Annotated in this window: 54 protein-coding genes and 1 tRNA gene (1 of these 55 cut by a window edge); 34 read left to right on the top strand and 21 right to left on the bottom strand. The window is 43.2% G+C overall.

The genetic code is table 11. The features are described 5' to 3' along the window. Positions 1-292, bottom strand: the 5' end (the start) of a protein-coding gene (locus AC1DU2_RS04495) for a redoxin domain-containing protein (RefSeq protein ID WP_477383002.1). The gene continues 905 nt to the left of window position 1, outside the view; 292 of the gene's 1,197 nt are visible here — the first part of the coding sequence; the start codon lies at positions 290-292; its stop codon lies off the left edge, out of view. 144 nt (positions 293-436) lie between these two features. Between AC1DU2_RS04495 and AC1DU2_RS04490 the strand changes: the two genes are divergently transcribed. The 7 genes from AC1DU2_RS04490 to AC1DU2_RS04460 all read left to right on the top strand — a co-directional run bounded on the left by AC1DU2_RS04490 (position 437) and on the right by AC1DU2_RS04460 (position 7,475). Continuing rightward, a complete protein-coding gene (locus AC1DU2_RS04490; RefSeq protein WP_477361116.1) occupies positions 437-898 on the top strand; it encodes a redoxin domain-containing protein in 462 nt (153 codons plus the stop codon). A 333-nt stretch (positions 899-1,231) separates the two neighbouring features. Then, the gene (locus AC1DU2_RS04485; protein WP_477383001.1) at positions 1,232-1,585 is read left to right on the top strand and encodes an S-adenosylmethionine decarboxylase family protein; all 354 of its coding nucleotides are present in this window, start codon (positions 1,232-1,234) and stop codon (positions 1,583-1,585) included. Between the two features lies 1 nt (position 1,586). Beyond that, positions 1,587-3,011: a DUF4178 domain-containing protein gene (locus AC1DU2_RS04480; RefSeq protein ID WP_477383000.1), complete on the top strand. Its 1,425-nt coding sequence runs from the start codon at positions 1,587-1,589 to the stop codon at positions 3,009-3,011. After that, positions 3,011-3,196: a hypothetical protein gene (locus AC1DU2_RS04475; RefSeq protein ID WP_147053179.1), complete on the top strand. Its 186-nt coding sequence runs from the start codon at positions 3,011-3,013 to the stop codon at positions 3,194-3,196. The genes AC1DU2_RS04480 and AC1DU2_RS04475 overlap by 1 nt, the downstream gene beginning before the upstream one ends. A 5-nt stretch (positions 3,197-3,201) precedes the next feature. Then, on the top strand, positions 3,202-4,710 hold the full coding sequence (locus tag AC1DU2_RS04470) for a polyamine aminopropyltransferase (RefSeq protein WP_477361122.1): 1,509 nt from the start codon (positions 3,202-3,204) through the stop codon (positions 4,708-4,710). Between the two features lie 13 nt (positions 4,711-4,723). Then, positions 4,724-6,373 (top strand): FAD-dependent oxidoreductase, encoded by a 1,650-nt coding sequence (locus AC1DU2_RS04465; RefSeq protein WP_477382999.1) that lies wholly within the window; start codon positions 4,724-4,726, stop codon positions 6,371-6,373. Next, a complete protein-coding gene (locus tag AC1DU2_RS04460) occupies positions 6,354-7,475 on the top strand; it encodes a hypothetical protein (RefSeq protein WP_477382998.1) in 1,122 nt (373 codons plus the stop codon). Before AC1DU2_RS04465 ends, AC1DU2_RS04460 begins: the two co-directional genes overlap by 20 nt. Positions 7,476-7,498: 23 nt before the next feature. Here AC1DU2_RS04460 and AC1DU2_RS04455 read toward each other — a convergent pair whose 3' ends face one another. Then, a complete protein-coding gene (locus AC1DU2_RS04455; RefSeq protein ID WP_477382997.1) occupies positions 7,499-7,963 on the bottom strand; it encodes a DinB family protein in 465 nt (154 codons plus the stop codon). Positions 7,964-8,135: 172 nt separating this feature from the next. Here AC1DU2_RS04455 and AC1DU2_RS04450 point away from each other — a divergent pair, with 172 nt between their 5' ends. After that, positions 8,136-9,167, top strand: a complete 1,032-nt coding sequence (locus AC1DU2_RS04450) for a hypothetical protein (protein WP_477382996.1) — start codon at positions 8,136-8,138, stop codon at positions 9,165-9,167. Positions 9,168-9,232: 65 nt separating this feature from the next. Continuing rightward, entirely contained in the window at positions 9,233-9,958 is a 726-nt protein-coding gene (locus AC1DU2_RS04445; protein WP_477382995.1) for a DUF2490 domain-containing protein, read from the top strand. A 147-nt stretch (positions 9,959-10,105) separates the two neighbouring features. Here the strand turns inward: AC1DU2_RS04445 and AC1DU2_RS04440 are convergent, their stop codons facing one another. From AC1DU2_RS04440 to AC1DU2_RS04425, 4 genes are all read right to left on the bottom strand, one after another. Continuing rightward, positions 10,106-10,843 (bottom strand): head GIN domain-containing protein, encoded by a 738-nt coding sequence (locus AC1DU2_RS04440; RefSeq protein ID WP_477382994.1) that lies wholly within the window; start codon positions 10,841-10,843, stop codon positions 10,106-10,108. 182 nt (positions 10,844-11,025) lie between these two features. After that, entirely contained in the window at positions 11,026-12,702 is a 1,677-nt protein-coding gene (locus tag AC1DU2_RS04435) for a M1 family metallopeptidase (protein WP_477382993.1), read from the bottom strand. Positions 12,703-12,859: 157 nt separating this feature from the next. Next, positions 12,860-14,530, bottom strand: a complete 1,671-nt coding sequence (locus tag AC1DU2_RS04430; RefSeq protein ID WP_477382992.1) for a M1 family metallopeptidase — start codon at positions 14,528-14,530, stop codon at positions 12,860-12,862. A gap of 372 nt (positions 14,531-14,902) precedes the next feature. Further along, on the bottom strand, positions 14,903-15,529 hold the full coding sequence (locus tag AC1DU2_RS04425; protein WP_477382990.1) for a M949_RS01915 family surface polysaccharide biosynthesis protein: 627 nt from the start codon (positions 15,527-15,529) through the stop codon (positions 14,903-14,905). 206 nt (positions 15,530-15,735) lie between these two features. Between AC1DU2_RS04425 and AC1DU2_RS04420 the strand changes: the two genes are divergently transcribed. Beyond that, positions 15,736-16,734, top strand: a complete 999-nt coding sequence (locus AC1DU2_RS04420; RefSeq protein WP_477382988.1) for a phosphotransferase enzyme family protein — start codon at positions 15,736-15,738, stop codon at positions 16,732-16,734. Between the two features lie 283 nt (positions 16,735-17,017). Further along, the gene (lpdA, locus tag AC1DU2_RS04415; RefSeq protein WP_477382985.1) at positions 17,018-18,421 is read left to right on the top strand and encodes a dihydrolipoyl dehydrogenase; all 1,404 of its coding nucleotides are present in this window, start codon (positions 17,018-17,020) and stop codon (positions 18,419-18,421) included. Between the two features lie 617 nt (positions 18,422-19,038). Here lpdA and AC1DU2_RS04410 read toward each other — a convergent pair. The 5 genes from AC1DU2_RS04410 to AC1DU2_RS04390 all read right to left on the bottom strand — a co-directional run bounded on the left by AC1DU2_RS04410 (position 19,039) and on the right by AC1DU2_RS04390 (position 23,517). Further along, a complete protein-coding gene (locus AC1DU2_RS04410) occupies positions 19,039-19,224 on the bottom strand; it encodes a hypothetical protein (RefSeq protein WP_477382983.1) in 186 nt (61 codons plus the stop codon). A gap of 91 nt (positions 19,225-19,315) precedes the next feature. After that, on the bottom strand, positions 19,316-19,903 hold the full coding sequence (locus AC1DU2_RS04405) for a hypothetical protein (protein WP_477382981.1): 588 nt from the start codon (positions 19,901-19,903) through the stop codon (positions 19,316-19,318). A gap of 316 nt (positions 19,904-20,219) precedes the next feature. After that, positions 20,220-20,807 (bottom strand): hypothetical protein, encoded by a 588-nt coding sequence (locus tag AC1DU2_RS04400; protein ID WP_477382979.1) that lies wholly within the window; start codon positions 20,805-20,807, stop codon positions 20,220-20,222. A 378-nt stretch (positions 20,808-21,185) separates the two neighbouring features. Further along, a complete protein-coding gene (locus AC1DU2_RS04395) occupies positions 21,186-22,085 on the bottom strand; it encodes a hypothetical protein (protein WP_477382977.1) in 900 nt (299 codons plus the stop codon). A gap of 148 nt (positions 22,086-22,233) precedes the next feature. Continuing rightward, positions 22,234-23,517 (bottom strand): sugar MFS transporter, encoded by a 1,284-nt coding sequence (locus AC1DU2_RS04390; protein WP_477361157.1) that lies wholly within the window; start codon positions 23,515-23,517, stop codon positions 22,234-22,236. A 240-nt stretch (positions 23,518-23,757) separates the two neighbouring features. Here AC1DU2_RS04390 and AC1DU2_RS04385 point away from each other — a divergent pair, with 240 nt between their 5' ends. The 6 genes from AC1DU2_RS04385 to AC1DU2_RS04360 all read left to right on the top strand — a co-directional run bounded on the left by AC1DU2_RS04385 (position 23,758) and on the right by AC1DU2_RS04360 (position 28,597). After that, positions 23,758-24,741, top strand: coding sequence for a glycosyltransferase (locus tag AC1DU2_RS04385; RefSeq protein WP_477382975.1), 984 nt, complete (start codon positions 23,758-23,760; stop codon positions 24,739-24,741). Between the two features lie 402 nt (positions 24,742-25,143). Further along, a complete protein-coding gene (gene murB / locus AC1DU2_RS04380) occupies positions 25,144-26,163 on the top strand; it encodes a UDP-N-acetylmuramate dehydrogenase (RefSeq protein ID WP_477382972.1) in 1,020 nt (339 codons plus the stop codon). Between the two features lie 266 nt (positions 26,164-26,429). Beyond that, the gene (locus tag AC1DU2_RS04375; RefSeq protein WP_295712489.1) at positions 26,430-26,966 is read left to right on the top strand and encodes an RNA polymerase sigma factor; all 537 of its coding nucleotides are present in this window, start codon (positions 26,430-26,432) and stop codon (positions 26,964-26,966) included. 158 nt (positions 26,967-27,124) lie between these two features. Then, positions 27,125-27,670 carry a hypothetical protein gene (locus AC1DU2_RS04370; RefSeq protein ID WP_477382971.1) on the top strand — a complete coding sequence of 182 codons (546 nt, stop codon included), beginning with the start codon at positions 27,125-27,127 and terminating at the stop codon, positions 27,668-27,670. Beyond that, entirely contained in the window at positions 27,667-28,350 is a 684-nt protein-coding gene (locus AC1DU2_RS04365) for a lycopene cyclase domain-containing protein (RefSeq protein WP_477382969.1), read from the top strand. The genes AC1DU2_RS04370 and AC1DU2_RS04365 overlap by 4 nt, the downstream gene beginning before the upstream one ends. Beyond that, entirely contained in the window at positions 28,343-28,597 is a 255-nt protein-coding gene (locus tag AC1DU2_RS04360; RefSeq protein ID WP_477382967.1) for a cytochrome b5 domain-containing protein, read from the top strand. The genes AC1DU2_RS04365 and AC1DU2_RS04360 overlap by 8 nt, the downstream gene beginning before the upstream one ends. 87 nt (positions 28,598-28,684) lie before the next feature. Here AC1DU2_RS04360 and AC1DU2_RS04355 read toward each other — a convergent pair whose 3' ends face one another. Next, entirely contained in the window at positions 28,685-29,599 is a 915-nt protein-coding gene (locus AC1DU2_RS04355) for a PfkB family carbohydrate kinase (RefSeq protein ID WP_477382966.1), read from the bottom strand. Positions 29,600-29,685: 86 nt separating this feature from the next. On the opposite strand from AC1DU2_RS04355, the gene AC1DU2_RS04350 reads away from it, so the two are divergent. From AC1DU2_RS04350 to AC1DU2_RS04310, 9 genes are all read left to right on the top strand, one after another. Next, a tRNA-Asn gene (locus tag AC1DU2_RS04350) sits at positions 29,686-29,759 on the top strand. An 838-nt stretch (positions 29,760-30,597) separates the two neighbouring features. Next, on the top strand, positions 30,598-30,846 hold the full coding sequence (locus AC1DU2_RS04345) for a hypothetical protein (RefSeq protein WP_477382964.1): 249 nt from the start codon (positions 30,598-30,600) through the stop codon (positions 30,844-30,846). Positions 30,847-30,930: 84 nt separating this feature from the next. Then, a complete protein-coding gene (locus tag AC1DU2_RS04340) occupies positions 30,931-31,458 on the top strand; it encodes a helix-turn-helix domain-containing protein (protein ID WP_477382961.1) in 528 nt (175 codons plus the stop codon). Between the two features lie 96 nt (positions 31,459-31,554). Continuing rightward, entirely contained in the window at positions 31,555-32,349 is a 795-nt protein-coding gene (locus AC1DU2_RS04335) for an alpha/beta hydrolase (protein ID WP_477360708.1), read from the top strand. Positions 32,350-32,825: 476 nt separating this feature from the next. Continuing rightward, on the top strand, positions 32,826-33,218 hold the full coding sequence (locus tag AC1DU2_RS04330) for a hypothetical protein (RefSeq protein ID WP_477382959.1): 393 nt from the start codon (positions 32,826-32,828) through the stop codon (positions 33,216-33,218). 101 nt (positions 33,219-33,319) lie between these two features. Further along, on the top strand, positions 33,320-33,478 hold the full coding sequence (locus AC1DU2_RS04325) for a hypothetical protein (protein WP_477382957.1): 159 nt from the start codon (positions 33,320-33,322) through the stop codon (positions 33,476-33,478). Positions 33,479-33,942: 464 nt separating this feature from the next. After that, entirely contained in the window at positions 33,943-37,182 is a 3,240-nt protein-coding gene (locus AC1DU2_RS04320) for a SusC/RagA family TonB-linked outer membrane protein (protein WP_477382955.1), read from the top strand. A gap of 31 nt (positions 37,183-37,213) precedes the next feature. Next, positions 37,214-38,674: a SusD/RagB family nutrient-binding outer membrane lipoprotein gene (locus AC1DU2_RS04315; RefSeq protein ID WP_477382954.1), complete on the top strand. Its 1,461-nt coding sequence runs from the start codon at positions 37,214-37,216 to the stop codon at positions 38,672-38,674. A gap of 18 nt (positions 38,675-38,692) precedes the next feature. Further along, positions 38,693-39,637: a DUF1735 domain-containing protein gene (locus AC1DU2_RS04310; RefSeq protein WP_477382953.1), complete on the top strand. Its 945-nt coding sequence runs from the start codon at positions 38,693-38,695 to the stop codon at positions 39,635-39,637. A gap of 244 nt (positions 39,638-39,881) precedes the next feature. Here AC1DU2_RS04310 and AC1DU2_RS04305 read toward each other — a convergent pair whose 3' ends face one another. Further along, complete coding sequence (locus AC1DU2_RS04305; protein ID WP_477382952.1) at positions 39,882-41,147, bottom strand: aminotransferase class V-fold PLP-dependent enzyme; 1,266 nt, start codon at positions 41,145-41,147, stop codon at positions 39,882-39,884. Beyond that, positions 41,137-42,624, bottom strand: a complete 1,488-nt coding sequence (locus AC1DU2_RS04300) for a M1 family aminopeptidase (protein ID WP_477382951.1) — start codon at positions 42,622-42,624, stop codon at positions 41,137-41,139. The genes AC1DU2_RS04305 and AC1DU2_RS04300 overlap by 11 nt, the downstream gene beginning before the upstream one ends. 168 nt (positions 42,625-42,792) lie before the next feature. Here AC1DU2_RS04300 and AC1DU2_RS04295 point away from each other — a divergent pair, with 168 nt between their 5' ends. The 3 genes from AC1DU2_RS04295 (at position 42,793) to AC1DU2_RS04285 (ending at position 48,252) form a co-directional block, all read left to right on the top strand. Further along, positions 42,793-43,698 (top strand): glycoside hydrolase family 16 protein, encoded by a 906-nt coding sequence (locus AC1DU2_RS04295; RefSeq protein WP_477382950.1) that lies wholly within the window; start codon positions 42,793-42,795, stop codon positions 43,696-43,698. 148 nt (positions 43,699-43,846) lie between these two features. After that, positions 43,847-44,332, top strand: coding sequence for a DUF2165 family protein (locus AC1DU2_RS04290; protein WP_477382948.1), 486 nt, complete (start codon positions 43,847-43,849; stop codon positions 44,330-44,332). A 236-nt stretch (positions 44,333-44,568) separates the two neighbouring features. Continuing rightward, positions 44,569-48,252 carry a family 78 glycoside hydrolase catalytic domain gene (locus tag AC1DU2_RS04285; RefSeq protein ID WP_477382946.1) on the top strand — a complete coding sequence of 1,228 codons (3,684 nt, stop codon included), beginning with the start codon at positions 44,569-44,571 and terminating at the stop codon, positions 48,250-48,252. A 416-nt stretch (positions 48,253-48,668) separates the two neighbouring features. Here the strand turns inward: AC1DU2_RS04285 and AC1DU2_RS04280 are convergent, their stop codons facing one another. From AC1DU2_RS04280 to AC1DU2_RS04255, 6 genes are all read right to left on the bottom strand, one after another. Next, positions 48,669-49,667 carry a hypothetical protein gene (locus AC1DU2_RS04280; protein ID WP_477382944.1) on the bottom strand — a complete coding sequence of 333 codons (999 nt, stop codon included), beginning with the start codon at positions 49,665-49,667 and terminating at the stop codon, positions 48,669-48,671. Between the two features lie 37 nt (positions 49,668-49,704). After that, a complete protein-coding gene (locus tag AC1DU2_RS04275; protein ID WP_477382942.1) occupies positions 49,705-49,878 on the bottom strand; it encodes a hypothetical protein in 174 nt (57 codons plus the stop codon). Positions 49,879-49,998: 120 nt separating this feature from the next. Further along, a complete protein-coding gene (locus AC1DU2_RS04270) occupies positions 49,999-50,373 on the bottom strand; it encodes a hypothetical protein (protein WP_477382941.1) in 375 nt (124 codons plus the stop codon). Positions 50,374-50,408: 35 nt separating this feature from the next. Further along, complete coding sequence (locus AC1DU2_RS04265) at positions 50,409-51,164, bottom strand: SDR family oxidoreductase (RefSeq protein WP_477382940.1); 756 nt, start codon at positions 51,162-51,164, stop codon at positions 50,409-50,411. Positions 51,165-51,235: 71 nt separating this feature from the next. Then, positions 51,236-51,808, bottom strand: a complete 573-nt coding sequence (locus AC1DU2_RS04260) for a Crp/Fnr family transcriptional regulator (protein WP_477382939.1) — start codon at positions 51,806-51,808, stop codon at positions 51,236-51,238. Between the two features lie 15 nt (positions 51,809-51,823). Next, complete coding sequence (locus AC1DU2_RS04255; protein WP_477382938.1) at positions 51,824-52,390, bottom strand: Crp/Fnr family transcriptional regulator; 567 nt, start codon at positions 52,388-52,390, stop codon at positions 51,824-51,826. A gap of 526 nt (positions 52,391-52,916) precedes the next feature. On the opposite strand from AC1DU2_RS04255, the gene AC1DU2_RS04250 reads away from it, so the two are divergent. Further along, positions 52,917-53,486, top strand: a complete 570-nt coding sequence (locus tag AC1DU2_RS04250) for a pyridoxamine 5'-phosphate oxidase family protein (protein WP_477382937.1) — start codon at positions 52,917-52,919, stop codon at positions 53,484-53,486. Between the two features lie 116 nt (positions 53,487-53,602). On the opposite strand, the gene AC1DU2_RS04245 is transcribed toward AC1DU2_RS04250, so the two are convergent. Further along, positions 53,603-53,950, bottom strand: a complete 348-nt coding sequence (locus AC1DU2_RS04245; RefSeq protein WP_477382936.1) for a hypothetical protein — start codon at positions 53,948-53,950, stop codon at positions 53,603-53,605. Between the two features lie 173 nt (positions 53,951-54,123). On the opposite strand from AC1DU2_RS04245, the gene AC1DU2_RS04240 reads away from it, so the two are divergent. The 4 genes from AC1DU2_RS04240 (at position 54,124) to AC1DU2_RS04225 (ending at position 57,557) form a co-directional block, all read left to right on the top strand. Beyond that, positions 54,124-54,543 (top strand): pentapeptide repeat-containing protein, encoded by a 420-nt coding sequence (locus AC1DU2_RS04240; RefSeq protein ID WP_477382935.1) that lies wholly within the window; start codon positions 54,124-54,126, stop codon positions 54,541-54,543. 250 nt (positions 54,544-54,793) lie between these two features. Next, entirely contained in the window at positions 54,794-55,153 is a 360-nt protein-coding gene (locus AC1DU2_RS04235; protein WP_477382934.1) for a hypothetical protein, read from the top strand. Positions 55,154-55,422: 269 nt separating this feature from the next. Then, a complete protein-coding gene (locus AC1DU2_RS04230; protein WP_477360672.1) occupies positions 55,423-55,800 on the top strand; it encodes a chorismate mutase in 378 nt (125 codons plus the stop codon). Between the two features lie 296 nt (positions 55,801-56,096). Further along, positions 56,097-57,557, top strand: coding sequence for a glycoside hydrolase family 30 protein (locus AC1DU2_RS04225; RefSeq protein WP_477382933.1), 1,461 nt, complete (start codon positions 56,097-56,099; stop codon positions 57,555-57,557). The last annotated feature ends 114 nt before the right edge of the window (positions 57,558-57,671 follow it).

The raw sequence follows: 57,671 nt of genomic DNA, 5'->3' as shown, positions 1-57,671 counted from the left end.
AAAACACTTCATTTATACCCCAGTCGTGATTTGAAAGCGGCTTGCTATTAAAATAAAATTCGGCATAAAGCGGACTGGGGATAAAGCCGGTGAAAGAAAAAGAACCTTTTTTTACAAAAGCTTTACGCTTTAGTCTTTGGTTTCCAATAGTATATGTTAACCATACAGTATGGGTTTTACGGTCGGTAGTGCTACCTTTTAGTATAAAATTATTCTTGGCTTTTGTTTTTTGGGCATAAGCTATACAAGTAAATAGCATCAGTAATAACAATAGGGGAAATTTATGTTTCATAGAGTAGGTTTAGCCATTAAATTTAACGAAATTATGAGTGTTTGCAATGGTAGATAATATTAAAATAGACTAATATTTTTACCTTTCAATTATGCTGATTATAGTTTAATTATCATTCATTTGCAGTATAAAACAAATCCCATTATGTCATTACAACCAGGCCAGGCGGCACCACAATTTACATTAGTATCATCAGCATTAAAAACCGTATCACTGGCCGATTTTAAGGGCCGTAAAGTGGTATTACATTTTTTTCCTTTGGCATTCACCGGCGTTTGTACCACGCAATTGTGCACCATGCGCGATAGCTTTGGCTATTATGATGGGTTAAACGCTACCATACTGGGCATCTCTGTTGATTCGCCTTTTTCGCTGGCTAAGTTTAAAGAAGAAAATGGTTACCAGTTTGATTTGTTGTCAGACTTTAACAAGGAAGTATCTACCGCTTACGAAGCCATTTATGCCGATTTTGTGATGGGCCTGAAAGGTGTTTCAAAACGTGCCGCATTTGTTATCGACGAAGAGCAAAATATCATTTACGCCGAAGTGTTGGAAGTAGCTACAGACCTGCCAAACTTTGAGGCCATTGCCGAAGCTGTAAAATAAAGGCGATAAGAAATCTTTTCGCGCAAAGAGATAACGAATTAAGGTCGATTTAATATCGAACACCGAATAATGAAGGGAAAACTTCGGTGTTCGATATTATTTTTCACTTCTGCTTCTCTTAACTTAATAGCATTGCAGGAGGCCTTACCCGCCGGGGTTTGCATGGGCTCACTATGATTGCCATTTGTGAAATTTTACCATTATCCAAACCCTATCGGGCGCAGCAATGCCAGGGTGCCATCGACTTACTTTTATCCCCCTCACCAATTAAAAACCTACCCCGTTCCCGTCAAATAAATTTTATATATTTATTCCCGAAAATGAATAACCTTGATGCCTTATAAACCCGGATTACATTTATTATCTGAATTCAGTACCGATAAACCTAACCTGTTACAATCAAGTGCGGCCTGCAGGCAGTTGTTTGATCAGCTCATCGATACCTATCAGTTAGCCAAAGTTGGCGAAGTTTACCACGATTTTGATGGCGGTGGATTTACCGCTGTAGTATGCTTAACCGAGTCGCATATGTCTATCCATACCTGGCCCGAGTATGGTATGGCCACTTTTGATGTGTTTTTATCCAACTATCAAAAAGAAAACGACGATAAGGCACGCGCTATTTACCAGGGTGTTATCGCTTTTTTTGAAGGCGTGGAGATACGGCAAAACGAAGTAAAAAGGTAATATGGCAGCTACACTAAACCCCAAAGCATTCCCTTTTTCGAGCGAAATAACCTGCCCTGGTTGCCAGCACAGTATTACGCTTTATGATCAGATGGGCTGCGAAGCTGTAGTTTGTTCTCAATGCCGGTCTTACCTGCTTTTTAATGATGCAGGCAGGCCTTATGTTGAGGAGAAAATTCACGTTTTAAAATTTAAGCCTGTTATGCCTTTAGGCACTACAGGTACATTAAAAGGTGTGGAGTACAAACTGATTGCTTACATGGAAAAGAAGGAGGGGGCAACCAGGTACGAGTGGCGCGAATACATGCTATACAACTACGCCAAAGGCTATGCCTTTTTATCGGAGTATGATGGCCACTGGAGCCTGATAGCCGGCGCCAATTTTTACCCCGATTTGGCAAGTGTAAATTGCATTTATGGCAACGAGGCCGAATATGAAGGTAATACCTATCTTAAATATAACGCTTACAGCCCGGTTATAACGGCCATGATAGGTGAATTCGACTGGGATATATCCGCTGAAAAATTAAGGGCTAAAGAGTTCATAGATCCGCCTTATATGCTCACCAGCGAGGAAAACATCAAAAAGTATGTTACCGATTGGTACCTGGGCGAATACCTGGAAGAGGCGGAAATAGCGGCGGCTTTTAATATACCCGTTGAAAGCTTTCCCGAAAAAATTGGCATCGGTGCAAACCAGCCATCAAAACACAAAGCCATGTGGCTGGCTGCTTATAAAATAAGCGGTATTGCGGCATTAGTGTTCCTGCTGGTGCAACTTTCTGTTATCTGGCTAAGGCCCGAAAAGGTATTACTATCTGATACTTATGCATTGGCCATGCCGCCCCCTGTACAGGATACATCAAAGCATGTAAGAACCGCGCTTGATTCTTTAAAAAATTCTGCGGCAACTGCGCCGGTTGATTCCTTAAACGCCTTCGCTCCTGATGCTAACGGCAATTATGAGTTTAAGCCTTTTAAAACACCCACATTTACAATACCTGATGGGCCTGTACCTTTAGAGTTTGAGTTGAACTCGGAGGTTGATAACAACTGGTTATCGGCAACGGTTGAGTTGGTAAGCGAAAAGGACAACCAAACCTGGAGCATATCAAAAGATATTGAGTACTATCATGGATATGAGGATGGCGAAAGCTGGTCGGAAGGGTCATATACACAAACGGTGCTTTTGTCAGAAATTCCTGCCGGTAAATACCATATCAACATTTATCCTTATGCCGGCACAAGGTATGTTTCATCGCTGTTTATTAAGGTTACCGAAAGTGTTACACTTTGGCGCAATGTATTGGTTACCTTGTTCCTGCTTTGCCTTTATCCTTTATACTGCTGGTACCGGATGCGCAAATTTGAAACAAACCGCTGGATGAACAGCGATTTTTCACCCTATCAAAAAGATGACGAATAATGAAAACGGGAATCATAAAATCAAATGCAATATACATAGCCATTGTGGCGGCCATTGTAGGCTATTATTCATACGCCGCTTTTGATGGCCTGGCCTTTTGGCAAAGTAACGATGTGCAGCGCAATGCCAGCTATAATGGCACCGTAGCGCACTCGGGTTACGGGGTTAGGTTTTATCATAAATAACAGTCATGAACAAAAAACTTCCCGTTCTTTTACTCGTATCGGTTTTTATTATTGCTACCTGCGGGCTTATTTATGAGTTGATAGCAGGCACGCTGGCCAGCTACCTGCTGGGCGATTCGGTTACCCAGTTTTCTACCATTATCGGCGTTTACCTGTTCTCGATGGGGCTGGGCTCCTGGGTATCAAAATACTTTGATAAAAACCTGCTGGCCTGGTTTATCCGTATCGAAATACTGGTTGGCCTGGTGGGCGGTACAAGCTCATCTATCCTGTTCCTGGTGTTTGAAAGCGTAAGCTCGTTCCGCATTATTTTATACGGGCTGATATCGTTTACCGGGATCCTTGTCGGTTTAGAGATCCCTTTGCTGATGCGCATTTTGCAGGACCGGTTTGAGTTTAAAGACCTGGTATCAAAAGTATTTACGTTTGATTATATCGGCGCTTTAATAGCCTCGCTGGTATTCCCGCTGTTGCTTATCCCGTACCTGGGTTTGGTGCGCACGGCCTACATGTTTGGTATGCTGAATGTACTGGTGGCTTTAATAACCTGTATCAATTTCAGGCACGAAATTAAGGGGGCCAGATATTTGCAAAGCGCATCCATCATCAGTATGCTGGCCTTGTTGGTTGGTTTTGTGTATGCCAATACCATTACCAGTTTCTCGGAAAGTTTAACGTATAGCGATACCATTATTTTTTCGAAAAGTACGCCATACCAGCGTATCATCATCACCAAAAAAGGCCGCGACCTGCGCTTGTTTTTAAACGGCAACCTGCAATTTAGTTCGGTTGATGAGTACCGCTATCACGAGGCATTGATTCACCCTGTATTACAGGCCCTGCCCGATGCCAAAAATATTTTGGTGATGGGAGGCGGCGACGGACTGGCCGTACGCGAAATTTTAAAATATCCGCAGATTGAAACCGTTACCCTGGTTGATTTGGATAAGGAAATGACCAAACTGTTCCGTACCAATGATATGTTGCTCAAGCTGAACCGCCGGTCGTTATTATCGCCTAAAGTAACCGTAATGAATGCCGACGCCTTTTCATGGGCCAGGGCGCAGCACAAAACCTACGATGCCATTATTATTGATTTTCCCGATCCGTCCAATTACTCGGTTGGTAAACTATATACCAATACTTTTTATGCCATTGTAAAGCATTTGCTTAATCCCGATGGCATTATGGTAATACAATCCACATCGCCCTATGTAGCGCCAAAATCATATTGGACGGTGGAGAAAACCCTGCAATCAGTTGGGCTGCATACTGTGCCTTACCATAACTATGTGCCCTCGTTTGGCGAGTGGGGCTATATTATGGCCATGACCAAGCCTGCATACAAAGTGCCCGACCATTATTTGCCGGGCCTGCGTTTTATATCGAAAGCCTGTTTGGAGCAGATGTTATATTTTCCGGCGGATATGGCCAGGGTACCGGCGCAGGTTAACAAACTGAACAACCAGATACTGGTAAAATATTTTGAGGATGAGTGGTCGACCGTTTTATAGCCGCAGCAGCGGGATGAAGCCGACCAGTCGCCGCGGGTTTATTTTACAGGCGGGTTTGGTTACCGGGGCCATATTACTTAATGGCTGCATCCGCAGGCTAAGCGGTGGCAAACCGGAGTACGCCCATATAAAAGGCAAATTGGCCGGCCCCAATGCCAAAGCCGGCCATGCCCTGCGTGATAAACTACCTATGCCGGCACCCACCACACAGCAAACGGTTAAAACATTGATTATCGGCAGCGGTATTTCGGGCCTATCAGCCGCAAGGTGGCTGTTAAAGCAGGGCGAAACAGATTTTAAGTTACTGGAGCTGGAAGATCATGTTGGCGGTAATGCTTACTTCGGAACGAATGAAGTATCGGCGTATCCCTTGGGTGCGCATTATATCCCCATTGTAAATAACGGAGATAAGCTGCTGGTTGACTTTTTGCAAGAGCACCAGGTAATTACCCATTTTGACGAAAAAGGACTGCCCTTTTACAACGAGTTTTACCTGTGCTTTGACCCTGAAGAACGGCTGCTGATAAACGGCCACTGGCAGGAGGGGATAGTACCCGATTTTGGTGTGACTGATAATGACCGCAAACAGATCATCCGCTTTTTTGCCCTGGTTACCCAGCTGAAAAACGCAAAAGGCAACGATGGTAAGTATGCCTTTGATATCCCTTTGGACAATAGTTCGACCGATGACGCCTACCGGAAGCTGGACAGGATATCGTTTAACGAATATTTGAAAGATAACGGCTTCAATTCGCCTTACCTGCTCTGGTATTTAAACTATTGCTGTAAGGACGATTATGGCACACCGGCCCAAAACGTAAGCGCCTGGGCGGGGCTGCACTATTTTTCGGCCCGCAAAGGCACAGCATCCAACGCCGATCCAAACGCGGTAATTACCTGGCCCGAGGGTAACGGCTGGCTTATGAAACGCCTGCGCGAAACCGTAAAAGACCATATAAAAACAGGGCGCCTGGCTTATGATGTTCAGATAATGGCAGGCGGTAAGGTTGCGGTAAAGGTGCTCGACCTCAAAAAAAATACATCCGCAGTTATTTATGCAGATAAGGTGATCATGGCATCGCCGCAGTATGTTAACCAAAAGCTGTTAAAAAATACTGCCAGGCCAGGGTTTGACGTGAGTAAGCTGCATTATTCGCCATGGCTTATTGCCAATATTACGGTTAATAAATTGCCCTCGGCAGCCAAAGGCATGGTGCTGTGCTGGGATAATGTAGCCTACAACACGGCATCGGTAGGGTATGTAAACGCCAACCAGCAGGATATTAAACTGGTAGAACAGCAAAAGGTGCTTACCTATTATTTGCCCCTTTGCGATAAAGAACCCCGCATTGCGCGGCTTGCAGCATACACCCGCACCTATGAGCAATGGATGGATATTGTGGTACCCGAAATGGAACAAATGCACCCCGGCATAACGGAGTATATTGAACAGGTAGAGTTTTGGCTGTGGGGCCACGGCATGATCAGCCCATCGGTCAATTATATCTGGGGCGATAACAGGCAACAGGGGCGCCTACCCATCAACAACCAGGTATTTTTTGCGCATACCGACCTGAGCGGGGTATCTATTTTTGAGGAGGCATTTCACCAGGGCATCAAGGCAGCACAACAGGTTTTAGCACATGAGCATACTACAGCATAATAACCAGGAACAGCCCTGGATAAGAAGCCGCCTTGTGGATGGCATTTTTATCCTGTCGCCTCCGTTTATTGCTTTGCTTATTGTGGCGCTGTTCCCGGCGCAGTTTAAAAACTCGGGCCTGATGCCGGTGCAATATTGGGTGGTACTTATTGTGATGATAGATGTAGCCCATGTGTACAGCACGCTTTACCGTACTTATTTTAACCCGGTATCTTTTAAGCAGCAGCGGCATTTACTATTGGCCATCCCCCTGTTTTGCTACATAGGCGGGGTGATGCTGTACGTTGGAGGCGGCATTTATTTTTGGCGGGCACTGGCCTACCTGGCGGTGTTCCATTTCATCAGGCAACAGTACGGTTTTATGCGCATCTACTCGCGCCATGAAAAGCAGGGTTGGGTGTGCAGGTATATTGATAACGCGGCCATTTACATCGCGACCATTTACCCCTTATTGTACTGGCATTTTACCGGCTACAAAAAAAACTTCAACTGGTTTGTCGATGGCGATTTTGTGCTGTTCCATTTTGACTATATACTGGTGGTTTGCAAGGTGATTTACCTGCTTACCATCTTGTTGTATTTTGTTAAAGAAATTTGGGTTTTTAATATCACCAAACAGTTTAATATTGCTAAAAATGTATTGGTTTTTGGCACTTTTTTGTCGTGGTATTTCGGCATCATTTACTATAACGGCGATATGGCTTTTACCACCCTCAACGTAGTTTCTCACGGCATTCCCTACATGGCCCTGGTATGGATTTACGAGCAAAAGAAATTTACCGGCGAGACTAAGCCCAAAACAACTTTCCTTAAAATTACCTTCAGCCGGTATGGTGTACTGTCTTTTGTGGGCCTGCTCATCCTGTTTGCCTATTTTGAAGAAGGCCTGTGGGATGGCCTGGTGTGGAAAGAACATGCTTCGGTTTTTAAACCCTTTGCCACCCTGCCCACCATCAACAGCGATTTGTTGCTGGCGCTCATCGTGCCCCTGCTGGCCTTACCCCAATCTACCCACTATGTACTGGATGGTTTTATCTGGAAGATGAAGAAACAGGATGCCGGCAATAAAACAGTGTTTTACGATAAAGAGTATCCGGATTAAAAATAAATCCGAATACCTTTATTTTACCCCTTCGGCATAAACTTCTTCAGCGACATGATATAGCCGGCATGCAAACCCTCATGAAAAGGCAAAAATGCCACCGCCGTATCTATCGAATCAAGCTCGACACCATATCGGGTGGTGAACGCACCATAATTGCCAAAGATGCCGTTATCCAGATCGGTTTCCAGTTGTTCAATGGTGGATACGAAAAGCTCTTTGATGGTAGTTATATCTTCGGCACCCACAAAGTCGACTGGTTTGGTATCGGGGCGGTAGGGGGTATAAAATTTATCGGCGGTAACAATTGGCAACCCGGCGCGGGTATAACAAATACCCTGTTGTGCCGATATCATGTGCGCTACGTTCCAGATAATGTTGTTGTTAAATCCCTGGGGCACCAGGTTCAATTGCCCGGGGCTAAGGTCTTTAATGGCATTAAGTACCATGAGGCGGGGCTTCAGTACAATTTCTATCGGTTTACGCATGTGAGCTGTTTTTAGGTAATTTATAGCGCGGCTAAAGTATGAAGATTTGGTGTATTATTTTATCAAATTACTTAATGGTGATGGTGTAGTTTTAGGTGTTTAGGCTTTTATTATACCTTTGCGCCTTATGTTACGTTAGCTAAATACCGCTTGATTTACAACATCAAAAGATATGATTAAAAAGATTTACATATTCGCCATCTTCACTATAATTACTACAACAGCTGCCCTGGCCCAGGAACAAACCATTGATATTCATTTTAATGCCCTTGGCTTTTTGGATAATAGGGAATACAAGGCTTTTATTCCACGTTCGCGTACCTATAGCGGCATGCGTACCGAGCTTGATTTAGGCTGGAACATTGATAGCCTAAACCATTTTGTTTTTGGGGCCAATGGCATTCACGAGTTTGGCGCCAAACCCTACTTTTTAAAGGTGAACCCCGTAGCCTACTATAATTTTACCGGTAAAAGCTGGCTGTTTTATGCCGGTGCTTTCCCCCGCGAAGGTTTGCTTGACGATTATCCCCGTGCTATTTTGAACGATACACTGCGCTACTATCGCCCTAATATTGAGGGCTTGCTGGCACGGGTGCATAACGAACATTTTACCGAAACCGGCTGGATTGACTGGGTAAGCCGCCAAACCCAAACCGACAGGGAGCAGTTTTTATTTGGATTTTCGGGTAAGTACAAGCCATCGGTTAAAGGGCCGTTTTATGTATCTCATTACTTTATGCTGATGCATGATGCCGGTGCCGAAATTGCCGTTCCTAATGATAATATTAGGGATAACGGTGCCGGGCAAATAAGATTAGGGTTAGACTTTAGTCATAAAACCTTTTTAGATTCGTTATCAGTTGAAGCCGGGGGTATGATGTCATTAGAGCGGGTGCGAGGTATAGACGGATTTCATAAGCCGGCAGGATTTGTGGCCAATGTTTATTTGAGCTACCACAAGTTTGCCTTATTTGATGAATTTTACAAAGGCCAGGGACATGAAATTACCTATGGCGATTCGTGGTTTGAGAAGAAAACATATAACCGGATGGATATCATCTGGACACCATTTTTATATAACCGGGTAAAAGGTCAGTTTATTTTAAGCTTTCACCAAACACCGGGTTTCAGGATGAGTAACCAGGAGGCTTTCAGGATCACCGTTGATTTGGGCCGCAAAACATTGATCAGGATAAAAGATTAGTGAGTGGTTGATTGGGTTGATTAGGTGAGTGGTTGAATTTTTTTTATTATAAAATATATACATCTATGCAGTTGAAGAAAAAGTTATTAGTTTTTGCCGCTTTATTGTTAATTATACCTGCCCGTTTGTTTGCGCAGGATAACCAGTTTTCGGGTTGGGCAGCAGTGTTCCACTCGCAAAAACTATCCGAAAATTGGGGTTACTCGTTCGACGGCCAACTACGCTCACATGACGAGCTGAGTTACCTGAAGCATATTTTGCTGCGCCCATCGGCCAATTATTACTTTGCCAAGAACAAGGTTGGCGCTTTGGGTTATGCATACATAGCCACCTATGGCCGCACCACTGCCGGCGACCAGACCTTTCGCCCCGAACACCGCATTTGGCAGCAATATACTTATACCCATAAACTGAGCAAAAATGTAAACCTGGCGCACCGTTTCCGTTTGGAGCAGCGCTTTTTGGGTAACACTGCCGCTACCAAGAGCGATCATTATTTTGCACAACGCTTCAGATATTTTGCACGGGCTATTGTGCCTTTGAAAAAGGATTCGGCTGTTTTCGCGCAAGGACCCTTTGTAGCCTTACAGAACGAAGTATTTGTAAACATCCAAAACAAAAACAAAGTAAACAAGCACTTTTTCGACCAAAACCGCGCCTATGTAGCCGTTGGATACCGTATCAATAAAATGATTGATGTGGAAACCGGCTACCTTAACCAATACATTAAACAAGCCGAAGCCTACACGATTAACCACGTAGCGCAGTTGGCTTTTTATACGAGGTTTTAAAGCCTCACCCCGGCCCTCTCCAAAGGAGAGGGAGGAAAAAACAATATTGAAAATAGAAAAAGCGATGAGTTCAATTCATCGCTTTTTCTTTTAGTTCTCCATGCAAATCAAAAAGCCCTCTCCTTTGGAGAGGGTTGGGTGAGGCCCTTACATCCTGCTCACATCGCCGCTTCCTATCTTAGAGCTGCTGACACTTTTTACACTGCCGGTATAGTATACATCGCCCGAGCCTACTACTGATGCATCCAGTTTTTGGCTTACGTTCACCCTGGCATCGCCTGATCCTGCAACACGTACCGATGCGGTATTGGTTGTTAAATCCCTTGCGGTATAATCGCCTGAACCGGCTACGCTGATGTTTGAATTATCGGCCGTGCCGCTTAGTTTGATATCGCCCGATCCTGCCAGGTTCACATCCAGGCTTTTAACCCAAAGCTTGCCGCTTACATCGCCAGATCCGGTTAGTTTCAGTTTAAAAGAGCCTGCACGCAAACCTTCCCTGAATGATACATCGCCCGAACCTGAAAGTGATACACCGTTTACTTCTTTAATCGTAACGTAGATCATGATCTTTTTGTGGCCGCCATCAAACCAGTGCCAGTCGTTATCGCTTTTGGTGTAAATTTTAAGGGTGTTACCTTCCACTTCGGTAATAATGCGGCTGATAACATCAGATGGAGCCTGTACCTTAACAGATTCTGTTGATCCCTGGGTAATAACCACATCAAACGAGCCGGCAACGCTTACCGAGGTGAAACCAGATAAGTGGCGGTCTTCTGTGTTTTGGGTAACCTCGTCGGTTGGGGTATTTGTTTTTGCAATTGTATAGCCTGCAGTACCTGTTATCAAAGCAGCAATCAGTAATATTTTGCTTAATGTTTTCATCTTAATTATCTCTTATGTAGCTATATGACGCAAGTTATTTGGCGAGGTTGCATGGAGAGGGAAAATAAAATTGAGGTGAGTGGTTGATTGGGTTGATTAGGTGAATGGTTAGAACTAACGCCCAACCTACCTTCATTCAACTTAATCAACCCAATCTAACCTAATCAACCACTCACTAACATCTACTCCACCAACACCCCAATATAATAATTAAATGTGTCAACTTCAATGTTATCCTTAGTGGCGCCTTCTAACTCAATAGGTTTGAATTGTTTGGTTGGCGTAATAAATTTGTAATCGCCGCCTTTTACGCGCACTTTAACGGGCATGGCAAAGTCTTTTGCATCGGTGCTGGTCCAGCGGGCATAGGCTTTGCCTTCACGGAACATGACCTCGAGGATGGGGATGGTTTTGTAGTGCAGGTACTGGTCAAATACCGGTGCCAGGTTCATGCCCGCCTGTTTGCTGATGTAATCAACCACCTGGTTGTAGGTAACAGTTTGGTGGTAAAAAGTTTTATTGAGGCCACGCAGGATATTGCGCCATTTTTCATCGTCATTAATAATAGTGCGAATCATGTTGAGCATGTTGCCGCCTTTGTAGTACATATCACCCGAGCCTTCTTTGTTTACACCGTAAGCGCCAACAATGGGCCTGTCATTCGCGATAGCCATGCGGGTGCCGTGTACATATTCCTGGCCGGCTTGCTTGCCGTAAAAGGTTTCCACAAATAACGATTCGGAGTAGTTGGTGAAACTTTCGTGGATCCACATATCGGCCAGGTCTTTAGATGTAATGTTGTTACCAAACCATTCGTGCCCGCTTTCATGTATTACGATGAAATCCCATTTTAACCCCCAGCCTGTACCCGAAAGATCGCGGCCCAGGTAGCCGTTTTTATAGTGATTGCCGTAAGCTGTGCCGCTTTGGTGCTCCATACCCAGGTGATGGCTTTCTACCAGTTTATAGCCGTCCTCGTAAAAAGGGTAGGGGCCAAACCAATGTTCAAATGCTTTGAGCATGCGTGGTGCATCAAGCCCCCATTGTGCTTTGGCTTTATCAAGGTTATAGCTTAGCGGCCAAAAATCCATGGTTAATTTACCTTTTTCGCCGTTGTAAATGCCTTCATAATGGGTATAATCGCCAATGTTGGCTTCAATATCATAGTTGTTGATGGGGTTGGCCACAAACCAATCGAAACGGGTATAGCCGTCTTTCAGGTCGGTAACTTTGCGTAAGCGGCCGTTTGATACATCTTTTAAACCCTTGGGTACGCTGATGCTGATGAGTGCGCTATCAACCTCATCCTCCTGCTGATCTTTAGTTGGCCACCATACGCTGGCCCCCATGCCCTGGCAGGCAGTTGATACCCAGGCATGGCCTAACGAGTCGGTGTTATACTCCACACCGCCATCCCATGGTGCGCGTTTGGCAATAGTTGGGTTGCCCGAGTAGTAAACCGTAAACTCGTCCTTACTGCCCTTGCTGATGTTTTTGGGGAAGGTTAAAAATACGGCGTTAAACTCGCGGGTATATTTTAACTCCTGCCCTTTGTAAACCACTTTTTCAATCTTCAGGTTATTCCAAAGGTCAAATTGCAGCTTATCAAAATCACTTACCGCGGTAAACTTAAACAGCACATTGCCGCTGATGAATTTTTTATCGACATCAAACTTCACATCCAGGTGATAATAATTGATATCGTAGCAAGTACGCAGCGGCGTAGTTAACGATCCGCGTAAAGTATCGGCCCTGGTAAACTTTTCTTTAACTGTGCCCAATTGTGCCTTTGCCGGCAAAAAGCTTGCACCAGCCATCAAAAGGCCGAGTGCGTATTTAATCATGTTCTTATTTTGCATATGTCGTATTATTTGTGAAGCCATAAGCCCGCTACAGGACCATTTATATTTATTGTTAAAAAGTTGTCATTTCTCCTCACCCCGCCAGCACAATTCCACCGCTGGTTCGTTCGAAATGACAACGGGTTTAACTCAATCCAACCCAATCAACCACTCACTAATCAACCAACACCCCTATATAAAAATTCAACTTATCCACTTCAATATTATCCTTATTTACCCCGTCGATGTCAACCGGTGTAAACCGTGTAGTTGGGGTAATAAACCTATACTCGCCACCTTTTGCGCGGACTAACACCGGCATGGTAAAATCTTTTACGCTGGCTATCCACCTGGCGCTGAATTTACCCCTTACGGTTGCAAACTCCAGGATGGGCAGATCTTTATAGCGCAGGTACTGGTCAAATACCGGTAATAGGTTTTTGCCCGATTGTTCTGTAATGTAATTTACAACCTGGTTGTAGGTAACGGTTTGGTGGTAAAAAGTTTTGTTGAGGCCGCGCAGGATAGCGCGCCATTTTTCATCGTCGTTAACGATGGTGCGCACCATATTAAGCACTACCGCACCTTTGGGGTACATATCGCCCGAGCCCTCCTTGTTTACGTTATACGGGCCAACAACAGGGCTGTCGTTGTTAATGCCTTCTCTTAGGCCGAAGTTGTAATCCTGCCCGGCTTTTTTACCCCAGTTATCTTCAATGAACAACGATTCGGAATAGCAGGTAAAGCTTTCATGGATCCACATATCGCCCAGGTCTTTCCCGGTAATGTTGTTACCAAACCACTCGTGGCCGCTTTCGTGGATAATGATGTAATCCCATTTAAGTCCCCAGCCCGTGCCCGACATATCGTAGCCCAGGTAACCATTTAAAAAATGGTTGCCATAGGCCGTAGCGCTCTGGTGCTCCATGCCCAGGTGCGGGGTTTCTACCAGTTTGTAGCCGTCCTCATAAAAAGGGTAGGGGCCAAACCAGTGTTCAAAAGCTTTAAGCATAGGCCTTGCATTGGCACTAAAGTGTTTTTTAGCCTTCTCCAAACTGGTGGGCAGCACCCAGTAATCCATAGTAAGTTTGCCTTTTTCGCCCATATAGGTATCGCCAAAATGTACGTAATCGCCAATATTGGCTACCACATCATAGTTGTTTATTGGGTTGGCCACAAACCAGTCGAATTTAGTGTAGCCGTCTTTTAACGGCGTAACCTTGCGCAGCCGACCGTTAGATACATCTTTTAGTCCTTTTGGTACGCTGATGCTGATGAGCATGCTATCAACCTCATCGCTTAAATGATCTTTATTGGGCCACCAGATGCTGGCACCCACACCCTCGCAGGCGGTAGCCACCCATGGTTTTTTAAGTGAATCCTGTTTGTAAACAACGCCGCCATCCCATGGCGCGTTTATAGCAATGGTTGGTTTGCCCGAGTAATAAACGGTGAACTGGTCTTTACTGCCTTTGATAACGGTTTTTGGAAAAGTTACAAACACGGCATTGGCATCGCGTTTAAAGGGCAGTGTTTTGCCTTTGTAAACTACTTTATCTACACTAAGATTAGCAAACAAATCAAACTGCAGCAATGTAAAATCCTGCGTGGCGGTAAACTTAAACAGGTTGCTGCCGCTGATAGTTTTATGGTCGATATCAAATTTAACATCCAGGTGGTAGTAATTGATATCGTAGCATGTTCGCGGTGCGGTTAAATTACCGCGCAGGCTATCGGCATGGGTAAAAGCTTCTTTTTCCTGCAGAAGCTGGGCATGGGCCGGCAATGAAAATATCCCTGCTGTTAACAGGAGCAGGGCGGTGCGGTATAGTTGTTTTATATTCATGTGTTGTTGTAATGTTCGGCATAATCTATGCTTTTCAGGTATTTAGCGCCCGAAAACATCGGGTTTTTTTAGTTCCCTCCCTTGGGAGCTACTGTGTGTACACATCTTTTGGAAACGTACCAATAATAAAAAAAATGTCATTTCGAACGAACTGGGGAGGGCTTTGAGTGTTGGCGTGAGGAGAAATCTTCTGCGACATGCTTGCAAATTTGCATGGTTGAATGCATGTCGTATAAGATTTCTCCTCGTACCTCGTTCGAAATGACATTTTCTTTTGTTTCCAAAAGATGTGTACACACAGTAGCCCTTGGTAGGGGTGTGGCTGGCACAATTCCTCACTTTTATTAATCTTCAATTTTTCAAACTCATATATTATTGCCAAACCTGCATTGAATTCTTCTTCCACAAATCCACTGCATACCGTATGAACGCTTCCGGGCCGGCTTTAAAAGCTTCATCATAGGTAAATTTACCACCCTCAAAGTCCTTGTCAGATATCTTTACTCTTTTTGTTCCCCGCACGGCATATTTTTTAAGCCCTTCGTGCATAATGATCTTCATATCGGGCGGACTAACATCGCCGGTACAGGCCGTAGTATACATCAGCCATACTTCGGCCTTTCCGTCGTTATTTAAATCAGTAACTGCAAAAGTGTTGGGTACGTAGTTGGCTTCCAGGTCAACTGAGCAATCCTTTATAAAATCATAGGTTTGCCAGCTTAGTTTAAGGTTGTTGTTTGTGCCCATGTTATAACAATAGGCATACAACGCGGCATCCCTGCCATCGCCCGATTCGCTTTTTTTTGCTTCGGTGATGCCGGTTTCTGTGGTGATCACCAGGTGTTGCCCATCACTGTCGGTATATTTAACAGCGTTGACGATATGGCCCATATATTTAATGGTGGCGGGAATATCTTTCTTATCCAGCTTCGTTACTTTGATTTGGGCAAAGGAAACTTGTGCTGCTATCAGCAATAACGGCAAGGCAAATAACTTCATCTTACAATGAATAAAATTTAATAATGATGGTGCAGTCAGTCAAAATAACAGCCTAATTTAGTAACATAATTGCTAACAAATAATTTAATACAACACTGTTACATAAAGCAGCTAATAAATAGCCAATGTTAGCTAAAATAGGATAAAACTTAGTCCCGATTTTATTCATTTTCGTATCATTGCAGCCCTTTTCAATTTTTAAAACTATGGCACATTTTCCGGTACAATATTCCACGTTATCTGCCATTGCATTAAAAAATTATATCGGGGCTGCCTATGGCCTGCGGTTAATTAATTGCAGGTTTTTATTGCGCGGGGTAAGCGACACCTATATCATCGAGGCAATTGATGCCAAATATGTACTGAAGATCTACCGCGAACAACACCGCTCGCACGATGAAATACAAGCAGAGGTGGAACTGCTTAACTTGTTGAAAAATGGCGGCGCAAATGTAGCTTACCCTATAACCGCTATCGATGGCAGCCAGCTGCAACAATTCGACGCGCCCGAAGGTGTCCGCTACGGTATCCTGTTCTCGTACGCCGAAGGAGCCCCGGTTATGGATTTAAACGACGGGCAGTTAAAAACCGTTGGCCGGCAGATGGCCAAGGTGCATAACATCACGTCGGTGGTCCGCCTTAGCCATCCCCGCAGGGAATATAGTATTGAAACTACGCTTATCAATCCTATAAAAAGTTTTGAACCTGCTTTTAAGGATCTGCCTGATGAGTATGCTTATTTAAGAGACCTGGCGGGTAGGGTAGCGCAAAAGCTAAGCTTGTTGAATACCGCTAACTTTAGCTATGGCTATTGCCAGTACGATTTTTTGCCCAAGAACTTTCATTTTGATGATGCCGGTAATTTAACATTTTTCGATTTCGACTTTGCGGGCAAAGGGTTGCTTGTTAACGACCTGATGTCGTTTTTCGTCCATTTTTTTATGCACGTGTATACAGGCATGTTAACGGACGAAGAAGCCGGCCGCATGTTTGCCGTTTTTGTGGCTGCATACCGTGAAACAAGAGCCATTAGCGACGATGAACTCAAAGCTATCCCTTACCTTGGCGTTGGCTTCTGGATTTTTTACCTCGGGTTTCAGTATGAACATTTTGATGATTGGTCGAACTCGTTTTTTGGGCCGAAGTTTATTAAGGATAGGGTTGCGTTGATAAAAGTTTGGGTGGATAAGTATGGCGGATTTTGAAACGTAAGGACATTTTTTTATTCCCTCCCCATGGGAGGGGCGCGGTTGAAATGAGCGCAAAGGCAGGGAGGGGTTTATACGGGCGATGAGTTGCAAAGCGGCTTGAACGCCTGATTTAACCCCTACCTCCTCCTTCCCCAAGGAAGGAATCGCACAGGCCTCTGCTTTATTTTCTTCAGATACACACTCTCTAATTTACCAACTAACTCACCAATTCACTAATTCAATAATTCAGTAATTCAATAATTCCCACTAACTTTGCCGTCCTATAAAACAAAATACTATGCAATATGATGTTATCGTTATCGGTTCGGGCCCAGGTGGCTATGTAGCCGCTATACGTTGCGCCCAGTTGGGTTTAAAAACCGCTATCGTCGAAAAATATAGTACCCTTGGCGGTACATGCCTTAATGTGGGCTGTATCCCATCCAAGGCCCTGCTTGATTCATCCGAACACTACCATAACGCTGCCCACACTTTTACCACTCATGGTATTAAGCTGGAAAATTTGGGTATCGATTTTGGCCAGATGGTAAAACGCAAGCAGGAAGTGGTAAATGCCAATACCAGCGGCATTAGCTACCTGATGAAGAAAAACAAGATTGACACCCACTACGGTGTAGGATCATTTAAAGATAAAAACACCATCACCGTTAAAAAGGCCGATGGTACCGAAACCGAGATAACCGGTAAAAATGTAATTATTGCCACAGGTTCAAAACCATCGGCATTGCCATTTTTACAGATCGATAAAAAACGCATCATTACCTCAACCGAGGCTTTATCGCTTACCGAAGTGCCTAAGCACCTGGTGTTGATTGGCGGCGGCGTTATTGGCCTGGAACTGGGTTCGGTATATGCCCGTTTAGGCGCAAAAGTATCTGTAATTGAATTTATGGATGGGATTATCCCAACTATGGACAAAGCCCTTGGCCGCGAGTTGCAAAAAGTTTTGACCAAACTGGGTATGGAATTTTACCTGGGCCATAAAGTAACCGGCGCTACCGTAAAAGGTAAAGAAGTGACTGTTACTTTTGATACACCAAAAGGCGAGAAACAAGAGTTAAAAGGCGATTATTGCCTGGTGGCCGTTGGTCGCGTAGCTTATACCGATGGTTTAGGTTTGGATAAAATTGGCATCACCGTTGAAGAACGCGGCCGCAAAATTACCGTGAACGATCACCTGGAAACCAGCGTTAAAGGTGTTTACGCTATTGGCGATGTAATTAAAGGAGCCATGCTTGCCCATAAAGCCGAAGATGAAGGTACTTTGGTTGCCGAAATTATTGCCGGTCAGAAACCACACATTGATTATAACCTGATTCCCGGTGTGGTATATACCTGGCCCGAGGTTGCAGCCGTTGGCCAAACTGAGGAGCAGCTGAAAGCAGCCGGTGTAAAATATAAAACAGGATCGTTCCCCTTTAAAGCCAGCGGCCGTGCACGTGCCAGCGGCGATTTGGACGGTTTTGTTAAAGTACTGGCCGATGCCACTACCGACGAAATTTTAGGCGTACACATGATTGGCCCCCGTGCGGCAGATATGATTGCCGAGGCTGTAGTGGCCATGGAGTTCCGTGCATCGGCAGAGGATATCGCCCGCATCAGCCATGCTCACCCAACTTATACAGAAGCTATGCGCGAGGCTTGTTTGGCGGCTACGGAGAATAGAGCGATACATATATAATTTTTGAATTCGGAATTTCGATTTCGGATTTTTGAGAAAGCAGGGACAATTTAGGTTGTTTCTGCTTTTTTATTTTGATGGAGAAATGGTGTCTGAACCTGAATTAAACGAATTTTTTGAATGGGCAGAATTTAGCCGCGAGGGGTTTTGAAATTTTAAAAATTCTTTAATTCGATAAATTCCGGTTCAGACACGGTTAGCAGCCTATGCCGGAATTAACAATATTCAATAATTAAACAAACCTAATTATATCAAAAATTACAGATATAATAATGCAACCTGCTATCACAATTAAAGACATCTTCACAAGTTGTCTTATAGGATTAAGGAATGTTAACCTTAATTTTTTCTGTTCATCTGGATTCAACAACTTTTTTATTTGAGTTGATACATACAGATTATTTATAATAAAGTATGTAATTGCTGTATGCAATAAAAAAATCAGAATAAGTATTGTGGAGGTTTGGTTGTAGTGGATTCTTTTACCTGGTGCTATATTTAGATTGGTGTGATATGGTTTTATAAAGGTGAAGTAAAAAATATCTACTAAATAGCCTAAGTTGAAAACAACGGGTATATAAGCATTAAAATTAAGCCACTCCGATCTGTTCGGCCTACTAATTGTTAAAATTAATGACCAAATAAGCCTGGTAGCAGACAGCCAGGCAAATATTTAGGTTTAATAAAAAATTTACAATGCGGAAGCTACCCTGTGTGGTCGGCAGTAAGTCAGAAATAGCAAAGCCTACAACTGCCGGCAAAAACAACAATATCAACTGCCAGTAATTCAGTCGTATTTTCATGGATAAGTTTTAAGTTAATTCGGTTGTAATATAATCAATATCGATGCCCTGTTGAGTTATAAAATTAGATTGTTTGCGACGGATGACTCTCTTAACTGCTAAAATACCTTGCCCGAATAACCCCGAGAACTACAGCAAAGAAAAGACTTCCGGCTATCGTTAATAGCGATACTATAAAGATTTTTTTTAAAGGCTCACCAAACTCTTTTGACAGGCTTTCGCGCAATGATATATTCTTGATCTTTGCTATTTTTTTGGATACATACAGGTTATTTACCACAAAAAAGGTAATAAGCATATGCGGCATAAAAATAGATAATATGCCCGATGTTGAACTGGCCTTTGACCTTTGTACCGGCCCGCTGAGTAGTTTATGATTTTCGGAACCGTGTACCATAAAGGCGACGGCAGCCATTACGCAAACTGCTGCAAATACTACCGGAATAACGGTATGTACTATCATCCATTTACTGCCCTTTATCCTGATATTGAAAAGGACAACCAAGCAAGCCTGGTAACCAACTGCGAGGAATAAGTCGATTGCTATTATCGCGCTAAAAGCTTTTAAATCTAAATGGTATTTTTCCCGTAAATAAAGTGGCAGCAGGCTTGAAAATACCACTGCCCAAAACGGTGCAAATAATAAAATCAGTTGCCAGTAATTCAATCGTAATTTCATCGGATAAGGTTAAAATCGATAACATCAGCAATATAATCAATATCGCTGATGTTATGTCCGGCTAAATAGTTTCTGGCAAGGAAATCGCCTCTTCAAAGTTGATCCTGAAGAAATGTAGCTCCGAAGGAGCAAAAAAGGGTTAACTATTCGTTTTCTACAAACAGGTAGCCTCTACGAGGCAGGTTAGAAATGTTTATCTTTTAAATGTTAAACATTTGTAAATGAATAAGTTTGAAATCGATTTCTACGCTTGTGCCCCACCTTATTCATTTAATTAGCGGTTGTTTGGATAAGCATATCCGGTTTAGATACTTACCTAATTCTTCAAAAATCTGCTTTTAATAATCACGGCAACTATTGCCAAAACAAAACTGCCCGCTGAGCCAAGGATCGATATTATCAATAGTTTTTTCATGGGCTCCCAAAAATCGTCGGATAACTTTTGGCGGAGGAGGCTATCTTTCACCTTTTCTATTTTAGCGGATACATAAAGATTATTTATTAAAAAGAAAGTAATGAGCTCATGAATGAAAAGAATGCCTACAAGCATTTTGGCCAGCCAGAAATTTGACCCGCTGGTTGGGCCGTCAGGCGAGTTTTTACCGGTAAAATCATCCTTCACTAAAAGTGCAAAGCCAAATACGCAAACCAATATGAGCAATGCCGGCGGCACATTATTAACAATTATCCATATGGTGCCCTTTATTTTTTTGTTGAACGAAATTACCAGGTAGGTTTGGTAGCTGATGGCTAACAGAAAAACGATACACAATAACAGGCACATCAGTTCGGTATTGATGTAATATTTTGCCCGGATGTGGTTAGGTATAAATGTACAGCCGATAACTAATATGAATGGTGAAAAAAGGGCGATCAGTTGCCAGTAATTCAATCGTAATTTCATCGGATAAGGTTAAAACTAATAAGGTAGCAATATAATCAATATCGCTGATGTTATGTCCGGCTAAATAGTTTCTGGCAAGGAAATCGCCTCTAAAAGTTGATCCTGAAGAAAGGTAGCTCCTAAGGAGCAAAAAAGGTTTTCTACAAACAGGTAGCCTCTGCGAGGCAGCCTAAAAGTGTATTATCTTTTAACGCTTAACCGTTTGTAAATGAAGGATATTAAGGGCAGTTTTCCGCTAGTTTCTGGTCTAAATAGTGGTAGTGCTATGTTTATCATACAATGATGCATAGTCCTAAGTCGAAAGTTTTAAGTTCTAAGTCAAAAAAGAATAAATTGGGCTTTTGACTTAAGACTTGGTACTATTAACTTAACAGTAGTTTATTGCTTTTGCAATACTTGTATTTTTTTATCGGCTGCCACTTTTGCTTCATCATTGCCGTATTGTTTTACAAGCTTGTAGTAGTTTATAGCATTAGGTTTGTCGCCCTGAAGCTCATAGCAATAGGCTATGTTATTTAATACAATATAATCATGTGGTGCAAGTTTTTCGGCTTTCAAAAGTTGTTCAACAGCATGCGGATAATCCTTTTTTATCATATAACTTATAGATAAATTGGATAAGCTTTCTACATGATCGGGTTTGTATTTTAAAATTGTTTGCGCAATATCTCCCATATAGCCGGTATATTGGTCGCCCGCATTAAAAAGCTGGATAGCATAATCTTGTACTGAGCCAAGCATGAATTTTTCTGGGTCATCCAATGGTTTGTTGTCCGTCCACAGCCATTTAAAGTTAATGCGTTGGCCATATTCAATAGTTTTAATAATTTCCCTGCTGAACTTTTCATAATCTTCCATCCGGCCAAGTACATAAACTTTACCAAAGCGCATATCAAGCCGTGTGGGGAATTTAGCTATTGCCGAATCGATATATTTAAAGCCCTGGTTTAAATAATTGATATTAAGCCCAGGCCGACTGCCCAGGTATCCGGCAACTTTGCCCGCGCTGTCGGTTAATTGAAAACTTTTGCCACCGGGTTGTTCTTTTTGCAAACTCAGTACCTCCTTTAAACCTTCAAGGGCATAGTAGTTATAAAAGGCCACGTACATTTCCGGGTCATTCGGTTTAGCTTTTTGCCAGGTATGCAATAATTTTAGTGTTGCCGTAGTGTCGCCTTTGCCGGTAAGTTCTCTGAAGGTGGTCCTAAAGTCCTGTGCAAACAGGGAATGTGTAAGGCAAATAAACGCGGCTATTAAAGGAAGCAATTTAGGTTTCATCGGATAAGGATTATATTTCTGCTGAAGTTAATAATCAATATCGTAAATAAAAACACCAGTATAAGCAGACTTTATATAAAGCTTTTTATACCGGTGTTTTAAAATGAGCAACGAAGTTTTTTGATCCTGTTGCTTTTGTGATCGTATTTTATACCGCTATCACATGTTTACCTTTTTTATAACCGATGGTTGCAAAATAGAAGATGAAAAGGTAGATAGGGATCAACATCATATAGGCTTCCTGTGCGCTTAATTTATCAACCAGTAAACCATATAACGGCGGGAAAACAGCGGCTCCGGCAATACCCATTACCAATAACGACGAGCCTATTTTGGTAAACCGCCCCAGTCCCGATAATGCTAAAGGCCATATGGCAGGCCACATTAAAGCGTTGGCCAGGCCTAATAGTGCAATACAGCCAATGGAAATATATTTGGGGGTAACCAATGCTATGATGGTTAACACCGCACCCAGTACAGCCGAGTAAACCAAGGCTTTTTGCTGGCTGATGTAACGGGGTATAAAAACAATGCCTGCGCAGTAGCCTATAACCATACATATAAGGGTACCCGACGCAAAGTATTTAGCTACCGACAGCGGGATATGATTGGCCGTACCATAACCGATGATAGAATCGCCGGCAATTACTTCGGCACCTACGTAAAAAAATAAAGCAATTACCCCCAGTATTAAATGCGGGAACTGGAATATACTGTTTTTACCCGAGTTGGCCGCTGCAACAGCTTCGTCTTCATGCTCGGTGTCAATTTCGGGCAGGCCCGAGAAAAATATCAGTACGGCTAAAACTGCCAGCACAACAACTATAATGATATAAGGTAATATTACCCTTGATGCCAGCTCGTTTAGCTGTACTATTTTTTCTGCCGGGCTAAGTTTTAGCAGGTTTGCACTAAAGCTATCAATATTGTTTAACACCAGTGCGCCCAGTGCTATTGGTGCCAGTACACCTGCACATTTGTTAAAAATGCCCATTATGCTCATGCGTTTGGCGGCACCCTCGGGCGGGCCAATAATGGTGATGTAGGGATTGGATGCCGACTGTAAAATAGCCAGGCCCGTACCCTGAACAAACAGGCCGATTAAGAAAACGGCGTAAATGCGGGTGGTTGCAGCCGGGATAAATATAAGCGCGCCAAGTGCTATTACTACCAAACCAACTGCCATACCGTTTTTAAAGCCAAATAGTTTAAGCACCCATGCCGATGGTTTGGCCATTAACAGGTAGGCTATATAAAATGCACTGGTTACCAGGTAAGCTTCAAAATTATTAAGTTGACAGGCTATTTTTAAATAGGGTATCAATACCGAATTTAACCAGGTTACAAAACCGAAAATGAAGAACAAGGCCCCTATAATAAGAATAGGATTTATTGCCGATTTTTTGGGTGCCGATATTTCGGGATTGCTCATGGATGYCATTTTTTTATTTAAATCGTTAAGAAGTTAATTAAGTTTCTAAAATAATTAAAAAAGTTTAGCATTTACAATGTTGGCGTTGAAAATTTAACAAATTAATATTTTATTATTGATTTATTGGTGCTTTTACTAAAACAGGTCAATGGATAGCACAATGGATATGAAATAATCGGGATATCACTAAAATACAACAATCCGATTTAAATTCCGAAATTCGGGCGCTTGCATTTTCAAATGAGGATATTAATAGTAAATAACACCCGCATCCCGGCGCCTAAATATGGCGGTACCGAACGTGTTATCTGGTGGCTGGGTAAACAACTAAATCGATTAGGCCATGTGGTTACATACCTTGTTGCGCCCGGTTCAACCTGCCCTTTTGCCAAAGTATTGTTTTATGACCCTGCCGTTGACATTAACCAGCAGGTGCCCGACGATGTAGATGTGGTACATTTTCACTTCCAGGTAAATGGGTTTAGCAAGAAGCCCTATTTGATTAATGTACATGATAACCCCGGCTTTGGGCAGCTGCTAAATCGAAACTCTGTATTTGTATCTGCCAACCAGGCATCACGCTACGGCGGCGAAGCTTTTGTACACCACGGCCTCGACCCGGATGATTACCACAAGCCCGATCTATCAAAAAAACGGACACATGCCCACTTCCTGGCCAAAGCCGCCTGGAAAGTTAAAAACGTAAAAGGCGCTATTGATATAGCCACCCAAAGCGGCAATAAGCTGATTGTGTTGGGCGGCACGCGCCTCAATTTAAAAATGGGGCTGCGGTTTACACCAAACCTAAATGTACGGTTTAAGGGCATGGTTAATAACGATGCAAAGGCGGCTGTGTTAAATACTTCCAGGGCATTGTTGTTCCCGGTATTATGGCACGAGCCTTTTGGCCTGGCTATTATTGAAAGCCTGTATTTTGGCTGCCCGGTATTAGGCACGCCCTACGGATCGCTGCCCGAACTGGTACCGGCCGAAGTTGGGCTGTTAAGTAACCGTAAATCGGACCTGGTAAACGGACTTAAGGCGATAAATCAATTTAGCAATCAGCATTGTTACGAATATGCAATGGATAACTTTATGGTACACACCATGGTACAAAAATATCTTAAGTTGTATGAGCGTGTATTAAATGGCGAACAATTGAATTTGGGCTCACCAACATTACAGGTTGCCAACACGGTAAAGTATTTGCCCTGGAATGAGTAGGCTATGGTTGCTATTTTACCAGGATCCCAGATTTTTTCAGGCTGCTTTTTTCGGAATTTTGCGCAAAAAAAAATCATTGTTTTTTTTGTATCAATAAATGTGATTTTTGTATCAATAAATAGCGCATTTGTTACTGAAAAGTAACGTTTTATTACCCTGTTTGTATCTGTTTATGCATGAAAAAATGGCGATTTTTAAATGTAAACGAAAACAGGTAAATTTGTATTGTTCGGGCGCAAAAGTGGATTCTACGTCTGTTTTGCGCGGTTAAGCAGGCATCTACTTCATGCATGTTAAACCGAAATGGCAACTTTTGCATGCATCCATTTCATGTTAATTAAAATTCCGAAATTCGCCCCTGACAAATCCGAAATCGAAATTCCGACATCCGAAATCAAAATCATGCTGCAAATACAGGAAAACGTATCACTTAAAAACTTTAATACTTTCGGCATTGATGCCCAGGCGCGTTATTTTGTGGAAATAGCCCACCAGGATGACCTGGTTGAACTATTTGCCGACCCACAATGGCAGCAAACCGAGCGGCTGGTTTTGGGTGGTGGCAGCAATTTGTTGTTGGTTACAAATTTTGATGGCCTGGTTATCCGCATGAATATCCGGGGCATTGAACACCGCATTAGCCATAACGATGTATTTGTAGAGGCCGGCGGCGGCGAGGTATGGAACGATTTGGTAAACTTTTGCGTTGCCCGTGAATATGCCGGGATTGAAAACCTGAGCCTGATTCCGGGTTCGGTTGGGGCATCGCCTATTCAAAATATCGGCGCGTACGGTGTAGAGCTTAAAGATGCTTTTGTAAGCTGTAGGGCTTTTGAAGTTGCCACCGGTACGTTTAAAACGTTTAGCAAAGCCGATTGTAAATTTGGCTATCGCGAAAGTGTTTTTAAAAGCGAGCTGAAAGGGCAGTATATCATTGTATCGGTTAAGTTCCATTTATCCCTTATCCCGAACATCAATACCCAGTACGGTGCAATAGGGTTGGAGATGGCCAGCCGCGGCATTACATCGCCTACTATAAAAGATGTATCGCGGGTAGTATCACATATCCGGGTATCTAAACTGCCCGATCCTACAACGATAGGCAATGCCGGTAGTTTTTTTAAAAACCCGGTAATAGGCCAGCAGGAATTTGAAGCAGTACACACTAAGTTCCCCGATGTAGTGAATTATCCGGCCGCCGACGGACAGGTAAAATTGGCTGCCGGATGGCTTATTGAACAATGCGGCTGGAAAGGAAAAACCGTTGGCCACACCGGAACGTGGAAGAACCAGGCGCTGGTATTAGTGAACCACGGTGAAGCCACCGGAGCTGAAGTTTACAACTTTTCGTCGCAAATTATAGACAGTGTGTACGCTAAATTTGGCGTTATGCTACAACGCGAGGTGAATATTATTAGTTAAGAAATTAAATTTTAACTAAATTTTCGATTTTGTTTTCATTTGTTTTCAATAAATTTTTTGCAGGAATATTCGTTTTAATATTCTGTTTGATGTTGATTTTTTGACTATTTAATAGTCTGACAGGCAGGTTGTTGTTTGTTGTTAAAGTGTAATTATTACACTTTTGTTTTGTTTGCTGATTTTAAGGCCGAAGTGGTGTTTTGTGCTGTATTTAATACAGTACTGGCACTATGCTTGCCTAACTGTTAACACAAAACTTTAACAAAATGACAAAGATTGAGTTTAACACCCTTGTACTGCGCCAGGCAACTTCATTAAGATCATACGCCTTACATTTTACGCACGACGCAGACGATGCTAACGACCTTGTTCAGGATACAATGTTGAAGGCCATAACTTATTACAATAAGTTTAAAGAAGGTACCAATTTAAAAGGATGGTTATACACCATCATGAAAAATACGTTTATTAACAACTATCGCCGTTTTGTTAAAATGAGCACATTTGTTACCAAAAGCGACGAAATCTCTTCGCCAAACCTGGTATTCAGTTCAACAAAAAATCAAGGTGAAGCCAAGTTTGTGATGGATGATATTAAAAGAGCTTTAGATAGGTTGCCCGGCGATTATTACATTCCTTTTACCATGTATTTTGAAGGACACAAATACCATGAAATTGCCGATCATTTAGAGATACCGATAGGTACCGTAAAAACCCGGATACACGTAGCACGCAAGCTACTGAAGAAAAACCTGAAAGCATATGATAACGGTATTGCCAAACCCGTTTACGCCGAAAACTAAATTTATAAACTCAACCATATATATAATAAAAAACCCGCCTATCAAAGGCGGGTTTTTTGTTTTGAAACAATATGGGTTTCAATTTKTACTTTTGACTAAGCCGTGGGCAACTATCAGGCGACTGTTAACACGTCGCCACAACGGCTAAACTGCACCTCATGAACAACCGTATCTATTTTATTGCATCTATTATCCTGATGTTGCTGGTTACCCAACAAAGCCGTGCAGATGAGCCTAACCTGAGGCATATTCGGAATTTACTGGTAGTTTGCATGAACAGCAGCAAAACAACCGATTCATTATATAAAAGCCTGGCTGTAATCAAGAACCCTACAGGGGTTATCAAAGCATACATTGCTACCTTATCGGCATGTAAGGCCAAGCTTAGCTGGAACCCTTATATGAAGGTGAAACACCTTAATAATGCCGAGGCTACCTACAAAACAGCCGTAAGCGCCGATCCGCATAATATCGAGATCCGGTTTTTACGTTTTTCGGTTGAGCATAATGTACCTGGCTTTTTAGGTTTTAACAAAGACCTGGTTACCGATCGTGACGAAATTATAACTCAGCTTGATAAAAAAAACTATGGTACCGGCGATAAGGATTTAACGGTAGCTATCATTAAATTTCTGCTGAATTCCAAACGCTGCACCCCCGCACAAAATGATGATCTGAACAAACATTTAGCTGAATTAAAGTGAGATACACTTACTTGGCCATCAATATATTGACAGTGTTTTTTCCGTTTGTATTATCATTTGATAAAAAGGTGCATTTTTACAAAAGCTGGAAATATATATGGCCGGGCATGGTCATAACCGGCCTTTTCTTTTTGTTTTGGGATGTGCTGTTTACCATGAAAGGTGTATGGTCGTTCAACCCGCAATATATTATCGGTGTTACAATTTGGGGTTTGCCGTTAGAAGAAGTGCTTTTCTTTTCAACTGTACCGTTTGCATGTATTTTCATTTATGAATGCTTAAATTACTATGTAAGATGGCAAATAAAGGCGCGAATAACGGCTACCATCAGTAGCCTGGTTGTCGTCTTTTGCATCGCTGGATTAATTTTTTATTACCATAGTATATATACAGAAATTACTTGCGGGGTACTGCTTTTGTTGATTTTGATATTTCAATATGTAATTAAATCAGTTTGGCTTAACCGTTTTTATTTTACCTATTTGGTTGCTCTGATACCTTTTTACGCTGTCAATGGCTTACTTACATCTATCCCCATAGTTAGTTATAATAACATTCAGAATATGCGCTTAAGGGTGGGTACAATCCCAGTTGAAGATCATTTTTATCTGATGGCTTTACTGCTTATGAATATTGGCTTTTTTGAGTACTTTAAAGCAAGAAACAAAGCTAATGACTAACCTGCCCCAATATACCAAATCGCAACTGGCGCTGCGCAATGGGCAGGATAAACCCCAGATTTGGGTGGCTTATAAAGGCATTATATACGATGTTACCGAAAGCCGCCTATGGCGCAATGGCAAACACTACGAACACTGGGCCGGCCAGGATTTGACCCCCGAGCTTGCTGACGCCCCACATACCGAAACGGTATTTGAAAAGTTTGAGAAAGTGGGTACACTAAGTTCAAGCCCCCCAGCCCCCTGAAGGGAGAGCTAAAAAGCAAGGGGCTGTTTTTTGGAACAGCCCCCTTTTAATATGCAAAGCTAAATCCTCTTCAAAGGAGAGGATCTCTTATATCTCAAACTTGGCCAATCCCACAAATTGAGTTATGCGGGCAGCAATTTCTTCCTGTGTCAGGTTTCTTAATCTTTCAGATCCAAACTTCTCCACGCAGAATGATGCCAGGGCCGAGCCATAGATAATGGCGTTTTTCATGCTTTCAAAGCTCAGGGTGCCCGCTTTGGCCATATAGCCAATAAACCCGCCGGCAAACGTGTCGCCTGCGCCTGTGGGGTCAAAAACCTCTTCTAAGGGAAGGGCAGGGGCGCTGAATATTTTATCCTCATGAAAAAGTAAGGCGCCATGCTCTCCTTTTTTAATGATCAGGTATTGCGGGCCCATGGTTAAAATTTTACGGGCAGCCTTTACCAGCGAAAATTCGCCTGATAGCTGGCGTGCTTCGGCATCGTTGATGGTTAGTACATCTACCAGTTTCAAAGTTTTCAGCAATTCATCCAATGCAATATCCATCCAAAAGTTCATAGTATCCATTACAATGAGTTTGGGGCGGTTTTTAAGGCGTTCGATAACGCTTTGCTGTACCTGCGGCGATAAATTGCCCAGCATCAGGTATTCGCAGTCCTGGTACGATTCGGGAATTATCGGGTCAAAGTCGGCCAAAACGTTCAACTCGGTAACCAATGTATCACGGCTGTTCATATCGTTATGATACCTGCCGCTCCAGAAAAACGATTTCTCACCCTGCTTAATTTGCAGCCCTTCGGTATCTACATTGTGTTTGTTAAGGTCTTCAATCTCGCTTTGCGGGAAGTCATCACCTACCACGGCAACAATATTTATATCATCAAAAAAGTAAGATGCGCCCAAACTTGCGAAGGTTGCCGATCCGCCGACGATTTTATCCGTCTTTCCGAAGGGGGTCTCAATTGCGTCAAATGCCACAGTACCAATAACTAACAAACTCATGGAAAATATTTTAAATTTTTTTTGCGCAAATATTGTGAAATTACCGCAGAAATTATACTTTTGCACCACTCCAAACGGAAAAAGATTCCTGAGTAGCTCAGCCGGTTAGAGCATCTGACTGTTAATCAGAGGGTCGCTGGTTCGAGCCCAGCCTCAGGAGCAAAAAAATCAATGATTTATCCCCACTCTGGCGAGTGGGGATTTTTTTTCACCTGTTTTTTTGAATAGCTACCTGTTTTTTTGAACGTTTGTTGGGTTCAGTAATTCAAAAACATCGCTTGTGTTTTTGTAGCTTAGCGTAGTTTCAACCTTACACTTTCTCTTTTATTGCTGTTATTTTTATTTTTTTGTTGTCCGAATTGGATAAACCCCGAAGTGTTGGATGGACATCGTTAAATAATTTTGTCTCCATAACGAAAACAATGTTGTGGAAATATTAACATTTGCCCCACAGCCAAAAGCAGTAAACGAGTTATTTGAAAGGCATCAAAAATTGAAGATATTCTTAGCCATGTTACTTGCAGCCCCGTGATAGCGTATGCGCTTTGGCGCCCGCGTGGTTATCGGCGTGAGTTTTTAATTTGCTCAACAGGTTGAATTTCATTGTAAAACTCCTTTTTGGTTTTGATACAAAGATTGAGCGGCACCGCGCAGTGTATTTGCTCAGTTTAACTTATTTCAAATATTACTATTTATCTGATATATTTGAACACATAGTGCCGAACTACATCTTTACTTAGCCTTAATAAGGCTGAGTAAAGATGTAGCATGCATGATGCACGAATGAATAAATTTATACTTTATCTAAATCTTTCCATATCTCTCTGTATAGCTATTTCCGGACGGTCACTTTACAAAAATCGGGAACAGACATCCGAATACCCCGGAATTGCAATTTAAAGTTTGGGGTTCCATTGCACTTTCGTACTTTGAACGGCAGTTAGGCAGAAGCGGTTAGTTTCGCCGTATTTGCTTGTAATAAATTTATTTGATCGACAATGAGACTTAAACTAAGGGAGGAAAACACAGGAGGGGAATTACTGCTTTATAAGGACGAGGCGGTATTTGACCGGTTGTTTTTTAGCAAAGACCGGTTCAATAAGTATTTTACCATAGCGTGGAACACGGGAGAAAGCCAGACTGTTACCATCGACGGATCTGAATATGATTTTCCGTCCAATTCTCTGCTAACCCTTTTGTTTAATCAATCCTTTAGTTTTAAAAATTCTGCAAATATTATTGCCTAGCAATTTAACCGTGAATTTTATTGCATTATTGATCATGATAGTGAGGTGAGCTGTGTTGGGTTCCTATTTAGCAGTACCGATCATATGTTTGTTAAACTGGATGACCTGGCACAACAAAAGTTGCAACTGCTCTCCGATGTTTTCATCGAGGAATTCAAGACCTCCGACAATATCCAGAGTGAAATGCTGTTGGTGCTGTTGAAACGCCTGATAATGTATGTTACCCGCTTGGCCAGGTTTGGGTATGTGCCAGCCAAAAAACTCCAGGACGAAAGGTTTCATATCATCCGGAAGTTTAACCTGCTGGTAGAAGCAAATTTTAAAACCGAGCACTCTGTTAGTTTTTATGCGGAGCAGCTTTGTAAAGCCCCGAAAACCTTATCTAATCTGTTTGCAATTTTCAACCAGAAAACACCTTCGCAAATTATCCAGGAAAGGATTGTAGTAGAGGCTAAGCGGCTCCTGTGCTATACCGACAGGTCGATAAAACATATCACTTTTGAGCTTGGGTTTGAAGATGTACCTTACTTCTCCAACTTCTTCAAAAAAAATATGGGCGTATCGCCATCTGATTTCAGAAATTCGCCAAAAAATTCCAATGAAGGGAAATAATCACAACTAACCGGGTAATGTGCATATAAACTCCGCCTGCTTTTCGGCCCACCTTTGTATTGTTGATTCAAACAAAAAACTTCAACAACAAAAACGATGAAAAAGCAAACAATAAAAAACACATTGAAAGCAGGGCTTTTAATTTTAACAGTGGCTCTTTTTGCTGTAACCGGCACAGTAACTAAGGCAAGTGCACAAACAATAAAAAATGTAGTGCTGGTACACGGCGCATTCGCCGATGGCTCGGGATGGAAAGCCCTTTACACCGTACTTACAAAAAAAGGCTACAACGTTACTGTGGTGCAAAATCCGTTAACATCACTCGAAGATGATGTAGCCGCAACCAGGACAGCGCTTGACAAGCAAGACGGTCCTTGTATCCTTGTTGGGCATTCATGGGGAGGAGCCGTTATCACCGAGGCAGGTAATCACCCCAAAGTGGCAGCATTAGTTTATGTAGCCGCATTTCAGCCCGATAAAGGCGAATCAGCATTACAATGGTTACAAACTGCGCCTCCAGCTCCCGAAAATGGAGTACTGGCCCCAGACGATAAGGGTATTGTTTATTACGATAAAACTAAATATCATGCAGGTTTTTGTGCCGATATAAGCCAGGAGGAAGCCGACTTTATGTACGCTTCACAAGGTGCATTTTATGCCAAAGGTTTTATAACACCAATTTCTGATCCAGCCTGGAGGCATAAACCAGCTTACGCCTGTATTGCAACCGAAGATAAAAGCATCAACCCTATTATCCAGCATAAGATGTACGAGCGCTCAAATACCAAAGTAACAGAAGTGAAAGGCAGCCACGTAATCTTCATGTCGCAACCGCAGGCAGTGGCCAAAGTGATTATCCAGGCTGCAAATGAGGTTTCAGCAAATCGTTAATGTGTAAGCAAAATTTTCCCGGATACTAATGATTTATCCCCGCTCTGATGAGTGGGGATTTTTTGTTTGCACAAAATTCATATGCAAAGAGAACAAAGAAATGCCTCCCCGCGCCCATTAGTCGATAGTTAATTACTATTCATCGATACTTTTCTTTTGCCGGCTTAATATAAACTACATTTAGGCTTTACTATCATAGTAGAGATTTGACACCGGGAAAATTTATACCCCGTCGCAAATCAACTTAAGGAAAACGGCTGTCGGTTTTTATATAATCAGACAAATTATATAAAAAAGATGTTTGGCAAATTTTCCGTCTGTTGCCGGTTAAATACCGGCAATTCAATAATTGGCCAACAGCCCGAAAGGTGAACGGTTCGATTTTTCTACCTAAATCAAATTAAATTTTAATAAGGCTTTGCAGGCAAAATTGAGTAATTAAAAATATGAAATACTTAGAGAATACAGTTTCATCTATGTCAAGATTAGATCGGTTTAAGGAAGAGTATATGCAATTAGCAGAGGCGGTTAACGCTTTTAAATCCGAAGCGGTTCAGTTGGTGATTGCTGAGCGTCTTGTTACCCTTATTCATGGCGCTGGCGATGAGAATGCTACCGTGGTAAAAAGCGGTAACGTTCAATTTTTAGGGAAAAAGCCGGGAGCCACCAAAGCAGTTCAGCGCTTGCTGCAAACTGATTTTTTTGATTCGCCCAGGACAATAGGCGACATTGTTGCTCATTGCGCTAAATTGTTCGGCAAAGATTATAAAACGTCTGAATTTTCGGGCGTATTGTCATTTCACGTCAAAGAGGGTAACCTGTCGAGAACCGAGGGGGAGTATAGCAGCCGTTTTGTTTATTTTAGATAACGCTCCAAGCACTCAGTTTTAGGGTTACATTAACTACCACAAATCCCTTTGTATAATTTATTCCCGCCCGGTTTATAAGTCAACCCGTTTAAAAGCGGGCTATGGCCATTTACAAACTAAACGCCCCGGTTGCTGCGCCAAATGCGTTCATTCAACAAAAATCTGTAGCAATGTCCATAATGCTATCAGCAAGCAAAAGCGATTCTGCGGCAAATGCAAAACCGGGCATTACTATCGCCACCATGCATATCTCGCTTTGATTGGTTACCTGCTTTGCCCGCAATGGTTAAGATTCATCTTCCGGCAACTTATCTCCAAATCGTATCCCTTCGTTTTTAACTTCTTTCGTTTTCTGTCAAATTCCCCCCTCTGTGGAAGAATAAATACAATCCTGATAACGTGTGATTAAATAAACAGCGTGTGTAAGTTAACCTTCACCACCTGTAAATCCCTTTCCTGATCCCCTGGAAAAGTGTCAACACATCGCCTTTTTGATTTAACGGGCAAGAGTAAAACTGTAAATGCAATCATGCCAAAATATTTAAAATAATAAGAAACATCCGGGGGCTTATTGAAAAATATTTTTCCTCCTACTTTCCTGAGATAATTTATATTTTTTACAAATATTTTAAATAAATACTTTATAAATTTAAATATTTGTAATTTTTATACTATTTTATTGAAATTAATATAAATTTGAAAATCACTTAATTGATCTTATACGATGAAAAAACTACTACTCACAGCTTTGTGCCTTGTGGTGTTATTCGCTAACGCTGTACTAGCACAAAACAAAACAATTACCGGTACGGTAATTTCAAAAGACGACGGATTGCCGCTGCCCGGCGTATCCGTAAGAGTATCAGGAACAACAATTGGTACTCAAACCGGGGCCAATGGCCAATTTACTTTAGGCGTGTCCGGCACAGCAAAAAGTTTGGTATTCAGTTTTACGGGTTTCACCAGCCAGACTGTCGAAATTGGTTCGTCGCCTATTAAGGTTATGTTGGCTATCAACACCAACAGCCTGTCCGAAGTAATTGTAACGGGGGCTTACGGCACCAGGCAAACTTCCCGTTCGGCATCCTATGCCGCGCAGGTAGTAAAATCCGAAGCCCTGAACACTATCCGCGAGCCAAACTTGAATGATGCTTTGGCCGGTAAAGTTGCAGGCATCCAGGTAAGGAGCCAGTCGGCTGCAGCCTTAGGCCGTAACACCAATATCCGGTTACGTGGTGCTACCGGTTTTGGAAGCGGCAACAACCCGCTATATGTTGTAGACGGCACTATTTTGCCCAACTCCGACGATTTGAGTAACGACGATATTGACAACATCACGGTTTTGCAAGGCCCGGCGGCATCTGCCCAGTTTGGATCGCAGGGGGCTTATGGGGCCATTGTTATTACAACCAAAAAAGGTAAAAAAACCAGCGGGCTGGGTGTCGAAATAAACTTAGGGGCCAACTTTGATAAAGCCTACATATTGCCTAACTACCAGAATACCTATGGCGGCGGCGCATCTGCCGATTTTATGCAGTATACCTACAAAGAAGGCGATCCTGAAGGATGGAAAGCACTAAATGGCAAGTACTATCCTGATTATACCGATGACAGCAGCTGGGGACCTAAAATGGTTGGTCAGGAGTATATACCCTGGTATGCTTGGGCAGCGGGTACTAAATACTCTTTTAAAACCGCTAACTGGACAGCACAACCAAACAACGCCAAAGACTATTTTCAAACCGGCATCGCGTTAAATAATAGCTTCGCGTTTACAAAGGCGGCTGATAATTACAATATCAGGATGTCATACAACAACCAAAATACCCGTGGCATTTTACCAGGCAGCAATCTTAACAAGAATGTTTTTAGCTTGAATGTTAACTACGACCTTAACAAGCATTTTACAGTAGGAGCAAGCGTTAATTTTGTAGGCCAGCAACTTACCGGCCAAATTAATGACGCTTACGCCAGTCAGTCAAGCGGATCATTCAACTCCTGGTTCCACCGCGATTTGGATATGGGGATCATGAAAGAGCTGCAAAATTTAAAATCTCCTGACGGCACCTATGTAAGCTGGAACCATCAAAATCCAACATCGTATGATGCATCAGATCCATCGGCCTTTTATGGTGGCAATTACTGGTATAATTTTTACACCTATGCCAACCAGATTAACAACGTGAGCCAGCGCGATCGTTTATACGGCAACTTTTCGCTTACCTATAAAATCAATAACGATTTAAGTGTTAAAGCTACCTATCGTAAAAACGCCACCGACAGCTGGTATGAAAGCAAAACAAGTTCCGAATTACAATATAGCGGTACGCAAACCGGTGTTAAAGGCGGTTACGCTACCGGAACAGTTTACCAAAACAGGGAGAATTACGAAACCCTGGTTACCTATAGCAAAAAGATATCCGATTTCCAGGTTAACGCCAATGCCGGTAGCGACATCTTTAACTACATCTATAAAGATAATACTGCCAATACAAATAACGGCTTAAGCATTGATGATCTTTACACCATCGGCAACTCTGTTGATGCTGCTACTGTGGGGAACACCCGCATCCAGGAACAATACCGTGCTTTGTTTGCAAAGGCCTCTGTAGGTTACAAAAGCTGGTTGTTTGCCGATGTTACCATCCGTAACGACTGGTTTTCGACCCTGTCGGTTGTCAATAATGCCAACTCAGTATTATCCAAATCGTTTGGTGGTTCGTTTGTTTTCAGCGAATTATTGCCGCAAACAAAAAGCTGGTTAAGTTTTGGTAAAGTAAGGGCATCATACGGCGAAATTCCGCTGGCGCTTGGTACATCTACAGAAACATTTGGCGCATACCGCAATAATACCACTTACTCAATTAGCTCCAACAAATGGAACGGAAACCTGCTGCAGGCCGGTAACGGTGTTTACATCGATCCAAGCCTGCACGGAACAACTACCAAACAAACAGAATTTGGTTTAGACCTGGGTTTCTTTAATGACAGGCTTACCTTTGCCGGTACCTATTACCAGGGCGATGATAAAGATATCCCGGTATCATTGTCTGTAAACGGCGCCAGCGGTGTTTCAACCATATTAACCAATATTGGCTTGATCAGAAAACGAGGTGTCGAGTTCTCTTTAGGTGGTTCGCCGGTTAAGTTACCTAACTTCAGCTGGACGGTTAACACAAACGTGGCCCGGATCATTGAAAATACGGTTGTGGAGATTAGCGACAAGTACGGCGTAGACCGTGTGGCTGTTGCCGGTGTTTGGGGCAGCACTATGCCTTATCTTATTCAGCAAAAAGGTAAAGAGTGGGGCCAGATTTACGGTAACGGTATTAAACGCAATGCAGACGGCGTTCCCATCCTGACTTCAACCGGAGCATATATCAATGATCCTAACGTATACTTTGGCAGCGTACTACCTAAGTTTACCGGTGGTTTGCAAAACTCCTTTGCAATATTTAAAGATTTTGTCGCCAGCTTTAATATCGACTACCAAATAGGCGGCAAGTTTGTTTCGTTATCAAACATGTGGGGCCAATACAGCGGTTTAACTGCTAATACCGCGGCGCTGAATGATAAAGGCATGTCGGTACGTGACCCTGTTGCCGATGGCGGTGGTGTTAAAGTTACCGGTGTTGATGCCAATAACAACCCGGTTACTTATTATGTTGATGCTAAAACTTACTACCAGGGCTTATACAACAACAAAACTTTCGATTCTTTTATTTATGATTTAACGTTTGTTAAGCTTCGCGAGGTTGCTATCGGCTACAACATTCCGGTTAAAAAACTCGGCTTTGGTAAAACGCTTCAATCGGCCAGGTTTGAATTAACAGGGCGTAACCTGTTGCTGCTGTATGCAAAAACCAAAGACTTTGATCCATCTGAAATAACCGCATCGCAGGGAGAAACGGCCCAATGGCCCGGAACAAGGGGTTTCGGCTTCAATCTCAAAGTAACATTCTAAGCATTACCTACCAATCAAGATTTTAAACAAAATGAAAAAGATATACATATATACAGCTGCAATGGCCGTTGTTTTATACACAACGGGCTGCAACAAGCTGAAGGATTTTGGCGACGTTAACAGCAATCCCGGCGCTACAACAACAGCTATTACATCGGCTTTATTAACCAACGTACAATCAAATCTTGGGGGCTACGCTTCTACCAATACCGAGCCTTTATCGGGTGCCCAGTACGGCCAGTATTTTTCTGAAACCCAATATTCAGGAACCTCATTGTACAATTTACCGCAAAACTCATTTACAGGTAACTATAGTGGCAATTTAAATAACCTGCAAACTATCATCACTCTTAACGTAAGTAAAAATTCCACCGCTGTAGCAAAAATTATGCAGCAATATATATACTGGATAATTACCGATTCATGGGGAGATGTGCCTTACACCCAGGCTTTAAAAGGGAGCGCGGTAATACAGCCCGTATATGATACCCAGGAAACTATTTATAAGGGGATAATTTCGACACTCACATCTGCCATAAGCGAGTTTGATTCGTCATCAAGCCTGGCCGGCGATATTATTTATGGAGGCGATGTAGCTTCATGGAAACGAATGGCCAACTCGCTTAAGTTGCTGGCTGCAATACAATTGTCAAACAGGGTAACCGGCGCCAGCGATTATGCGGCTGTAGCAGTTAAAGAGGCTATTGCCTCGGGCGTAATAACCACCAATGCCCAAAACTTTACCCTGGTTTATCCCGGCGGTACCTACAAAAGCGCCTGGTACAGCCTTTACAACGGCCGCAAAGATTATGGCGAATCAAAAACGCTGACAGATATTACCGTAGGGAGCAACGACCCCAGGCAGGCCGAATTTGGCGGGGCAAGCGAATTATCGGGCAACGTAACCACATCCAGTATTGGCGTGCCCTATGGTTTGGTTCGCCTGAGTGTTTTGGCATTTGAGGATGCAAACCCAACGTGGGCACGCGTTTTACGGGGCGACCTTCGTTTAGAGACCGGATCGGTGGTGATGATTAATGCTGCCGAAGTTTGGCTGGCGCGTGCCGAGGCGGCCAATTTAGGTTGGACTGACGAAAGTATCACTACGGATTATACTACGGGTGTTGCCGCATCCTTTGAGCAGTGGGATGCCGGAACACCGTCTGCTTCTTACCTGGCGCAGTTCCCGGTAACTGATACTAAAAACGCCGACATAACAGGTTCGCAGATAAAAAATATTTCTATCCAAAGGTGGATAGCCAGCTACCCCGATGGCCATGCCGCCTGGGCTATATGGCGAAAAACCGGCTGGCCGGCGCTTACCCCGGCACCCGATGCCACAAACTCATCGGGCCAGATTGTCAGGAGGTTTACCTATGCATCATCTGAATACAACACCAACGGAACAAATGTTAATGCTGCTGTTGCAAGGTTAACAGGTGGCGATACCCAGGATGCGCATGTGTGGTGGGATACAAGAACAACTAATTAACCCTTCAACTTAAAAAACATGAAAAAGAATATATTTTTTAAATACCTGGTTCTGGCATGTGCATTTGCTGTTGTGTTTGCAGGATGCAGAAAGGAACCCGCTGCCGATAAAGTTACTACTGAGACACTCAATGCAGGTAAAACCTTAATAGGCTTTCCTGATGGTATGGAATCATCAACGTTTTTTGATCCGTTTACCGATGTTAAAACCATTGATGTTTTTACGCTGAAAAAAGATGCGGCAAATAATACGGATCTGAAAAAGGCGCAAAGCTTTGTGGTATCGGCCGTGCCGGATTCTATTGACGCTTATAACGAGGCCAATGGTACAGCTTATGAATTATTACCATCATCTTTTTATACAATCGGGACTTCGTCTACCGATGTTTCGGTATCTGGCGATAACCTCACGTTTAAATTTGCTTCGGGCGATTTTGCAAAGAATTTTGTAATAAAACTTGACGGCAGTAAGCTTGATTTATCAAAAAGTTACGCCCTGGCTTATAAAATTACAGATTCGGCCGGGGTAGGCATCCATGCGGCCAGCCGGGGCACTATGTATGCATTTTACAGTGTTAAAAACAAATACGATGGGGTTTATACACTTGGCGGTACTATAGCCAGGTATATTGATGGCGTTGCCGATGCTTCACTTGGTGGCACCTATCCCGATGGGCTGCAGGTTGAGGTGGCTACCATAGGAACCTATACCAATTCGTTTTCTTTATTGTGGATCACCGGCGGCGGTGTGGGCGGTATTGCCGGGCTGCAGCTTACTGTTGACCCTGCAACTAACAAGGTAACCGTAATAGCAACCGGGAATGCGGCTGTGCAGAACACTGCCGGAAAAGATAATTATTATGACCCCGATACCAAAACATTTCACCTGGCATTTGACTGGGGGGCAAATGCCACCAACAAAAGGGTTTTTGATGGTACTTTGACCTATGCTGGCTCACGATAAAAATTATAAAGACTTTTAAAATACTCCTTTAGTTCTTGCGGTTTTTTCATTTACGTTGATAAAAATGAACAGTTAAAGTTAATTAAATGTGTCTTCCAAAGGAGTGGGGACACATTTTTTATTGGAATTGATTTTTATAAAAACCAGTAGTATTCAGTATTGAGTCAAAGTAAGATTTATACTTTTTTGACTTAGGCCTTAAGCCTTTTTCTAAAAGCTATTCCAATACGCGCTGTTCCATTAATCAGGAAAGCACACTGATCAGGTGCTCAATATCGCCCATGGTGTTGTATACAGATGGCGATATCCGGAACCGGTTTTCATAAAGCTGTATGTTAATACCTGCCGCTGCCAGTTTTTGGTGCAGTTTTTTTTCGGCGCCTTGCAGGGCAAAGCTTACTATCGGCGATGTTGATTCGCTTGGCGTCATGGGTTGGTAACCCAGCTTGGGCAATTCCTGTTGCAGTTTATCAAGCAGGGGCTGGCGGTACTTTTGTATGTTATCTACACCTGTTTGCAGCAGGTAGTTTAAGGAGTAAATAAGTGCCGGCACGGCGGCATTGCCCAGGGTGCCCACTTCAAAATAGTTGCGGGTTTTGTCGCCCTGCACAAATTCAAATGAGGTGTTCCCGGCAGCATCAAAAGGGAAAACATGCGATTGCATGTCTTTTAGCTGGCGGTAGCCAAACTGGCTGCGTTTAATGAGTGGCAGCCTGTCTTTCCGCACGTATAAAAACCCTGCGCCAAAATCGCCCATTAGCCATTTGTAGGTGGCACATGCACAAAAATCAACACCAAGGGCATGCACATCTATGGGTACCGCGCCTGCTGCCTGTATAATATCCGCGTACACCAGGGCTCCCCTGGCATGGGCTATATCGCAAAGCGCCTTCAAATCGTGCTGGAAGCCGTTAATCATCGATACCAGCGAAACGGCTACCAGTTTTGTACCCGGTGTTATGGCGGCATCCATATCGGCCAGGTCAATCTTATTGTTTTTGGGTATAACCATTTTTACATCCGCGCCCCGCCTGGCCATTTCCGAGTATAGGTACAACGAACCATCAAAATGGTAGGCATCGGTAACTATCCTGGCGGCTGTGCCCGGTAAGCCAAGGCCATTTACTACCAGGTTTTCGCCAGCCATAGTGCTGGGCACCCATGAAATTTCGTCGGCATCGGCATTTATAAGGCGGGCAAATAAGGTGCGGGCGGTGTTTCTGTCCTGGTCAATAGTATCTGCCGCTTTTCCATTCGCCATCCTGAAATCAAGGTAGCTTTTAATGTTTTTGGCGCTGCCAATGCTCATAGGGTGGGTATAAGCGGCGTTTAAAAATGTTCCTTTAATCGCAAACTGATCCCTGGCTGGGAGTGGGTTGTCGTTAACTAACCCCGTGCCGGGCTCGTTAGCCTGGTTTTTGGCCAAACTGTTTAATAATCCCGGGGCAAATGGCAGTACGCCCAACAGGGAAAGTAGGCTCCTGCGCGATGGGCTGTAATTATTGGGCATAGATTTTTTTTAAATTGATTGTTTTGCCTATGGTTAAAACCGGTATACTATCGTGGTAATCCATCTTAAAGCCATCAATCAGCCGGATGGTTTTAAAGTTGAGCGGTTTGCCTTTAATCAGGTAGGTTTGAATTTCGTTTCTGACCTGCTTTTCGGGGATGAATTTTGATGCCGCGGCGATATAATCGTCCAAAGTTAAATTGGCGGCCGGGTTTGCGGCATGAATCTGCCGGTTTCTTTTAAATAAGGTCAGCAGGAAATCCCGGATAGAAAGTTTGCCGGCCGAGGCAAGCCGGATTTGGTTATCAAAGTAAAACGCATATATAAAGCCTCTTTTATAAGGCAGGGTCTGGTAGTTTTTATCAATCCAGAATTTGGCAGCGATTGAATCATTTGGCGCGTTTTTTACCTGGCTGCTATAATGGTCGTACAAATTGTTTTTATTCATATAACCCAAAAAGGCGGCTTTATCCTGTATGCCCGATTTTACCAGGTTAATCAGCGTCACGTAATCGTTAAATCCTTCGCCAAACCATTGGTTGTCAAATTCATCGTTGCCAATTTGCATGTTATTGCCAATCCACGAGTGCGAGGTTTCATGAGCCAGTACCCGTTTTTTGTCGTCATCAAATTTTCCGGAATAACGCATAACAAAGCCGTGCTTCTGGCTGTACCCGGTAGCCCATGGTTTGTCAATTGATAAAAGCGGCAGCACGCTGATGTAATAATAGGGCGCTTTATTGTCGTTCCAAAAATCGCGCAGCCCCGGAAAATAGCGCTCAAAAAAGGGCTTAAGTTCCGCTTTTAAGTTATTAATGGTGTCACTTTTTGATGTAATGGAATAATAGGGTATGCCGTGTACTTTGTAGGTGTTAATTACTAGGTTGGCGCCCATCAGCATCAATACATCCTGCTCCTGTTTAAGCGTAATGGTTTGTTTAACACCCGGACCGGCACCAGCTGCGGTTGACATGAAATAAGGTAAACCCGCCGGAAATGTATCCCATTGGATACTTGCCTCCCTGGCCGGGTGCCCCACCGGGTTTATCATAAAAAACTGGGGCACCAGGTATAATATATTGGGCGTTATCAGCGGGCGAAACAATTCATCAACCGTTGCCCGTTTGGGGTTGCCAACCAATTGGCCGTTAATTGTATAACTTATTTTCGTAGGCCCCGCGCCGGTATGGTAAACCGTTATTTTTCTTTCGCGTGGTGTAAGCTTTATTTTGTCTTTAGTGGTGATGTTTTGCAGTACGTTAAAAATTTCCTTTTGACCGCCAAAATTGAGATCGCCGTAAATGAATACGGTGCTATCTTTGTTTGCAGGGGTATATTCGAGACTTACCTGCAGGATGGTCGATTTTCCGTCCCAGCCAAGATGATAGGCTAATGGAAGCGCAGTGTTTTTATTTTGCGCTTTTACAAACAGGGGAATACTGCAAAGAAGATAAACTACCGGTAGCAATCGGGTCATGGGCTGTTTTAATATCTGGCTACAATATATAAAATTTGCACCGCATTAAAACCACGGGCCTCATTGGAGGGGTAGGGCGGAGTCGTAAACAACCCAGTCCTCATTGATTGTCCATAAATTAGGCGCTTACAGATATAAAACCCGATATTGACCAATAAAAATAATACCATGGCAATAGCCCCGAATACAAAGCTTTTTACCACTAAGCATTACCATAAACCAACTACCCTTTTTGTTGTGATGAAACGGATGGTATTAAGTTTAGCATTCCTGGCACCTTTAAAAGCGCAAAGCCAGCAAATACAGCCGGATACCGTTGGCGGATACAAACAGGTTTGGGCCGATGAATTTAATAACGAGGGATCGCCAAACCCCGCCAACTGGAAGTTTGAGCAGGGTTTTGTACGCAACCATGAAGACCAATGGTACCAGGCCGCCAATGCCACCTGCCACAACGGGTTATTGGTAATAGAAGCTAAAAAGGTGCACCTGCCCAATCCCGCGTATGTGCCTAACAGTACCGACTGGCAGACCAGCCGACCGTTTATTGAATATACATCGGCCTGTATGAATACAGGTGGACTGCAAAGCTGGCAATATGGCCGGCTGATTATGCGGGGCCGTATAAATACCGATGCAGGCTTATGGCCGGCTTTCTGGACCTTAGGCCTTAACAATCCCTGGCCATCAAACGGCGAGATTGACATTATGGAATTTTACCAGGATAAACTGTTGGCCAACATCGCTTGCGGTACCGATGCACCCTACCAGGCCAAATGGTATAGCAATGTAAAAAAACTCGATGAATTTGAACCCGGCTGGAACCAGCGCTTTCATACCTGGCGAATGGATTGGGACGAAACCTCCATTAGCCTGTATGTTGATGATATATTGCTTAACCACGTGGCTTTAAAAGACCTGGTTAACCAGGATGGCAGCAACTTTAATCCCTTTAAACAGCCGCACTACATCCTCCTGAACCTGGCCATTGGCGGCGATAACGGCGGCGAACCATCGGCAACCACTTTTCCAAAACGGTTTGAGGTTGATTATGTACGTGTGTATCAAAAATGAAATAGGGATAACGGTTTTTGACTTGGGACTTGGTGCTAGCAGCTATAAAATAAGCCTGTCTTTTTGACGCAATCCTTTTGGGTTTTACAAACAAAAAACGGCATCTTCGTTTAATAAACCATAGCCAATTATGTACCCGGTTCAATTCATGTTTAGGTTAGCCAAGGCGATTGCCGTGGCTGCAATTGCCCTGATGGCATTACTGGTTGTTATCGGGAATACGACCGATTATTTTACCAATTACCGGTTTGTTGAGCATGTAATGAAAATGGATACCGTTTTTCCGGGCAGCCATTTATACTATAGGCATGTAAACAATGTTTTTCTGTTTCATGCGGGCTATATTATGCTTATTGCGTTCGAGGCTGCAATGGCCTTTTGCTGTACTAAAGGCAGCCTGATGCTTTTTAAAAATTTAAAATCGGCCGCTTATGTATTTCATGCATCCAAAAATTGGGCTGTGGCAGGCATTACCATAGGTATCATCATCTGGTTTTTAGGTTTTGAAGTTATAGGCGGCGAATGGTTTGCCATGTGGCAAAGCAGCATTTGGAATGGGCTGGGTGCCGCCGAAAGAATTGTTAGCTTCCTGGTGTTGGTGCTTATCCTTTTGCATTTTAAAGATGAAGAATAAACCGGCAAATTTCTAAAAGACAGTTCATGACGGTTTCACCGTTTCAACACGTATTATTGTGTAAATAATTATAAAACCACTTTCTGTTTTTTATTGGGTTGATACATGCTGTCGGGGCTGCAATGCCTGCGATAGCCGTAATTTATTGTATGGGCAATAGGTGAAACCGGTGTGTATACAAGCCAATGATTGGTTTTATTATTGAAATTATTAAACTTAGTTAACTATACCCCTTCATGAAAAAGAGTTGCCTGTTCGCTTTTAAAAGTATTACGCTTGTTTTCGCCTTAGTTTTTGTGATTTTTCCTGGTAATAATGCGGCGGCGTTTGTCATGCAGCCAAAGGCCAATCCTGCTGCAAGTATTGATAACCTGCAGGTGGAGTATACAGATAAGCCCATTGGTATTGATGTGGAAACTCCCCGCTTTAGCTGGCAAATGAAAGCGCCGGCAGGGGCAAGGGGCTATGTGCAGCTATCATACCAGCTCGAAGTAAAAGATGGCGCAGGCAAACCCGTTTGGGCCACCGGGAAAATAAGCAGCAGCAAATCATCGAATATTGAATATGCAGGCAAAAAGCTTAAAGCGGCCACCCGTTACAACTGGAAAGTTACCGTTTGGGACCAAACCGGGGCCATGTTAACCAATACCTCGTGGTTTGAAACGGGTTTGATGGATCCCGACCCCAAATTATCGGCCTGGGATGGCGCCACCTGGATTGGCGGCGGCAATAACGATTTGGTTTTATACTCCAAATACCTGCCCGTTTTTAATATGAATTACAAGCTGGCCATAGCGCCCGGCAGCACCCGTGCAAGCATCATTATGGGTGCCAATGATGCCCGGTTAATGGATAAAAACAAAAATATTTTCCAGGTTGAAAGTAAAAAGGATGAGAGTTATTTTAAGATCGAGCTGGATATTTCAAAGCTGGGCAGCGCCGGTACAGGTAACGCAAAAATTAACGTATACCGTAGCGGTTATACGGGTAATGATACAGCTACGCGTGTTGTTAAATCGTTTGATATTAAAACAAGTGTAATTAACGAAGGCAATAAAAATAAAGAGCATCGTTTTGAAATTGATAACGAAATGGGCACTTTAACCTTTAGCGTAGATGGTGACTATGATTTTCTTGTAGATAACGATAAAACACCCGTGGCCGACCAGCGCGGTTTCCCGCCGCGTACGCACAAGGCGGTAATTACCCTTAACCCGCTGGGCGCACGCGATGTAATCACCTACGGGTTGCTTTGCGATATTGGTTATGCCTTGGCTCCCGGTCAGCAGGCCGCATTTTCGGGGCTGGAAGTATCCAACGCGCGTAAACCGGGAAATATTTTGTTTAAGGAGGATTTATCGGCAAAAAATTATGGAGGTATTTATAAATCTTTCATAGGTGAAGCTACATCCGGCATCAGCATCAAAAACGAGCGGTTTGTGGTTTCGGGCGGTAGCCAGGGTGTTTTTGCGGTGGCCGATCCAAGCCACAACTCCATGCCAATGCTGCGTACTCAATTTGAAACAAACAGCAAAAAAATTGCAAGCGCCCGCCTGTACGTTACCGCCCGCGGCATTTATGAGGTGTACCTGAATGGCAAACGCGTAGGTAACGATTATTACAACCCAGGCTTAACGCAATACAACATTACCCACCTGTACCAAACCTATGATGTTACCACGATGGTTACCAACGGGCAAAATGCTTTGGGCGCCATGCTGGGCGAAGGCTGGTGGAGCGGCCTGCTAAGCTACGGCTCTATCTGGAACCATTTTGGCGACAGGCAATCGTTGCTGGCCAAACTGGTGATTAAATATGCCGACGGTTCAAAAAAAGTAATTACTACCAACGATAAAGATTGGAAGTATTATAACAAAGGCCCTATAGTTTACAGCAGCCTGGATATGGGCGAAGTTTATGATGCCTCGTTAGAAGCCGGGATAAACAACTGGAATACGGTAAACTATAATGATAATGCCTGGCAAAAGGCGGTTAAGGTATCTGTGGATGGTACCACCTATTCGGGTGTATCCTATGATTTTTTTGGCCATAAAGATGAGCTTAACTACGATAAGCTATCGCTGATTGGGCAAATTGGCCAGCCGGCCGGCATCTACAAAACGCTTACCGCCAAAAGCATCCAGGAGGTACGCAAAGGTGTTTATGTGTACAACATGGGGCAAAATATGGTGGGCGTGCCCAAAATTTATATCAAAGACGGCAAGGCTGGTAAAAAGTTATTGTTGCGTTATGCCGAAGTTTTATACCCGGCCCTCAAAGAATCGGGCAAGAATGTAGGGATGATCATGACCGAGAATTACCGCGGGGCTCTGAGCCAGGATGTGTATACCATGAAGGATGGCGAGCAAACATTTCAGCCGCACTTTACATCGCATGGGTATCAATATATTGAAATTACCGGGGTTGATGGGCCGCTGCCGTTAAACGCGGTGCAGGGTTTAGCCATGAGTTCTATCCACAAGCTAACGGCCGACTACGTAACGTCAAACCCCAAAGTGAACAAGCTGTGGTCAAACCTTACCTGGTCAAACATCGATAACTTTTTAACCATCCCTACCGATTGCCCGCAACGAAACGAGCGGATGGGCTGGTCGGGCGATATCAGTATTTTTTCGCGTACGGCTACCTATCTGTCCAACAGCGATCAGTTTTTAAGGCGGCACCTGTTTGCCATGCGCGATGTGCAAATGACTAACGGTAAGTTTACAGATATTGCCCCCGTGGGCGGCGGTTTTGGCGGCTTACTTTGGGGTAGCGCTGGTATTACTATTCCATGGGAAGCATATCAGCAATATGAGGATGTGGCCTTGTTGAAAGAGCATTATCCGGCCATGGCCAGGTACATGAGTTTTCTTGACTCCACCATCAGCAAAAAAACAGGCCTCAGTACCGATTCGCAATTAGGCGATTGGCTTGGCCCTCAAAATAACCAGCAGGGTACCGATTACCTGGTAACCGCCTATCATATCTTTGACCTGGGTATTATGGTAAAAGTTGCCATGGCTTTAAATAAACCCGACGATGCTGCCAAATACCAGGAAAGGTATAACGAGCGCAAAGCCTTTTTTAACAAAACCTTCGTGAATGCCGATAAAAAAGCTTTGGGGCTTTTGGGCGGGGGCATATTTGCACCACGCGACGCAAAGCAGGAATTTAAAGTGGCCGACTTACAAACACCTTACGCGGTGGGCCTGTCGGTAGGGGCCTTTAGTGATGAAAATATCCCCTACATGGCAAAAAATCTGCAGGATGCCGTGGAGCGCGAAAGCAAGGACGATGGCGGTATTACCCGCCCTAAATACTCCTTAATGACCGGCTTTATAGGTACGGCATGGATCAGCAAATCGCTATCCGATTACGGGCACGCCGACCTTGCCTACAAAGTACTGCAAAACAACCATTACCCATCATGGCTGTATGCCATTGACCAGGGCGCAACAACGATTTGGGAACGCCTGAACGGCTACACGGTAGAAAACGGCTTCGGTGGTAACAACAGCATGAATTCATTTAACCACTACTCCTTTGGCGCTATTGGCCAGTGGATGATGGCCTACTCACTGGGCATCCAGCGCGGCGAAGTTGGTTTTAAAAACTTTATCCTGCAACCCGAACCCGACCCAACCGGCCAGATGACCTACGCCAAAGGCTACTACGATTCGCCCTACGGAAGGATTAGCAGCAGCTGGAAAACGGCAGGCAACACACTGGTTTATAACGCCACCGTACCGGCAAATACCAAAGCCACTTTATACTTGCCTGCTCTATCTGCTTCGGCGGTAACCGAAGCCGGCAAGCCTGCGGATAAGGTAAAAGGGATCAAGTTTTTGAAATATGCCAATGGGAAGGCTGTTTATGAGCTGGCATCGGGGAGTTATGTATTTAATGTGGGGAAATAGAGGGAGGGCTCCGATACGATTAAGGTAAGGAATGAGAGATGGTTTTAATGTCGAATAGTGAAGGAAAACCCTCAGTGTTGGATATTTGAAATTTATTATTCGATATTGTTGTACGTGCATCGTGGTTTGAAAGCTGAGGACAAAGGAAGTCTGCGGAGAGGGGGGCGAGTTTGGACAGTTCTCGAACTATTTTATTGAAGACTTGAGGGAAATTGCATTTTTAGCCCTGGGGTTCGATTCCCCTAAGGGAAGGCAGCTTGAATAACGATGGTTTTGGTTTTTAAAAAACCGAAAGTGAGCTACTTAAGGTCACTGTTAAAGAGTTCAATGTTTGCTAATACAAGAAATACCGAAAATTACCGAATACCGCGGGAAGATAAAAAGCCTTGGGAATGCGATTAAAAGACGCGCGTCTTTTAATTGTCCTGGTAGAGTTCTACGCCTTCGGGTCTTTGCAGGTCCTGAATCCAGCTTTGAATGTAAAAGCACAGGTTCTTTCGTTCCGGACCCGATGGTAATAAACCCCTGGAGCCAAACACAATAAGGCCGAGCGCAATACAATGACCAATGTCCATCCGCATAAGCAAGCCCAGGCTGTAGCCGGCAATAAAATTTTGCCGGGCATCTGAAGCAATCTCTATGTTGTGATCTACCTTCCTCCGCGAAAGAACAAATTGTTCGTCATCTGAATATAATATGGCGTCGTTTGCTGAATAAATCAAGAGATTGTTGATATTCATAGTTCTGAAAATCGAAAAATACTTCTTTTTCAGATCTGAAAAAGATTGTTCGGCAATTTCTGTACCCGGTTGTACGCCATTTAATATCATCCATAATTTGATAGCTTCATTTTCGTCCAGCGCAACCGTCACTTTTCCGTGCAGCGAAAAATTGCTGATTAAATCAAGCGCTTCATCTACTTCAAAAGATAGCTTTGGTGCAGCATCGCCCAGGTAAAAAATATATTCCTGATCGGTTTTACCAAGCGGCTTAATGACATCTGTGAGTAACCCCTCCCACACAACAGAAGCTTCACTTAGCGTAGCCCAGTCATCAAAAGCGATTGCGCGGCTATCGCGAAACAGGGATTGAAGATCTTTAATAAATGCGCTATCCTTAAAAAGCTCCCGTTTATGTTTTTCTATTTCCACTGTGGATGTAATAACATTGAGCCGGGAAAGTACTTGCAAACCTTGACTTGAATTTAAAATAAGGCTGCGTATTCCCAAAATGTCTAAAATACCAGGGAGCGGTAATTCTTTGATGCCAAATTCACCTAACGATGCGCCGGGTCCCGGCAGTGCTGAGTGCTCTTTGGATATTCCGCGACTTACATACACGTGCTCTTCAATATTAAAGTTGTCAATTACAGTTAACAGATCCCTTAATATCGGACCGGTATTTTTGATTTCCATATTATAAGCTACCATAATTAAATCTTTTTAAACGATTTTAAATATTTGAATGAAAGGGCTGCTCTACCATTCTTAAGGCATCGTCCATATATTCGCCACCCTCGGTTAAGCTTTCCTCATTGGGATCAAAATCTTTTTCTGCTTCTTCACCGGCCTGGCCATTATCTGTAGTTTTGGGATCCAAAACAGGCCCAAATAAAAAGTTATTCATTTCGTTTTGCTTTTTTTATAATCAATAATTGAGATATAATAGCCTGGCACTGCCTTACGGCGATCGTGAATGGCATAGCCTCTGTTTCATGCAGCGCCAGGCTCGTTATGGAAAGAATCGTCAATGGAGCGACATAGATGATTCCTTAACAACCTGCCATCTTCCCGATAAATATTGCCAGATAACGGTAAAAAATTTCCTATTCAATTTGCCGTCGAAGACTAATTCACGCGTAATCACCACCATACCCAGGTTTTCATCGCATACGGCATAATGAAACTCAGTTTTGCTGGATAAGGGCTCGGCGTTTGAATCTTTATTGCCTTGTACAAATCCAACAAGCTGCTCTTTATCCATAGTATCCACTGTGCCATTTTCATCAACCTTAACTATCAGCAGGTTATCTGCATAAATTTGTTTTACATAGGGCACATTAAAATGCGTCGCCTCATAAATGAGCTTTTTTGTTAATTCAATTAATTGTTCGCTGTTCATTTTTTCTTAATTTTTCAGGAATTGATGATTTAATCTTACCGTTGATTCTCAGCGATAGCAATCCAGTCCGCATAATGGTTCTTGCCCAAAAAAACCGCATTTTCAGGCGCCAGGGTGTCGGCATCCAACGGTGCACCGGAATATAATGCTTTGACATCTGCAACTATTTCATGGTGCTTATGTGTCGCCTGTTCGTATTGTTTAACCCATGCAACCATATTAAATTTATCCGGCCCGCCAATTTCCAGTATTCTGTTAACCGGCTTACTCAGTGCAACGTCTGCCATAAACGAGGCAACATCTTTGCTCGCAATTGGTTGTATGTTGGCATCCGGCAATATTACTTTTCCGTCCGTCATGCTCATTTGAACAATACCACCAGCAAATTCAAAAAATTGTGTTGCATGAACGATGGTATAAAGAATACCCGATGCTTTGATCATATCTTCCTGAACTTGTTTGGCCCTGAAATAGCCGCTGGCTTGTAATTTTTGTGTACCTACCACCGACAAGGCGACATGGTGTTGTACGCCTGCTGCTTTTTCTGCTGCGAGCAGGTTTTGATTAGCGGTTTTGAAAAAGTTCATCACAGCTGCATCTTCAAAAGAAGGTGAGTTGGACACATCCACTACTACTTGCGCTCCTTTTAACACTTCATGTAAACCTTCGCCCGTAAGGATGTTCACACCCGTGTTGAGTGAAGCAGCGATTACTTCGTGTCCGGTATGCTGTAACTGATTTACTGTTTGGCTGCCTATAAGGCCGGTTCCGCCGATAACTACAATTTTCATCTTATGTGTTTTTTTAGTTAGTTGTACAACACAAAGATGGCTATAGCTGTCTCCTGAAAACTTAAGCTGGTTTAAGAAATATATTCCTCCTGCAGCACGCTTAAAGCCTCGGGTGAAACACCCATATAAGAAGCAAAAATAGTATCCGGAATTCTCAGGATCACTTCAGGATAGGTGGTTTTGAAATAGTGATAAAAATCTTTTTTGGATACCGTGGCAAATGTCTTTTGTTTAAGCAAAGCTGCTCCATAAGCCCGCTCATGGATCTTATTGAAATACAAGGCCAATAAGGGGAATTGCAACTGGAGGGCCTCGTAATTTTTTCGGCTTATAAAGGTGATTTCTGAATCTTCCATCGCCACGATCGAATAAGCAGCAGGTTTGCCATCGCAGAAAGCTTTATAGTCGGTTATCCACCAGTTCTCCAACGCGAAATGAATAACCTGCTTTTCATGATTGTTTTCATAAAACAAATACAGACAGCCTGTATTAACAAAGTAAATGGTATCGCAAATGTCTCCCTCCCGCAAAAGCAATTCCTCTTTCATTACTGTTTTTGTTTGAAGGAATAACAACATTTGCTCCCATTCGGCAGCAAATGCGGGAACAAGTTTTTGTATGTGCTGATATAATTGTCCGGTCATGGATTATCTTTTCTTTTACTTCTTTTTCCGCAACTCGCTTAGGTATTCCGGGGTAAAACCTAAAAACGAAGCTAAAACTTTTTGTGGGACCCTTTGCAGGAATGCCGGATATTTAGATCGAAATAAATCATAAAATTCATCTTTAGGCATCCTTGAGATCATGCGGATCCGCGATAAGGATGCCGCATAGGCCCGTTCATATATCAATCTGAAATATTTCTCCATAACCGGGACCTTTGCCAATATCAATTCGTAATTCCGCGCCGTAATGGCCAGTACTTCGGTTGCTTCCAGCGCCTGGATGGTATAGGAAGATTTCCGTTCAGACAGAAAAGCGTCTATATCTGTGATCCACCAATTTTCTAACGCCAGCTGCAATGTTTGTTCCGCTCCTTTATCATCGGTAAAAAACAAACGCAGGCAGCCTTTTACTACAAAAAAATAAGACGGGCAACGCTTGCCTTCTTCCAATAAAATGCCTTTCTTTTTGAATACTTTAGTTTCAAAAAACGCTAAAATCCGATCATCCTCCAGGTTTGGACTGTCGGTGATTTTTTGAATATGTTGTATAAGCGGGTGCATATTTTAAACTGAGACCCAAATATAAAAAACGAAAAAGAATTTGCAGGGTTTAGATAGTTTCAGGCTAGGGCCGGGTCGATTGCCTTTCTTAAGGCCGACTTTTCATTGTTACTACCACTCTTAAAGAAAACCCTCCCCGCGGAACTGCACTTGGTAATGAGTGCTATAAAGTTAGAATGTCAATTGCCAGTAAAGGAAAAGGAAAATCGGGAGGAGCAAGGGTAATTACCTGTTTCAGGTGGTACAAAGTACTGTTTATCTACTCACTCTTTTTGATAAAAGTGAAAAAGAAAACATTCCTGATAAAGAACTTACAGAGTTACTTAAATTTATTGATGATTAAGTCGGTTTAAAGATCTCCGGCGAGATAACTAGTACCGCCCCCGACAAAGTATTGACTTGCGTGAGAAGTTTAGCCCCCGTTTAAAGCTCATTATCTTATGAGCACTTACCCCCGTAGCCACCCCGCTTTCACAATAACTTAACGCTCGAAACGCCCAGCAGCTGCAATAATTTATTAAATTTGATGGACAAGAAAAATGAAACCACCATGGGAAAGTTTTTTGAAACCATCCAGCCTGCACACCAGGCTTTTATTGAAAAACAAAAAATGTTTTTTGTAGCCTCGGCACCGCTTGCTGCCAATGGGCATGTTAATTTATCGCCCAAAGGGATTGATAGCTTTAAGGTATTATCGGCCACCAGGGTAGCCTACATGGATATTATTGGCAGCGGTAACGAAACGTCGGCCCATCTCCTGGAAAATGGCCGGATCACTTTTATGTTTTGCGCTTTTGAGGGGCCGCCAAATATTCTGCGTTTATATGGCAATGGCTACACGGTGCTGCCCGGCGACGAAGAATGGCCGCTGTTGGCGCAGCATTTTGATATCCTGCTATCAACCCGGCAAATTATTGTGGCCAACGTTTACCAGGTACAAACATCCTGCGGCTTTAGCGTACCCTATTACAGCTACGAAGGTGAGCGCGACCAGGCTTACAAATGGGCTGCCAATAAAGGGGCCGAAGGATTGGAGGCCTATAAAAAAGAAAAAAACCTAATTAGTCTTGATGGGTTGCCAACGGCGCTGCACTAGTGTCGTGTCATCGATAAATTGACGGATAGTCTTTAGCCAAAAGCCTTAAGTTCTAAGTCAAAGAAGAAAAAAATCAACTTTATACTTACGAATTAGTACTGTTGACTTAACACTAGTCAGATATCGTCAATTGGGCGCCAAAGGGGTGGGTTATCCCTGAATTTGGTTAGCAGTTCAATTACTTCTTCAACTTCTGCAATGCTTAATTCATGCTGGCCTGCCGTGTAGGAGAATACATTGGCGGGTTGTTCAAAAGCAACAAAACCTAAATAATCGGGGTCGTTAATTTTGTCTAAATGTAAGGTGCTTTCTTTTTCTAAAGCTTGTTCTTCGTGGTCCCTGTCCCTGGCTATAAACAGGCTGTAGGTATAACTAATTACAGGGTGCCCGTCCAGGTGCGCTTCGGTATCGGGTATCACCATCAGCCGCAGGTGGCTGGTTAACGTGAAAAATATCGGTTTCATGATTGGTTTATTACAGCCTAACGTTTTCAGCACCAAATAGTTTGACGCAATTTGGATTGTAGCGCCTACAAACAGCGATGCCCCAATTGTCGCAAAAATACCCTTAAAATGTCTGATCAGGCCATTGCAATTCCTGGGCGCCTTTGTAAATTCGATTAACAAACAAAACTATTATGGAAAGTTCAAATAATCAGGCCGAAAAGCTTAGTATCATCGAAACCACCAAAGTAATTGATGCCAAATACGCGCACCTGGATGGATCGACATTTTTGATGCTCAAAATGAGCAACGCCAGCTTTAACGACGTTGAGCTGAGCAAACTTAAAATTACCAATGCCAACCTAAGCGACCTGGAGATTGAAGGCGCGCAGCTTGGCGGGGCCTACATCCACAACATTGGTATGCCGCCGGTGGGCCACCCGGCATACAACCCGGCAGCAAAACAACGCCCCCTGCGCTTTGATGACTGCGAACTGAGTCACAGCACCATCAACAACTGTAACCTGCAAGGCGTAGCCATAACCGACTGCAATATTACCGGTATGACCATCAACGGCATTTTGGTTGAGGATTTGCTGAATGGGAAGATATAGGGGAGTGCGGGAGTAGGGAGGCATCTAAAAAGGGCTGTCATGCTGAGCCCCGTTGAAGCATAGTGGGCAAAAGCCTCTCCGCGCCCCTTCGACAGGCTCAGTGTCACAGGCTTACGCACCTCGGAAATAGAACTCGTCATCTGCAGAAAATACTACATAAAATTATTTTCAATAAATATGGTACTATGTATTGTATAGTACTGTGTTTTGTATTAGCTTTGTGATGAGCGCGACACTAATACATATCATCATGAAAAAAATACAACAATTTATGGCCCTGGCAGGGCTTATGCTGCTGGCCACAGCCTGCCGCTTTGGCGGCCGGCACACCACCATTATTGAAAATGCCGACGGCAGAACCGTAAAGATTGAGTACCGCGGCCAAACCTATTTTACCGAGGATGGCAAGGCTATTAAGGCTATTTCGCCCCATGGATCGGTCTCCTGTATTATCAACAGCGATGACCTGGTAGCCGAGAACGATCATGGCAAGATTGTTTACGAAATAAACGGCGGCGGCAAACAAACCAACCTTGACGATTACGGAAAAGAGTTTTTAGCCAGGGCCGTCCACGAGATGATTAAACGCGGACATAATAGCGACAGGTAAACAGATTTGGGATGATCGTTTTGACGGAAAACCAGGGACTGAGCTCCCTGGTTTTTTAATTTTAGGTTAAACCGATAAGGATTATTAAAAAGTATCCAGATATTGTTATTTATTACCTAAAAATTGATAATTAGCAGTGTTTTTTGCATCATTTGTGTGGTTTTTTGTAGTTTTTTTGAAATTTTTTGACTGGCTTTTAACCGTCCATTTTCAAATCTTCAAATTCTCAAATCTTCAAATTAATCAGATAAATTTTATTAAATTGGGATATGAAAATACTCGCCCGATTTGGAGTTTTGTTATTGATGTATTTGTTTAACCTCAATTTAGCCACCGCGCAATCTGTACCGATGGAGACCCCTAAAAGCACCGATCAAACCCTGAAGATAAGCCGTAATAAAATTGATTCGCTGGATAAGCAACTCATAGCGCTGCTGGGCCAGCGGGAACAGGTGGTTAAGGAGATTGGCATTTACAAGGCCAAAAACAATATAGCCCCATTACAGGCCGATCGGTTTAAGCAGGTGCTTGAAAAGGCCGTTGCTGCGGGTAAAAAAGAAGGTCTGTCGGAAACGTTTATTACCGAGCTGATGAACGCCATCCACAAAGAAAGCCTGCGGATTGAAGAGGAACTTAAAAGCCAATAATTTATTTACAGCAGTCAGAATACTGCATTCAGAGTGTATAAAATACACAAATGTATGTTAGCGTATCAAAACATATTTACGGTATCGTTCCCGAATTTTTAACTGCTTGATTATTAGTAATATTTAAAATAGTTTTATTGGTATTAAACCGTATCAACTTGCCTGTAAATTGCTATAAATCAATTATTTATTGTGGTGCATATTTGCTTTATTCAAATTAACTTTCTTAATTTGGGATACCGGAACCGCTTCCCCTAATGGCTAATTGCCCGTCGGTAAACCAATTAAGATAAACCATGAATAAAAAAGTAATTATTACCTGTTTTATAGGAGCTGGCTTACTGCAGTTACCCGCGGCAAACGCCCAGGTTAAAGCGTCGTTTTCCACCGCGAATAAAAAGGTAAGTGTTATAGTTTCTGATAACGAACCGGGCATGAGGTTTAAAACTACCGAAACCCTAAAGTTTCAGGATAGCCCCCAGCCAGGCGAAACAGAAGTATCTGTTTTTGTTGATCCGGCAAAGTCGTTTCAAACCATGCTGGGCATTGGCGGCGCACTCACAGATGCCTCTGCCGAAACTTTTTACAAGCTGCCTAAGGATAAACAAAAAGAACTGTTAGCCGCCTACTATGATAAGAATAAGGGAATAGGCTACACCCTGGCCCGTACCAACATCCAAAGCTGCGATTTTTCGAGCGATAGCTACTCTTATATCAAAGAGGGCGACGGAGCGCTTAAAACTTTCAATATCGGTCATGACAGGGCTTACCGTATTCCATTTATCAAAGAAGCTATGGCTGCTGCCGGTGGCAAACTTACCTTGTTTGTATCGCCCTGGAGCCCGCCTGCTTTTATGAAGGATAATAACAGCCTGCTGCATGGCGGTAAACTGCTACCAAAATACTATCAAAGCTGGGCCAATTTTTATGGCAAATTTATAAGGGCTTATGAAAATGAAGGTATTCCTATTTGGGGCTTATCGGTACAAAATGAACCTATGGCATCGCAAAGCTGGGAATCATGTAAATATACAGCCGAGGAACAGCGCGATTTTGTAAAGAACTTTTTAGGCCCAACATTGGCCAAACAGGGCTTAAGCAGCAAAAAACTGATTGTATGGGACCACAACCGCGATTTGTTATATCAGCAAGCCAGCACCATTCTTGAAGACCCTGCTGCCGCTAAATACGTGTGGGGCATTGGTTTCCACTGGTATGAAACATGGACGGGAGCGGGGCAGCAATTTGAGTCGTTACGGCGTACGCACGAGGCTTTCCCTGCTAAAAACCTCATTTTTACCGAAGGCTGTATCGAAAAATACGACTTCAATAAAATTAACGATTGGTCGCTTGGCGAGCGTTATGGCCTGGCGATGATAAACGACTTTAATGCAGGAACCGTAGCATGGACGGATTGGAACATCCTACTGGATGAAAAAGGCGGCCCTAACCATGTTGGTAACTTTTGTTTTGCACCGGTACATGCCGATTTACGTAACGGCAGCCTTATTTACACCAGTTCGTACTATTATTTGGGGCATTTTAGCAAGTACATTCAGCCTGGTGCTAAGCGGGTTGCGGCCGTAGCCAGCCGCGACAAATTATTAACTACCGCTTACCTAAACCCTAACGGCAAGTTATCCGTAATAGTGATGAATCAAACCGACGAAAAAATTGAATATAGCCTGTGGATAAAAGGTAAAGCTGCTAAAACAACCAGCCAGCCACATTCCATTGCCACACTTGTAGTAGAGTAACAAAGATCTTTTTATAATCAACTAAATCTCAGATGTATGGTGGATCATTTATGGTCCACCATTATCGTTTTAAGTCAAAATTAAAAAGTCAAATATCAACTTTGATATATTGGG

Source organism: Mucilaginibacter sp. P4_C11 (genome assembly GCF_056402115.1).
This window is presented reverse-complemented; position numbering and strand designations above follow the sequence as displayed.

Coding starts and splice junctions, on each gene's coding strand:
- AC1DU2_RS04300 (WP_477382951.1), bottom strand. CDS start 42,624: ATGACCCGATTGCTACCGGTAGTTTATCTTCTTTGCAGTATTCCCCTG.
- AC1DU2_RS04275 (WP_477382942.1), bottom strand. CDS start 49,878: ATGAATAACTTTTTATTTGGGCCTGTTTTGGATCCCAAAACTACAGAT.
- AC1DU2_RS04470 (WP_477361122.1), top strand. CDS start 3,202: ATGAACAAAAAACTTCCCGTTCTTTTACTCGTATCGGTTTTTATTATT.
- AC1DU2_RS04230 (WP_477360672.1), top strand. CDS start 55,423: ATGAAAATACTCGCCCGATTTGGAGTTTTGTTATTGATGTATTTGTTT.
- AC1DU2_RS04435 (WP_477382993.1), bottom strand. CDS start 12,702: ATGCAAAATAAGAACATGATTAAATACGCACTCGGCCTTTTGATGGCT.
- AC1DU2_RS04480 (WP_477383000.1), top strand. CDS start 1,587: ATGGCAGCTACACTAAACCCCAAAGCATTCCCTTTTTCGAGCGAAATA.
- lpdA (WP_477382985.1), top strand. CDS start 17,018: ATGCAATATGATGTTATCGTTATCGGTTCGGGCCCAGGTGGCTATGTA.
- AC1DU2_RS04420 (WP_477382988.1), top strand. CDS start 15,736: ATGGCACATTTTCCGGTACAATATTCCACGTTATCTGCCATTGCATTA.
- AC1DU2_RS04345 (WP_477382964.1), top strand. CDS start 30,598: ATGAGACTTAAACTAAGGGAGGAAAACACAGGAGGGGAATTACTGCTT.
- AC1DU2_RS04245 (WP_477382936.1), bottom strand. CDS start 53,950: ATGAAACCGATATTTTTCACGTTAACCAGCCACCTGCGGCTGATGGTG.
- AC1DU2_RS04475 (WP_147053179.1), top strand. CDS start 3,011: ATGAAAACGGGAATCATAAAATCAAATGCAATATACATAGCCATTGTG.
- AC1DU2_RS04330 (WP_477382959.1), top strand. CDS start 32,826: ATGTCAAGATTAGATCGGTTTAAGGAAGAGTATATGCAATTAGCAGAG.
- AC1DU2_RS04400 (WP_477382979.1), bottom strand. CDS start 20,807: ATGAAATTACGATTGAATTACTGGCAACTGATCGCCCTTTTTTCACCA.
- AC1DU2_RS04280 (WP_477382944.1), bottom strand. CDS start 49,667: ATGGAAATCAAAAATACCGGTCCGATATTAAGGGATCTGTTAACTGTA.
- AC1DU2_RS04290 (WP_477382948.1), top strand. CDS start 43,847: ATGTTTAGGTTAGCCAAGGCGATTGCCGTGGCTGCAATTGCCCTGATG.
- AC1DU2_RS04295 (WP_477382950.1), top strand. CDS start 42,793: ATGGCAATAGCCCCGAATACAAAGCTTTTTACCACTAAGCATTACCAT.
- AC1DU2_RS04310 (WP_477382953.1), top strand. CDS start 38,693: ATGAAAAAGAATATATTTTTTAAATACCTGGTTCTGGCATGTGCATTT.
- AC1DU2_RS04360 (WP_477382967.1), top strand. CDS start 28,343: ATGACTAACCTGCCCCAATATACCAAATCGCAACTGGCGCTGCGCAAT.
- murB (WP_477382972.1), top strand. CDS start 25,144: ATGCTGCAAATACAGGAAAACGTATCACTTAAAAACTTTAATACTTTC.
- AC1DU2_RS04430 (WP_477382992.1), bottom strand. CDS start 14,530: ATGAATATAAAACAACTATACCGCACCGCCCTGCTCCTGTTAACAGCA.
- AC1DU2_RS04315 (WP_477382954.1), top strand. CDS start 37,214: ATGAAAAAGATATACATATATACAGCTGCAATGGCCGTTGTTTTATAC.
- AC1DU2_RS04395 (WP_477382977.1), bottom strand. CDS start 22,085: ATGAAACCTAAATTGCTTCCTTTAATAGCCGCGTTTATTTGCCTTACA.
- AC1DU2_RS04235 (WP_477382934.1), top strand. CDS start 54,794: ATGAAAAAAATACAACAATTTATGGCCCTGGCAGGGCTTATGCTGCTG.
- AC1DU2_RS04305 (WP_477382952.1), bottom strand. CDS start 41,147: ATGCCCAATAATTACAGCCCATCGCGCAGGAGCCTACTTTCCCTGTTG.
- AC1DU2_RS04375 (WP_295712489.1), top strand. CDS start 26,430: ATGACAAAGATTGAGTTTAACACCCTTGTACTGCGCCAGGCAACTTCA.
- AC1DU2_RS04335 (WP_477360708.1), top strand. CDS start 31,555: ATGAAAAAGCAAACAATAAAAAACACATTGAAAGCAGGGCTTTTAATT.
- AC1DU2_RS04370 (WP_477382971.1), top strand. CDS start 27,125: ATGAACAACCGTATCTATTTTATTGCATCTATTATCCTGATGTTGCTG.
- AC1DU2_RS04455 (WP_477382997.1), bottom strand. CDS start 7,963: ATGCGTAAACCGATAGAAATTGTACTGAAGCCCCGCCTCATGGTACTT.
- AC1DU2_RS04240 (WP_477382935.1), top strand. CDS start 54,124: ATGGAAAGTTCAAATAATCAGGCCGAAAAGCTTAGTATCATCGAAACC.
- AC1DU2_RS04265 (WP_477382940.1), bottom strand. CDS start 51,164: ATGAAAATTGTAGTTATCGGCGGAACCGGCCTTATAGGCAGCCAAACA.
- AC1DU2_RS04260 (WP_477382939.1), bottom strand. CDS start 51,808: ATGACCGGACAATTATATCAGCACATACAAAAACTTGTTCCCGCATTT.
- AC1DU2_RS04250 (WP_477382937.1), top strand. CDS start 52,917: ATGGACAAGAAAAATGAAACCACCATGGGAAAGTTTTTTGAAACCATC.
- AC1DU2_RS04270 (WP_477382941.1), bottom strand. CDS start 50,373: ATGAACAGCGAACAATTAATTGAATTAACAAAAAAGCTCATTTATGAG.
- AC1DU2_RS04425 (WP_477382990.1), bottom strand. CDS start 15,529: ATGAAGTTATTTGCCTTGCCGTTATTGCTGATAGCAGCACAAGTTTCC.
- AC1DU2_RS04440 (WP_477382994.1), bottom strand. CDS start 10,843: ATGAAAACATTAAGCAAAATATTACTGATTGCTGCTTTGATAACAGGT.
- AC1DU2_RS04385 (WP_477382975.1), top strand. CDS start 23,758: ATGAGGATATTAATAGTAAATAACACCCGCATCCCGGCGCCTAAATAT.
- AC1DU2_RS04450 (WP_477382996.1), top strand. CDS start 8,136: ATGATTAAAAAGATTTACATATTCGCCATCTTCACTATAATTACTACA.
- AC1DU2_RS04445 (WP_477382995.1), top strand. CDS start 9,233: ATGCAGTTGAAGAAAAAGTTATTAGTTTTTGCCGCTTTATTGTTAATT.
- AC1DU2_RS04390 (WP_477361157.1), bottom strand. CDS start 23,517: ATGAGCAATCCCGAAATATCGGCACCCAAAAAATCGGCAATAAATCCT.
- AC1DU2_RS04285 (WP_477382946.1), top strand. CDS start 44,569: ATGAAAAAGAGTTGCCTGTTCGCTTTTAAAAGTATTACGCTTGTTTTC.
- AC1DU2_RS04490 (WP_477361116.1), top strand. CDS start 437: ATGTCATTACAACCAGGCCAGGCGGCACCACAATTTACATTAGTATCA.
- AC1DU2_RS04320 (WP_477382955.1), top strand. CDS start 33,943: ATGAAAAAACTACTACTCACAGCTTTGTGCCTTGTGGTGTTATTCGCT.
- AC1DU2_RS04355 (WP_477382966.1), bottom strand. CDS start 29,599: ATGAGTTTGTTAGTTATTGGTACTGTGGCATTTGACGCAATTGAGACC.
- AC1DU2_RS04405 (WP_477382981.1), bottom strand. CDS start 19,903: ATGAAATTACGATTGAATTACTGGCAACTGATTTTATTATTTGCACCG.
- AC1DU2_RS04465 (WP_477382999.1), top strand. CDS start 4,724: ATGAAGCCGACCAGTCGCCGCGGGTTTATTTTACAGGCGGGTTTGGTT.
- AC1DU2_RS04340 (WP_477382961.1), top strand. CDS start 30,931: ATGTTTGTTAAACTGGATGACCTGGCACAACAAAAGTTGCAACTGCTC.
- AC1DU2_RS04410 (WP_477382983.1), bottom strand. CDS start 19,224: ATGAAAATACGACTGAATTACTGGCAGTTGATATTGTTGTTTTTGCCG.
- AC1DU2_RS04485 (WP_477383001.1), top strand. CDS start 1,232: ATGCCTTATAAACCCGGATTACATTTATTATCTGAATTCAGTACCGAT.
- AC1DU2_RS04325 (WP_477382957.1), top strand. CDS start 33,320: ATGGCCATTTACAAACTAAACGCCCCGGTTGCTGCGCCAAATGCGTTC.
- AC1DU2_RS04225 (WP_477382933.1), top strand. CDS start 56,097: ATGAATAAAAAAGTAATTATTACCTGTTTTATAGGAGCTGGCTTACTG.
- AC1DU2_RS04460 (WP_477382998.1), top strand. CDS start 6,354: ATGAGCATACTACAGCATAATAACCAGGAACAGCCCTGGATAAGAAGC.
- AC1DU2_RS04255 (WP_477382938.1), bottom strand. CDS start 52,390: ATGCACCCGCTTATACAACATATTCAAAAAATCACCGACAGTCCAAAC.